The organism is Mycobacterium sp. IDUB_28, from assembly GCF_055419285.1.
Genome location: NZ_JBVAXK010000009.1, coordinates 1 through 56,226, shown reverse-complemented (window position 1 = coordinate 56,226; position 56,226 = coordinate 1). Strand labels below are relative to the sequence as shown.

The window sequence follows — 56,226 nt, the reverse complement described above, 5'->3', positions numbered from 1 at the left end:
CTCCGGGTCGTTGTCCTGCAGCACCCCGTGGTAGAGGTTCTGTTGCGACCGGCTCAGTGGAACCGGTTCAGACGGACTCACTCGCGCACTCCAGTTCGCGCACCCAGGCCGCGATCGACAGATTGTCCGCCAGCCGGGACGGCATGTCGGATTCCCGGTCCACCCCAAGCTGTTTCATCAACAGGACGAACCGGACGGAGTCCAATCCCAGGTCCCGGAGATCGGTGGCGTCGCCGTCGGTCAGGTCTTCCTCGTCGATGTACAGCACGTCGCAGACAGCCGCCAGGACCGTGTCCCGCAGATTCTCAGCCACCGGTACCCACTCCCCCCACCGTTCCCGCCAGCGAGGCCCGCATGACCTTGCCGGACTGGGTGCGCGGAATCTCCGCGACGATCACGATCGACGACGGTCGCGCCGCCGACTCGGACTCGCCCCGGAAATGCGCCGCGACCGCCTGCTTGAGCTTGCGGGCCTCGGCGTCGTCAAGACGCTTCGACGGGACGACGGCCAAACCGACCAGTGCCCCGAATTCGGGGTCCGGGATTTCGTAGCACGCGGCCTCGCGCACACCCGGCACGCGTTCGGCGATTCGATCCACCTCGTCCGGCGCGATGTTCACGCCGCCGGAGATGAACATCTCCGACGATCTGCCTTTGATATAGAAGAAGCCGTCGTCGTGCCGCTCCAGCAGGTCGCCGGTGTTGACCCAGCCGTCGACCAGTACCTCCTGGGTACGGACGGGATTGTTCCAGTACCCCAACATGTTTGCCGGCGACTTGATCCACAGCGTCCCGAACGAGGCAGACGGTGCCGCGTCCGGGTCCGTGGGGGCGCCGCCGTCCGGGCCGGCGAGGTAGAACTCGACACCGGGGTAGGGACGTCCCACCGCGCCCGCCTCGATCTTGGCAATCGAATTCTCATCGGTCGGCAAACACAAAGCGGTGCAGCCTGTTTCACTCAATCCGTAGACCTGGGCGGTGCGCACTCCGGTCGCTTCGATGAAGCGCACATCAGCCGCGATCGCCCGCGACCCGCCATATCCGACCAGCCGCAGCGACGGAACCTTCCCGTCACTGGATTTCAGTTCAGCAACCAGTTTCGAGAGCAGGGTCGGCACCAGGCAGGTCGTCGCGACCTCGTTGGTGTTCAGAATCTCCATCAGAGAGGTCGTGTTCTCACCGCCGGTGATGCAGGTTCCACCGCGCATCAGGCAGGTGAAGATCCACCACAGTCCGCCGATGTGTGTCGCCGGCAGCGGTGAATAGGTGGTTTCGCCGTCCACCCAGGTAACCCAGTTCAACCCCGTTTCCCGCAGGATGTCCGGGATGGCGAAAAAGGTGCGGTTGGCCAGCAGGACGGCTTTCGGCTCGCCCGTCGTGCCGCTGGTGAAGATCATCGCCAACGGAGTCTGCGCGCCCTGCCGGTCAGGCTTGGCATCGTCGACGTTGTCGATGCTCTGACCCGTAGCCGCGAAATCGACGGCGATCGCCGGTATCGAAGCCGGCAGGGCGGCCGATCCGATCCTGCTGGCGGGCGCGACGAGAATCGCCTCCGGGCTGGTGATCTCGGCGAACCGCGCGATGGTTGCCGGCGGCAGGTTGCCGTCGGCCATGACCGCGATCGCCCCGAGCCGGGCGCAGGCCAGCACCGACAGATAGGTCTCGGGACCGTTGTCGGAGATGACGAGCACCCGGGAGCCCTGCGTCACCGAGTGCGCTCGCAACCCTGCGGCGAGCCGCTCTACTTCCCTGACGAGTTCCCCATACCGCAGCGCGCTGCCGCCGTCGCAGCGGCGCAGGGCAATTGCCTCGGGCCGCTGCTGCGCTTGGGCAACCACGCGCTCCAGCACGGTGGGTGGTAAGTGCGACATGACTGTGCAGCTTTTCCTTCCAGCGGGTTCAGGGGATGTTGAGCGCGGCCAGTTCGACCTCCGCGGTCGCGGCTCCGCCGAACTCGTCCCAGAACTCGATGGTGCAGGGAACCGAAAGATAGCGCATCGATCGTTCCATGACCTGGAAGTTCTGGCACAGCAATCGCGCGGAGAACTTCTGCGCGTGGATCATCCGCTTGAACCGCGACGAGGTGTTCTTGATCAGCATGCTGGGCAGCTGCAGGCTCAAGAAATCCGCGATCGACCAACCCCGCAGTGGCGGAATTTGCTCATGCAACACTGCCGGCGCGAAAGCGCTGTATGCGAGCTGATTGAAGCAGATGATGAGTTCGACCGCGTTGAAATGCCCCGTGCTGCGAATGTACGCCGGGTCGCTGATGCTGAAATTTCCGTACGCCAGAACCGAATCTTCGGTCGCCTTGTAGCTGGCGTCGATCAAATAGCGGCACCCTTTGTAGGCATACGGCTCGAGCACTTGCTCAAGCAATTTCTCGTCGATCGGTTCCGTATCGCTGATGTCGGTGAATTCAGTCGTCCGGGTGTACGGGGACAAAGTGATGGTGGTCATGCTGGATATCCTGGTGTGATAAGGCCGTCCAACATGGTCAGACGGTGAGTGGTCAAATGTCCCGCGGCGGTACCGTGTTTCGCCCGGTGCATGAGCACGCGGTTGTCCCACAAAATGATGTCGCCGACTTCGTAATGCTGGGTGTGGATGAATGGCGATTCGTATTCGGCGTCGAGCTGCCCCGTCGCCTCCATGAGTTCCTGCAGCACCGCCGGGTCGAGGACATTCCCCTCTGTGTCCTCGATCTTGGTGGTGCCGGTCGCGCAGATGTACAGAATCTCCTGGCCGGTGTGCGGGTGCCTGATCACCGTCGGCCACTTGATCGGCGGCGTGGTGCGGTTGATCTCGTCCCAGACTTCGCCGATCGGCTTGTAGACGTCGCTGGGACGAATCTTGATGTGGCGCCTGGGATCGTGCGTGCTGAGTGTGCCGCGGACCGCGTCCTGCTTGGTGGCCGGCAGCGACTCCCACACTCGGTTGAGATCGATGAAATAGGTTCCGCGATCGTGCCCGGGCACCGTCAGCGGCAGCACCATCGAAAAGGCGAACGGCTCCGGCATGAACATGTAGTCGATGTGCCAGAACGCGCCGGTTTTCGGGACCCCTTGGCCTTGCTCCGTGGACGACACAAAGATCTCGTGGTGGTCCTTGTGGTGGTAGACCGGCTCGTAATAGGGAACGATTTCTCCGATCAGCCGGCCGAGGTTGATGAATTCTTCCGGTGTCGGGTGCACATCTTTCAGAACGACGAGCTTGTTCGTGTAGACGATATTGCGGAGTTCTTCGGTGGTGATATGGTCCAGATTCGAGGGATCCAGTCCGGTGACTTGCGCACCGAGCCCCTCACCTTTGACGTTGAGCGTCATTGACGATTTTCCTTTGTTGATTTCGGTTTGGCTGTGTCGTGTCGGGGCCGGCAGCGCGCCTGAACACGTATTGCGCTAATTTGGACCAGCGTGCACCAACCTCCTTGGCTTCGATGTGATTTCTCGAGACTGCCAGTGCGCGCTCCGCGTATTCTCAAAGCATTCTTGGCGGATTCTTGGAGTTGTGGTCGGCATTATCGGCGTCCCGCCGCGCTGTAGGTGTCGTCCGGCCACGTGGTGGGCACCAACGGGACGCCGGTGTTGTCGGCTGCTTGTCGCACCAGTCCGGCCGGGCTGGTGGCGGCCGTCGGCAACGTGCCGGTGAAGCCGAGCGGACCCGCCCCCTGCCCACTGGTGCTCGATTCCGGTTCAGCGTCGTCGGCGACGACTTCCAGGTCGGCAGTGAGGAATTCGTCCCGGTATCCGCGTACTCCGGTCTTGCTGCGTCGGTGCCGACTGATTCGCCCGGTGGCGGGGGCCGGTCGAGTTGGCGCTGCAGCCCCGACGCTGTCGGCCATGTCGTCGGGGGATTTGGCACCGGCTTTGGGCCCTGAACTCACCCCGGGCGGCGCCGACGCCGCGACGGCGTAACCGATGCCGGCGGCCGGCGGTGCACTGCCGGCCGGAGCGGACGTGGGTGCACTGGATACCGGACTGCTGGCCGGTGCGCTAGCGCCGGCGACGGCCGCGCCGACCGGTGCGACAGCAGCCGGCAGGTCTGCGGCGACGTGCTGGCCGACGCTGGGCACCGCGGGAACAGCAGACAACCCGGCCGCCGGCCACCCGTTGAGCCACTGCGCCAACACATTCAGGGCCCCCAGCGCACTGAGCGCCGGGGTGAAGAAGGGCAGCAGCAATAGCGCATAGGACGCGTAGTACGGGTACCAGAGGATGTCGTACAACAGCAGGGCGATGACTGCCAGCACGACGGTAGCCCCCGGACTGAACCCGAACTGCTGGAAGAAGTTCAAGAAATAGGTGTACGGGTCGGCCATCAAATCTGCCAGCTCGCTGAAGAACTGGGAGATCGAGCCCAACCCGTCCCACGGCGCGCCGAGCGCTTCCGCGCCGCTGGTGCGAATGGGCGGTGCCGGTGCGGTGGTGGGGGTCGCGGCCATCGCGGTTTCGGTGATGGTCTGGTAGACCGCCATGGTGTCGGCAGCCTGAATCCACATCCGGACGTAATCGGCTTCGTTGACGGCGATGGGAATGGTGTTGATACCGAAGAAGTTGGTGGCCAGCAGCACGCCGTGCACCGTGTGGTTGGCGGCCAGTTCCACCAGGGTGGGCATGGTGGCTAGGGCGCTGCTGTAGGCCGCGGCCGCTGCGTCGTGTTGCGTGGCGGACGCCGCACTGTCGGCCGCGGCTTGCTCCAACCAGGCGAGGTAGGGGCCGTGTGCGGCCACATATGTGGCCGCACTACTGCCCTGCCAGCTGTCCTGGACCTCGGCGAGCAGCTGGCTCAACTCGGCTGCGGTATTGCTGTACTGGATGCTGAGCCCCTGCCACTGGGCTGCGGCGGCCAGCAGCGAACCCGGGCCCGGCCCGGCGCTCAACAGGGCCGCATGCACCTCCGGAGGCATCGCCATCCATATCGGGCCGGTCAGGCGTCCACCTCCTTCTCGCGCGTGTCGGAGGTGTAGTCGTTGTGGGCCGGCGGAAAGTTCCCGCGGCGCTCAATTGGAGCAGGACCCTCGTGCGCAGGTCAGTACAGTCAGATCCATGCCAGTCGTCGACGGCCGTCACCTCGACGGGATCTCCGAGACCGCACTCATCACGCTGCATCAGCGAGCGAGTGAGGCCGCCCGGCCCGACGGCATCATCGACGACCCGATGGCGATCGAGCTGCGGGACAGCATCGACTACGACTACGAGAACTTCGGCCGTACCCATCAAGCCACTGCGTTGCGCGCCGTGGCATTCGACGATGTTTCACGCCAATTCCTGGCCGCGCATCCGCGCGCCACCGTCGTCGCACTGGCAGAGGGACTGCAAACGAGCTTCTGGCGTCTCGACAACGGCGAACTGAACTGGATCTCGGTGGACCTGGAGCCGATCGTGCAGTTGCGCCGGCAACTGCTGCCCGCCTGCGACCGGCTGCGGTACTGTGCTCAGTCCGCGCTCGACCACTCCTGGATGGATCAGGTCGGCGACACCGACGGTGTGCTGATCACCGCCGAGGGATTGTTCCAGTATCTCGACCGCGACGCGGTGTTTGCCCTGATTGCGGCGTGCGCCCACCGTTTTCCCGGTGGCCGGCTGGTTTTCGACAGCATCCCGTGGTTGCTGAGCGTGTATTCGCGGCGGCGGGGGTTCAAGCTCAGCAAGTACTACACGGCGCCGCCGATGCCGTTCTGGTTCACTGCCGACAACTACGACGACTTGCGCGCGGTGGCCGGTGTCCGCTCGGTGCGTGAGTTGCCGGCGCCCCCGGGGCGGGGCAGGCTGCTGCGGAGCGTCGTCCCGCTGGCTTACCGGCTGTCTGCGCTGCGCCGCTTGCGGGCTCCGACCACACTCGTCGAATTCGGTTGACCGGTTTGACTACCGGCGGAAAAGTACGGGTGCACCGGGAATTATTCGCCGCCGTTGCGCGACTATAGAAACATGGATTGCGAGGTGGCCCGCGAAGCCTTGTCGGCTCGCATCGACGGGGAGCGGGAGCCGGTACCTTCGGCGCGCGTCGACGAGCACCTGGGCGAGTGCGCTGCCTGTCGAGCCTGGTACGAGCAGGCAGGCGACCAGGCCGAACTGCTGCGGCGCCTGGTCCAGTCCCGGCCGGTGATCACACCACTGGGCCCGTTCGGGCCCGACCGCATCCCCCGGCCCCGACGGGCCCGAATGGCTTGGCAGCGTTGGGCTTTGCTCAGTGTCGGCCTGGTTCAGCTGATCCTGGCCGTCGCACAGGCCCTGGGCCTGAGTGTCGGATTGGGTCACGATCACGGTGGCAACCCGGGCAGCCACCTGGTCAACGAGTCGACGTCGTGGTCGGTCGCACTTGCGGTTTCGATGATGGGTGCGGCGTTGTGGCCGCGTGCCGCTGCCGGTCTCGCCGGCGTGCTGACGGTGTTCGTCGGTGTGCTGACCGGCTATGTGGTGGCCGACGCCCTGTCCGGTGCCGTCACCGCCGCGCGGATGCTGACCCACGGTCCGGTGCTTCTTGGCGCCGTCCTCGCGATCATGGTGTGGCGAAGCCACCAGACTCCCCGGCCGGCGCCATCAGATATCGCAACAGAGCCGGAGATTGTGTTGCCCGACAACGCATCTCGCGGCCGCCGGCGCGGTCACCTGTGGCCGACGGACGGGGCGGCCTAGCCTTTCGGTCGGCGGCCCACGCCGAAGTTGCGCAGCCGCAGGCTGTTTGACACCACGAAGAACGACGAGAACGCCATCGCTCCCCCGGCGATCAGCGGGTTGAGCAGCCCGGCCGCGGCGATCGGGATCGCGGCGATGTTGTAGCCGAACGCCCAGATCATGTTGACTCTGATGGTGCGCATCGTCGCCGCAGCCAGATCCAGCGCCAAGGGCACCACTTCGAGGTCGTCGCGCACCAAGATGACGTCAGCCGCACCGATCGCGACGTCGGTGCCACGTCCCATCGCCATACCCAGATCGGCGCACGCCAGTGCCGGTCCGTCGTTGATGCCGTCGCCCACCATGGCCACCACGTGCCCGCGCTCACGCAGCTGCTCGATCACGTCGACCTTGCCTTCGGGCAGGATGTCGGCGATCACCTCGTCCAGGCCGACGCGAGCGGCCACCGCGGCCGCTGCTGCCGGGTTGTCTCCGGTCAACAACACCGTCCGATAGCCCCGCTCGTGCAGGGTGGCGACCGCGCCGGCCGCCGAGTCCTTGACGGTGTCACCCACCGCGATGACACCGCAGGGCACACCGTCGACTTCGACGAGAACCGCTGTCTCGCCCCGTGATTCGGCGCTGCGCCGAGCCGCGGTGAGGACGGTTTCCGGTCCCGGGGCGCCGATCCACGACGGTTTGCCGACTCGCACTTTGCGGCCGGCCACACTGCCGCTGACGCCACGACCGGGCACCGCACGGAAGTCGCTGACCGGTTGAAGTTGGGCTGCCGATGCCGCGATCGCCAGCCCGACCGCGTGTTCGGACGCTGCCTCCACTGCCGCCGCCAGCTCGCGTACCTCGTCGGCGTCCCAGCCCGGCGCCACGGTCACCGCGCCGACCGTCAAGTGGCCCGTCGTCAACGTGCCGGTCTTGTCGAATACGACTGTGTCGACAGCGCGGCTGGCCTCCAACGACTGGTGGCCCTTGATGAAGATGCCGAGTTGGGCGCCACGACCGGACGCCACCATCATCGCTGTCGGGGTGGCCAGGCCCAGCGCACACGGGCAGGCGATGACCAGCACGGCCAGGGTGGCTGAGAAAGCCTGATCGAGCCGTCCGCCAGTGATCAGCCAACCAGCGGCGGTCAGGGCCGCGATCGCGAACACGCACGGCACGAACACCGAGGCGATCCGGTCGGCGAGTCGTTGCGCCTCGGCCTTCTGCGCCTGCGCCTGTTCGACCAACCGGACCATGCCGGCGAACTGGGTATCGGCGCCCACCGCAGCCGCCTCCACGATCAGCCTTCCGTCGAGCACCGTCGTGCCGCCGACGACCTGCGATCCGGGACGCGCCCGCACCGGTTTGGCCTCGCCGGTCATCGCGCTGATGTCCACCGCGGCGGACCCTTCGACGACGAGTCCGTCGGCGGCGATCGTCTGACCGGGGCGGACAACGAAGCGCTGCTGCTCTTGCAGCTCGTCTGCGGGAATGACCGATTCCGACCCGTCAGCCTGCAGCACCGCTACATCCTTGGCGCTGAGCGCGGCCAGCGCCCGCAGGGCGCCGCCGGCCCGCGACTTCGCCCGGGCTTCGAAGTAGCGGCCCGCCAATACAAACACCGTCACGCCTGCGGCGACTTCGAAGTAGATCGCGTCACTGCCCAGCAGTGCCTGCCAGACACCCCGCCGCTCGGTGGTCGGGTGGACGCTGAAGACGGTATAGAACGACCAGATGGTGGCGGCCGTGATGCCCACGGAGATCAACGTCTCCATCGACGCGCCGCCGTGCATCGCGTTGCGCAGCGCGATGCGGTGGAACGGCCACGCCGCCCACAGCACCACCGGCAGGGCCAACCCGGTCAGCACCCACTCCCAGCCGGTGAAACGGGAGCTGGGCAGTACCGCGAACAACACCGACAGGTGCGCCAGCGGGACAAAGCACACGGCGGCGACCGCCAACCGGATGAACAGATATCGCGCACGGTCGGCCTCGGGGTCGCTGCCGAGGTCACCGCCGCGGCGCACCTCGGCGTCATACCCCGCAGCGCGGACCGCCTCGCACAGCTGGTCAGCCGTGACGTTCTCACCGGATTCGACGGTCGCGACCCGGGTCGCGAAGTTGACCGAGGCACGCACGCCGGGCAGTTTGTTCAGAGTCGATTTCACTCGGTGAGCGCAGGCGACGCACGACATCCCGGTGATGTCGAGTCGGACGACCTCGAGCTCTGGGTGCGCCTCAGTGGGGGCGGTCGTCGCCGTCATCGTGGGTCCTCATCTCGTGAAAATCCGTTCCGACTAGATCAGTCGTAGCAACCAGCCCGCTAGTTCCCACCTCGTCGTGGAAGTTATGCCCTATTCTCAACATCCGTGGCGACAGGTGGCGACGACGACCAGATCACCCAGCTCGCCAAGTGCGCCGGACGAGGCGACCAGGCCGCGCTCACGCAGTTCATCCAGGCCACCCAGCGCGACGTGTGGCGGATGGTCGCTTATCTCACCGATCCCGCCAGCGCCGACGATCTGACGCAGGAGACGTTCCTGCGGGCGATCGGCGCGCTGCCGCGCTTCGCCGGGCGTTCCACCGCCCGCACCTGGTTGCTGTCGATCGCGCGTCGCGTCGTGGTCGATCAGATCCGGCACAACACGAGCCGGCCGCGCACCACTCACGTGGTCGATCTCGACACGGCGCTCGCCGCCGGCCAGGCGGCGGGCCCGCGCGGCAACCGGATCGAGAACATGGTGGAGATCCGGATATTGATCGACGGACTCGACCCCAAACGGCGCGAGGCCCTGGTGCTGACCCAGATCCTCGGGCTGTCCTACGACGAAGCAGCCGAGGTGGCCGGGTGTCCGGTCGGTACCGTCCGCTCCCGGGTGGCCCGGGCGCGCGACGATCTGCTGCGCGCCGCCAGCGAGAGCGACCGCACCGGCTAGTTCAGCGCTTGAGCGCAGGATGACTGCGGGTGAGCAGCGGCAGCATCCACTCCGGTGGTGCGATCCGGAACAGTCCGGACGAGATCCGGTTGACCAGACCCGGTACGACGACGGCCTTGCCGGCGGCCAGCCCGTCGATTCCGGCCTGCGCCACCTTATCGGCCGGGACCCACATCACCCGAGGTAACGCCGCGTCGGCCTCTTCCTTGGAGAATCCGGCCGCTTCGCCGAAGCCGGTGTCCACCGGGCCGGGGCACAGCGCCGTCACCGAGACGCCGGTGCCCGTCAATTCACCCCGCAGGCTGTGGGAGTAGGACAGCACGAACGCCTTGGCCGCGCCGTAGGCTGCTTGCCCCGGCAGCGGCCCGAACGCGGCCACCGAGGCCACGTTGAGGATGGCGCCGCGATGGCGGTCCACCATGCCCGGCAGGAACCGGCTGCACAGGTCGACGACAGCGGCGACGTCGACCTCGACCAGGTTGAGTTCCTGCTCGGGGTCGGATTTCGCGACGACGCCCGTGGTGGACAGCCCGGCGTTGTTGATCAGGATGTCAGGGGTCAGGCCGAGGGCGGTGACGCGGTCCAGCAGGCTAGCCCGGTCGGTGCGATCGGACAGGTCGGCGGGCAGTGGATGCGCCGATGCGCCCAATCGGGCGGCGATCTCTTCGAGGCGGTCGGCGCTGCGCGCCACCAACACCACCTGATAGCCGCGTTTCGACAGGATCTGGGCGAGCTGCTCGCCGATACCCGACGAGGCACCGGTGACGATCGCGGCGCGGTCCTTACCGGCTGGTGGGAGGGCCATCTGCTGACCGTACCCGGTATCTCAGCAGCGCTCGGCGCCCCGCTCCATCAAGCGGAAAGCGCTGGCCGACCGGCTCGGTTGGCTGCGCCGCACGGCGTGCCACGCGTGGCAGGCCCGCGCCTTGATGGGTGCGACGATGTCAGCGCCACTGGGGCCCGGATTCATCCAGTTGTGTAGTGCTGTCACGGCAGTGGTCCCTCGTCAGTGCGACTCGTGTTGTCCTCGGCGAGTGCCGGGTCGGTGCGGCGGATGAGTCACTTGTTGAATTGCAGTCTGTCCCCTTTACATCATGGCCGCCCTCAGGTGAACAACGAGAGAACCGGCTGTGTGGGATCCGGCACAACTGCGCGGGGCGGGCCGCGACGTCACACCATGCGGCTTCCGCGCTTCGCAATGCGCACTGTCGTGTCAGCCAACGAAACGTCGTGACCCGCTGTACACCGGACGTGCGGTGCCACGGCCGCACCGCAGCCGTCGTGGACGAGCTCCATCGCACCGGCCTCGCCCTGCAGCAGTCTGCCGAATTCGATCAGGCTGACGAGCACCGGGAACAGGGCGCGGCCACGCTCGGTAAGCACGTATTCGTAACGGGTGCGCTGGCCCGGCTGTTGATAGGGCCGCTTTTCCAGCAGGCCCGCGTCGACGAGTTGGCGCAGCCGTTTGGCCGCGATCTGTTCGGTCACCCCGGCGCGGCGCGCCAGATCGTCGAAGCGCCGTTCACCGAAGAACGCCTCCCGTAGCAACACCATCGCTGAACGGGTGCCGATCAGCTGCAGCGCGTGTTCCATCGGGCACCAGTCCGCCGCCGCCCAACGGTCCCGATCAGCTAGCTGGCCCGCTAAGTTCATGTCTGTCCTGTTGTGCTGCAATCGATTACGGATGGATGATCAGACAGTTGCTGGTCGCCGTGGCCAACAGCTTGCCGGTGCCGCTGGTCAGCACCGCTTCGGCGAGCGCGGTACGGCGGCCGAGGTGTTTGACGGTTCCGGTGGCCCGCACCGGTCCGGTGTCGACGCTGATGGCGCCGATGAAGCGCACCGACAGATCGAGGCTGGTGTAGGCGACGCCGGCCGGCAGCATGCTGTGGACCGCACAGGCGGCGGCCGAGTCCAGCAGCGTGCAATACATGCCACCGTGGACGGAACCGATCGGGTTGTAGTGGAATTCGGCCGGCGTCATGGTGAAGACGGCGGTCCCTTCTGAGACAGCCTCCAGTTGCGCACCGATCGTCGTCATCACCGGCGGCGGCGCCACTTCGCCGTCGACCATGGCCTTGAGGAAGTCCAGCCCGCTGCGGTTGCGCGCCGCGTTGGCCGGCTCCAGCGGATCGGCCCATTCGATGGTCCGGGTTCGCCCGGCTCGTCGGGTATCGCAGGTTGTCTCGGTCACAGCGACCATCCTCACCGCTGACTAAACTCGAGTCAAGTCAGTGTCGTCTTGGTCACTCGGCGGTATTCAGGAAGCCGTCATCGCAGCACGTTCGAGGTCCAACAATTGCTCGCCGTGCAATTCCTCGTCGTAGGCGCGGCGCCCGCCCCGCGCCCCGAACAAGCGCTTGGAGATCACCAGGTACAGGACGGCGGCAATGTTGATGGTCAGGGTGGCCACCCTGGTGGTGGTCACTCCCTTGAGCAGGTCGTGAATCTCCAGCGGCAGAAAGACAGACGTAGCCACCACCGCGAAGTACTCGCCCCAACGTTTGAGCAACCAGAGGCCGATGCCTTCCACGATTTGCAGCACGGCGTATGCGGCGAGCAGGCAGGTGATCAGCGCCAGCGTGGAAGGCTTTGCCGCCAAGGCCTTTTCCAGCTCGTGGATGGCCGACATCTGATCGACCTTGAAGCCGGCGGCGCGAAAGATCGGCAAGTCGCGATCGAGGGTGGCCTGAATGGCTCCGCGCGATCCGCGAAACGTCCAGACCGCCCACGCAGCCAGACCCAGAATCACAGCGCGCCCGAGTCTTTCGACGGCCAGCGCACGGATGATGATGGCTTGACGCAGGGCCTTGCCGCGCATGATCAACGGCGCGTCCTCCGGGCGCCCGCGACCGTGCGGCTCGCCGAGCGCGAAATCACCACAGCGCAGGCAGCGCCACACGTCGCCAAGGTTGGTCTTGGCATGCAGCCGGTCGGCCAGCGCCTCGTCGTCGGGGGCGTAGGTGGCGTGGCCGGCGAACGCGCAGGTGATCAACTCCCACCGGTTCAGGGCACGGTTCCTGGCTTTGGTCACGCGCGCTCCTTCGGGGCCGGTGTGCGACCGGTCCGACGCCGGCATGCGCAGATCATTCAATGTGGGTAGCAGACAACGCAAGCGGATCCGTGCCGCGGCTTTACGTCCTTGCGACACCACCGGCTCCTCGGCATCGAACCATTCGACGGCAAGAACCCCCGTTCCATAGAGTGAGTCGTTGAACATTCGGGGCTGTATCTCGAATGTTCGAAAATCAGGAAGAGGGTCTGTGGCGATGCGGGCAGTGGTATTGCGTGGCGGCAAGTTGGAAGTGCGCGATACCGCCGACCCCCGGCCCGGCCGCGGGGAGCTGTTGTTGCGGACGCTCAGTACCGCGATCTGCGCCTCCGACGTGCACTTCATGGATCACCCGGAATTGGGCGTCAACGACCCCACCGGCCGATCGCTTTACGACGCCGACCGGGACGTGGTGCTCGGTCACGAGTTCGTCGGCAAAGTAATCGAGCTCGGACCCGACTGTTCGGATCAGTGTGCGCTCGGCACCCGCGTAACGGCCATGCCGGTCCGCCTGGTGGACGGCGGTGCCGGAGGCATGCGCATCATCGGCCAGCATCCTGAAGCGCAGGGCAGCTTCGGTGAACTGCTGGTGGTCTCCGAGGCAGCTGCCAAACCTGTCGACAGTGAAATCTCCAGTGACGCAATCGCGCTCACCGATGCCTTCGCCGTCGGCGAATTCTATGTGCGGTCGGCGGCCGTCGCGCCCGGTGAAGTCCCGATCGTCGTCGGTGCCGGCGCGGTCGGGTTGTCTGCCGTTGCCGCCCTGGCGAGTCGCGGCCTGGAGCCGATCGTCGTGTCCGACTTCAAGGCCGAACGACGCGAACTGGCCCGGAACGGATTCGGTGCCCACGTTGTGGTCGACCCCGCCGAGCAGTCGGCGTTCGACGCATTCCGCGAGATTCGCAGTCAGCGCGGATTGCCCGGGCCGGCAGTCATTTTCGAGTGTGTCGGCGCCCCCGGCCTTATTCAGCGGCTCGTCGAAGATGCCGAATTCGGCACCCGGATCTATTGCGCCGGCGGCTGGTACACCGGCGACACCCTGGACATCACCACTGCCACCCGGCAAGGGGTCACCATTCAATTCGGTGGCGGCCCACATCCGCAGGACTGGTACGGCACGCTCGAGGCGATCGTCTCGGGACGACTCGACCCATTACCCAGCGTGGGCAAGGTCATCACCCTCGACGAAGTGCCCGACGCGCTCGACCTCGCCCGCCGATCCGATGGTCCGCCCCGGATCGTGGTTCATCCCAACGGAGCCGTCAAATGACTGAACGCGAAGACCGCCAGGATATTTCGGAGCTGTTGGTGCGTTATGCCACGGCCATCGACCGGCGCCAATGGCAGCTACTCGGCACGGTTTTCGCCGCCGAGTGCGACGTGGACTACGGCGGGATCGGCACCTGGACGAGCGCTTCCGCGGTCGCGGAGTTCATGGAACTGGCGCACGCGATGGCCGGATACACGTTGCACCGGCTGAGCAACATCGCGATCACCGTCGAGGGTGACCGCGCCGAGGCCCGCACCTACATCGACGGCCTGATCATGGCGGCCGACAACCAGGGTGGTGTCAACGCGGTCGGCTTCTACGACGATGTGCTCGTCCGCACGAACGAAGGCTGGCGCATATCGAAGCGCCAATTCACGTCGGTGCGCATCACCGCGGTGAGCTAGGAGTGCCGATGAGCTTCGCCGCGAAGTACGGCCCGTGGGCATTGGTCGCGGGCGCATCCGACGGCGTGGGTGCCGCGTTCGCCATGGGCCTGGCACAGCGCGGGGTCAACGTCGTGCTGCTGGCGCGGCGCCGGGACGTGCTGGATCAAGTTGCCGCACAGATTAATTCGGCGACTCACGCGCAAACGCGGACTCTGGCAGTCAATCTCGCGCAACCGCACGCGGCGACCATCATCGCCGAAGCCACCAGTGATCTGGAGATCGGCTTCCTGGTGTACTGCGCGGGCGCCGACCCGAATTTCGAGCCGTTCCTGGCCAACTCGGTCGAGGCCGCGGAGTCGATGGTGCACCGCAACTGCATGGTGCCGATGCAGCTGTGCCACCACTTCGCTCCGGCGATGGTCGAGCGGGGGCGCGGCGGCATCGTCCTCTTCGGATCGGGCGCCGGATTCGCCGGCGCACCCAACATGGTCGCCTACGGCGCCTCCAAGGCATTCGATATGGTCTTCGCCGAGGCGTTATGGGCTGAACTGCACGGCAAAGGCATTGACGTCCTGGGCTTCATCCTGGGTAAGACCGACACCCCCGCACTGCGCGAACTCGAATACCGCCGCGGTCAGATCACATCGGCCGACGACATGCCACCCGGCGCGGCCCCTGTCGACGAGGTGATCAGCGAAGCGTTCGACAACCTGACGAACGGTCCGACCTGGATCGTCGGTGAAGACATGCGCGCGGCGATGCAGATGCTCGGATCGCTGACGCGCAACCAGGCGGTCAACCTGATGGCGCAGGCCAGCGCTGCGGCGATGGGCACACATCCGCACTAGCCTGCCAGCTGATCAGCACCCGTCCGTAGAGCAGCCGGCGGACGCGGGCTCCGGGGAGCACCGCGCGAACGTGCGTGCGCAGCTGCGAAAACGTATCCGGCGGAGGCCATTTGATCGGCGCGGTGTGCTCCCATTTTCCCTTGACCCGGTTGACGACCGCGCAGGCCACCCAGCTGGTCAGGTGCCACAAACTTTCTCGCAGGGCAGGTTTGACGAAGCTGACCACGGCCAGCGTTCCGCCGGGTCGCACCAGGCTCGCCAATCTTGCCAGCGCGGCTCGGGTGTCGTCGATGTGGTGCAGGGCGGCGTTGGACACCACGGCGTCGAACCCGGGCAGATCGGCCGTCATGACGTCTGCATGTGTCCAGCGGACCGAAGTACCGGCAAAGCGAGCCCGGGCACGCCCCAGTACGGGAGCGTCGATGTCGATCGCGGAGACCTCGGGTATTCGAGCGGCCAGGCGGGCGGCCAGAAAGCCGTCACCGCACCCGACGTCGAGCACCTGGCGCGCGGTGGGCGGGACGGTCGCATCGACCAAAGAGTCGTAGTGGATGTTGATGTTCCACGGTCGTTCCGCCGACACGCAGCCAACCTAACCGCTCGACCACCCTATTCTTCGCCTGGGGACGTTTTAGTCAGGACGTGCGCAGAGGAGATGCAATGAGTCAGTACCGGGAAGTGCTGGTCGTGGTCGGCGTGGGCGGCATGGGTCAGGCCATCGCCCGGCGGCTCGGTCCGGGCAAGACGGTACTGCTGGCCGATAACAACGACGCCACCCTGAGCTCGGTGACCGACGCGCTGGTCGCGGATGGGTACGAGGTGCAGAGCCAACGCGTCGACGTGTCGGCCGCGGAGTCAGTGCACGCACTCGCCGACTTCGCCGCCTCCCTCGGCACCGTTACCCAGTTGGCGCACACCGCCGGCCTGTCCCCGGCACAGGCTTCGGCACAGGCGGTGATGGCCGTCGATCTGCTCGGTGTCGCCCTGGTGCTGCAGGAATTCGGCGAAGTGATCGCGCCGGGCGGGGCCGGCGTGGTGATCGCCAGCATGGCCGGCCACCTCTTCCCGCCGTTGACCGCAGACCAGGAAAAGGCGTTGGCGCACAATCCGCCCGCGGAGTTGCTGGACCTCGAATTCATCAGCAGCGTCACCGAATCCACGTTTGCCTATCCGATCGCCAAGCAGGCCAACCTCATTCGGGTCCGAGCTGCCAGCGCACAATGGGGCGAACGCGGTGCGCGGATCAACTCGATCAGCCCGGGCATCATCTCCACTCCCATGGGTCAGGAAGAGTTGGCATCCGCGGTCGGTGACGGTATGCGGGCGATGATCGCGATGTCGGGCACCGGCCGCATCGGCACTCCCGACGACATCGCGGCCGCGGCCGCATTTCTGCTCGGCCCCCAGGCATCTTTCATCACCGGCGCCGACCTGCTGGTCGACGGCGGGGTAGTTGCTGCCCTCAAGGCCGGGAACCGCTGACAGCCCAGCGAACCTGACTACCGTTCGTGGTATTCGTGCAGAGTTTGACCGGCATACTCGCTGATGGTCACGTATCCCCGTCCATCGGGGTGGAATGCGATCGCCTCACCCTGCCGTTCGGCCGCGACCGGCCCCTCCACCGGTTGCTCGCTGAACGGTGACCAGGAGCTGCTGCCGGTGCTGCGGTCCCATAACAGCACGTCGTCGTAGGTGCGCACCGCCAACTGCGACCCGTCCGGCGAGAAGTCAGCGCTGGTGACGAGTTGTTCGTCAGCCGCCGAAAGGTTCAGTGTGGCAACTTGTGTCAGTGTCCTGGTGGCCGGGTTGGCGCCAGCGGTGCTCCACCCGCTGTCCGGTGTCGAATACACCCGGGAGACGTCTCCGTCAGTCTTCTCGATGAGCAACATGTTGTGGTGGACCGGATCGACCGCCAGCGCTTCGGAATTCAGTTTCAGCCCGTTCGGGTAAACCAGTTTCTGCTGCTGGACGCCGGTCAGCGTCGTGTTCGTCGGGTTGTTCGCGGTGCCGGTGACGATCGGCTCCTCGACACGGTAAATGGTTACGCTGCTTCGTGATTGACCGTTGTCGCCGATGTCGCCGACATAGATGTAGGACTTGCCGTCCGGCCCCTTGGCCACCTCGATGTCCTCCCAGTCGTTGGCGGTTGCTCCACTGAGTTGGTAGGTGGCCAGCGTCTGGCCGGTCTTGGCGTCGATCGCGAAGATGCGCGCGGTGTCCCCGGAATCGTTGTGCACCCAGTAGACGTCCGGGTTGTTGATGCCCGCATCGATGCCGGAGATCTCGGTCAGATTGGCGTCGGTGACGGTTCCGCCGTTCGACGAAACCAGGTCACCGTCGCGGGCCGCCGCCACGGCATTCGGCCGCGGTGGTTCGCTCGGGGTGCCGGGATCGGTCGGGGATCCAGGGTTCGTCGCTGTGGCTCCCGACGCCCCGGCGGCACCGTCAGCACCCAGCAACCCACCGGACCCGCCAGCGCCACCCGCGCCCGGAATCTGGCCGGTGCCGCCGCGGCCACCGACGCCACCGTCACCGGAAAGCCAACCGCCGTCACCGCCGCGACCACCGGCAGGAGCCGCAGCCGTGGCATCGACAGCCGCGCCACCCTGACCACCGGCGCCACCGCGTCCGATCAATCCGGCGCTGCCACCGCGGCCGCCCGCGTGACCGGCGGCGCCCGAGCCACCGTCGCCGCCGTCGCCGTACAGCAGTCCGCCCGCGCCGCCGTCCTGTCCAGTGCCGGGCAGGCCATCCGTGCCGGTGCCGACCAACGGGCGACCCAGCAGAGTTCGGGTGGGTACGTTGACCAGGTCCAATGCCAGTGCGGCCGCGTTGTTTGTCTCGGCCGTTGCGTACGCGCCCGCCCCCGAACCCAGCAACTCGACGAACCGGGTATGGAACGCTCCGACCTGCGCGCTCAGGAGTTGATACTCGCGACCATGCTGGGCGAACAGGGCTGCCACCGCGGTCGACACCTCATCGTTGGCCGCGGCCGGTATCCCGGCAGTTGGTAGCGCCGCGGCGGCGTTCGCCACTGCGAGGGCCAACCCGACGCGCCCTAATTGAGTTGCTGCCGCCGACAACAACTCCGGTGCCGTTACCACGTACGACATGGCCGCCTCCGTCCACCGCTCATATAATCAATCGATTGATCGTAAATGGAACGCGCCGTTCAGGGACCGGAAACAGGAAATTAATTGATCAGTCGATCACTTCAGGCGGCGTGAATCTCGGGCAATAGGTTCGGCCCCGCTCCAGGATTCGCCCGACGCTGCAATCAATCAGTTGATCGCATCAGAGCTGCTGCTGCCGAAGAGTGCCCCGGCGACCAGGACCTTGGACGCGCCGAGCGCATCGTGGAAATCCGCCGGCGCCAGGGTGGCTGCCAGTTCGGTCAACCCGTAGATCAGCGCGTAGACAGCCTCCAGCACGGCCTGCGGATCGGGGTCCGGCCCGAGCTCTCCGTTCTGGTGTGCATCGCCGACGATGTCGGCGAGAATGTCGCGGACCGACTCGAACCCCGGGCGCGTGTCACCGGAGGCGCCATCGCTGCCGATGTTCTCGGCCCGAATCGCCCACTCGAAAGCAGCCAGGTCGGGGTAGTCCCGCAGTAGCTCTCCACACTCCTCGAGCACTGCTGTAATGCGGTCGACGACGGTGCCCGCGGCTGCGGCGGCGCGGCGTAACCGTGGCATCGCGGTTTCGGACCGGGTCGCGATGGTCGCCCTGATCAAGTCCGATTTGTTCGGAAAATAGTTGTACAGGCTGGCACTTGTCACGTGCGCCAACTGTGCGATCTGGCGGATCGTCGCCCGGGAGTATCCCACCTCGGCCACACACTTCATCGTTGCCAGGATGACCCGCTGCCGAGTCTGTTCGCCGCTGGCGCCGGCCGGACGCCCCAGCTGCGTGCGGGCCATGCGTCTCGTGTCCTCACCGGCCCGATCGGCCACTCGCAGGTGCTGCACCGAACGCGGCACATCGGTCGAATATATTCGACCGATCAATTATTTCCGGTGTCCGCGGCGGTACCTGGCGTGACTGGCGGCTCTTCCCCACTCGGTCGGCCGGTCGGCGCCAGCGGCGAGCAGACCCGTCGGCGAATCATCCACGCGACGATGAAGTGTGTGGCCACGACCGGCTACTCCCAGGCATCCATTCGCGAGATCGCCCGCGCCGCCAACATGACCAGCGGCAGCCTCTATCACTACTTCCCCAATAAGGCCGAACTGATCCGAGCGACCGGGGAAGAGATCGAGCAGATCGTCCTGCCGCGGCTGCGCGACGCCGCTGCCCGGTCCGACGAGATCGTCGACCGACTCGAGGCGGTACTGGACGAGTCCAAGGCTCTGATGCGCGACTACCCCGCCTTGGCCGGATTTCTGCAGGCCACCCGTGCGCAGGGCACCACGCAGTCGCGTCCCGAAGGCCCGCAGTACCCGGGATCCAGGGCACTGCGCGACGTCGTCACCGAGATCATCGACGACGCCCGAAGCCGCGGCACGCTGTCTCCGAGCACCAGCACGACCGCCGCGACCGAAGCCGTGTGCGCGCTCACCCGAGGCCTGTCCGAGCAGGCCGCGCGGCTGTCGCCGCAGGCATACGACGCCACCCTGGAGTCGATCAAACAATTGCTCAAAGGCACTCTCTTTGGCATCCCGACCGAACGGTGACCAGAGTCTGCCGGCTACGCGACACAGCATTACCGCAGGTGCAGGCACACCCCACCGGCTCGCTAGGTACCGGTCGAGCCGCTAAAATTTCTCGTCGTCGTTACGCTTGCATTGGTTTGGGATGCGGTGAGGAGGGAAAAATAATGCCCATGATTTCGCGTGTTCTGGGGTCCGCGGCTGCCGTAGCCGCAGGGGTGAGTTCGGCAATATTCATGCCCGTCATACCGTCCGCGTCGGCGGCGCCGCCGTGCCCGGATGTGCAGGTGGTGTACGCCAGGGGTACCGGGGAAGACGGTTTGGGCGCCACGGGTCAGGCGTTCGTGGATTCTCTGCGGCCCCGGATCGGTGCGCAGTCGATGGACGTGTACTCGGTCAACTACCCCGCCAGCGACGAATGGGCCACCGGGATCGATGGCGTCCGGGATGCCGGTGCGCACGTCAACTCGATGGCAGGTGCGTGCCCGAAGACCAAGATGGTGCTCTCCGGCTTCTCCCAGGGCGCGGCCGTGATGGGCTTCGTCACGTCGGCCCGGGTGCCCGACGGGGTCGACCCCGCCACGGTGCCCAAACCGCTGGACCCCGGGGTGGCTGATCACGTCGCCGCGGTGGTGTTGTTCGGGACGCCGAATGCGCGGGCCATGGAGTTCCTCGGTCAGCCGCAGGTGGCGATCGGACCGCTGTACCAGGCCAAGACGCTGAAGATCTGCGCCATCGACGACCCGGTTTGCTCCGAAGGCGTCAACTTCGCCGCCCACAACTCCTACGCCGACGATGCGGCGGCGATCGATCAGGGTGCCGCGTTCGCGGCCAGTCGGGTCGGCGCGCCGGGTCCGGCGCCGGCGCCGCCTCCGGCCGGGTTCGGGGAATAGTCGCTGCGACCAGGGACCGGCCGCCCATCTCACAACATGGCGCGTCGCCCCGGGCAGGTGTCGTGAGACGCACACTCGGTGCTGCGGCGATCAGGCGTAGCGGTCGCGCAGCTTGGTGAGCGTTGCCTCGATACCGGTCGCGTTGGATTTCGCGAAGCCCATCCGCTCGTAGTACTTCAGCTTGTTCTTCAGCGTTCCGGCGCTGTGGTAGTCGAAAGTCTCGGTGACCCGGGTCAGCGTCGGGGAGAGTGCCTCGAACTCCCAACGCCACCGGTGCCCCAGCGGATGACGCCATTCGACCACCTTGTCCGGTTCCAGCACGGTCACCGTGCTGGTGATGCGGTATGGCACGCCCAGCATCTTCATATGGGTCGAAAACTTAGATCCCTCAACAAGATTGGCCGGCGTCTTGATGTTGTCGCGAACCGTGCCGGATCCGTCGAGTTCACTGTGACGCCGGGGATCGGCTGCCATCTCGAACAGTTCGGTCGCCGGGGCGGCAACCTCCACCGATCGACTGACCCGCCGTGGTCCGGCATCGACGACGTTGATGGTCATCGTGTCTCCCTTTCTCTCAATTGTTGCGGCTCTGCGAAATTCGGATCCCAGGCCGCGGACGGCACGACGCGCGCCGGCCAGCGGCCGGATTTGACCAGTCGCGTGACCTCGTCGCGCAGTAGCACCCCGACCTTCGCGGCGAACTCGCGGGGCACCTCGAGCGCAGCAGTGGCCGCGACACCGAGCTGATGACTGATCTCCGGTTCGCAGATCGGTGCATACCGCAGCAGGCCGGCCCTTACCTCCGCGCCGCAGGCCGACAGCGGCAACACCGCATGCGCCAGCCCCGCCCCGACCAATGACTTCGCCACGTCGGGCGAGTCCGTCGAAAAGCGGGCTGTCACAGTGACTTTGAGACGCAACGCGGTGTTCTCCAAGGTGTTGCGGATCCCGGTGGGCGCACCGGGCAGCACCAGCGGCATAGTGGCCAGTTCGGTGAACCGGACCGGGACGTCCGGTGCCAACCCGGATGCGGGACCGCCCACCAGCACCAGCTCTTCGACCAGCAGTGGACGGAAGAACAGCCGGTCGTCGGGCACCGGATTGATCACCGCGAGGTCGATCGCGCCATGGAGCATCCGCTGCACCAGATCGTCGGTGTCGGCGACCGCCAGGTGGATGTGGACGTTGGGAAACGCCGCGGCAAGACCGCCCGACAGCGGAGCCGCCAGCACGCCGGCGGCGGTAGGCACCACGCCGAGCAGCAGGCCACGCTCGATCCGCGCCAGCGGGGACCCGGCGTATTGCACGGCGAGTTCCAACTGACGCAGCGGCGCGGCGGTCGACGCCCGCAGCCGCTCGCCCTCCTCGGTCAGCACCACACCTCGCCGCGTCCGCTGGAACAGCGTGATGCCGAGATCTTCTTCGAGCAGCCGGACCTGGCGACTCAGGGCCGGCTGCGCGATGCCCAGGGCGGTGGCGGCACGTGTGATCGAACCTTCTTCGGCTATCCGCAGGAAGTACTTGAGCCGATGAGTGTCCATCACCTCCACATCTACCAGCCATACAAATCGAGCATGACTGGTTTTCTGAATCGGTATTACCTGAGCTGCGCATTTCGGTCATATCGTCGGCGTGAGCCGCCCGGTGTTGCCGGCCCGGTGCAGCTGTCTGGTCGAGTGGAACGTGGGGTCTGAATGCCGCAGGACGTCGAGACCGATTGGGTGCAGCTACTCGGATTGGACCAACTGCCGGAGCACGTCGTCGGTAAACGGGTTACCGACCTGATGGACCTGTCCGGCAAGAAGGCGTTCGTCACCGGCGCTGGTGGTGACGGGCTGGGCCAGGCCATTGCCCACCGCCTCGGCGGTCTCGGCGCAGATGTGGCACTGATCGGTCGCACCTTCGAAAAGGTCCAGCGGCGCGCGCAGGAGGTCGAACAGCGCTGGGGTGTCCGCGCCGTCCCGGTCAAGGCCGACATGTCGCAGTGGGACCAGGTGCACCAGGCTGTCGATCAGGCCTACGCCGAGCTCGGTGGGCTGGACATCATGGTGAATAACCCGGTGATGGTGGCTGCCGGTCCCTTTGAGAAGCAGACCCAGCAGGAGATCGACTACACCGTGCTGGGCAGCTTGACCATGATGATGTACGGCGCGCACGCCGCGCTGCAGCACCTGCTGCCGCAGCAGTCGGGCAAGATCATCAACATCGGAGCCGTGGGTGGCCGCATCCAGCAGCGCGGTCTGGTGGTCTACAACTCCTGCAAGGCGGGCGTCATCGGGTTCACTCGCAACCTGGCCCACGAGGTGGCTCCGCGGGGAGTCAACGTGTTGGGCGTGGCGCCGGGAATCATGATCAAGGCGGAGATGCGCCAGTATCTGCTGGACCCGCAGGATGACCGGCAGCGCGCCGGCCGCGACGCGATTCGCGAGGCGATCACCCACCAGGTCCAGCTCGGCCGGGCTTCATTGCCCGAGGAAGCCGCCAACGTCGTCGCGTTCCTGGCGTCCGAGGCCGCCGACTACATGTGCGGGCAGACCATCGATGTCGCCGGCGGGCAGTGGATGGGATGAGCGACCCCATGGCTCGACCACTTTCGGGACGCGTGGCGTTGATCACCGGCGCGGCACGGGGGCAGGGCCGTGCACATGCGGTACGGCTCAGCGCCAACGGCGCCGACGTCATTGCGGTGGATCTGGCCGGACCCTTGCCGGCCAGCGTGCCGTACGACTCGCCGACGCCGGCCGACCTCGCCGAGACCGCACGGCTGGTACAGGACAACGGCCGGAAGGTCATCACTGCCGAGGTGGACGTACGCGATCTGGACGCGCTGCGCGGAGCGGTCGACTCCGCCGTGCGCGAACTCGGCCGATTGGACATCATCGTCGCCAACGCCGGGATCTGCAGCCCCGCGCCCTGGGATCAGATCAGCGCGCAGGCATTCCGCGACACCATCGACACCAATGTGATCGGCACCTGGAACACCGTGATGGCCGGGGCCCAGCACCTCATCGACGCCGGCCGTGGCGGATCGATCATCCTGATCGGTTCCGCCGCGGGGATCAAGATGCAGTCGTTCATGATCCACTACACGGCCAGCAAGCACGCCGTCGTCGGCATGGCGCGCGGATTCGCCGCCGAGCTGGGCCGGTACAACATCCGCGTCAACAGTCTGAACCCGGGAGCGGTCGCCACGCCGATGGGCACCGGCCGGATGCGGGAGGCGCTGCAATCGGCGGCCGACACCTACCCACACCTGCGCGGCATGCACAAACCGTTGTTGCCCGACGGCATCGCGCAACCAGAAGACATCTCCGACGCGGTCGCCTGGCTGGCCTCCGATCAATCCAAATTCGTGACGGGAAGCCAACTTTCGGTTGACATCGGGGTTGGTTACTGCTGATGCGCGGACTGCGGGGCAAGACTTTCTGCATCGCCGGCGGTGCTACCGGGATAGGGGCGGCCACCGCCAAACGGTTGGCCGACGAAGGCGCGCGGGTTGCGATCGGCGATATCAACGTCGACGCGGCCACAGCCACCGCCGAACAGATCACCGAGGCGGGCGGCGCGGCCATCGTCGTCGAATTCGACCTCGCCGATGAGAGGTCGGCCCGCCACTTCGTCGAGCGGACCCTCGCGGAATTCGGCGCGGTGCACGGTCTGCACAATGTCGGCGCCGACCTGTCCGAGGACAACCTGGGACGCGATACCACGATCCTGGACACCGACCTCGACGTGTGGCACCGGACATTGGAGGTCAACCTGCTGGGCTACGTCCGCACGATCCGAGCGGTTCTGCCGCATCTGCTCGAAGCCGGCGGCGGCAGCATCGTCAACACATCCTCGGGTGCGGCATTGGGCAGCGACCCGATGCACGTCGCCTACGGCGCGTCCAAGGCCGCGGTGAATCACCTCACCCGCCACGTAGCGGTCAATTGGGGCCGGCACAACATCAGGAGCAACGGGGTCATGCCCGGCCTCGTGATGGGCGAGACCCAGGAGCGGCAGAACGACCAGCAACTTCAGCAGGCCTTCCTGACCTTCGGCAAGACCACCCGCCTGGGCAGACCCGACGACCTCGCCGGCGTGGTCAGCTTCCTGTTGTCCGACGAAGCGGAATGGATCACCGGCCAGGTCTGGTACATCGGCGGCGGTTCACACCTGCGGCAGTGACCCACTGCTGTGACTGCCACAACACTCGGGCGGCACACCGGCGTTTCCGGCCGAGTCGGCCGCCCCGGCCGTGGTACGGTTCGCTGCTGTGGTGTCGTCGCTGGTCAGCCTAGGTCGCAGCCCGAGTGGGGGCGTGCCCGGATCACGCGATCGATTGCGGCCGGGAAATGTCTGAGCTGAACCGACGCCGATTTCTCGGGTCGCTCGCCGTCTCCGCAGTGGCCAGCGTGGGTCTGGCCCGCTGCATGGTCGACCCGCAACCGCGAACGTTCGCCCAGACGCCGGCAGCTGCCGTGCCACTGCCCGCCGGTCCGACTGTCGCCGGCCTGCTGCCGCCGCCGCCCCCCAGTGCGCGCATCCGACTCCCCGGCGGGGGTGCGCTCAGCCAGCTGCCCGGGACCGGTGATCTGCTCGCCCTGACGGTCGACGACGGCACCAACAGCGAAGTGGTGCGTGCCTACACGCAGTTCGCCAAGGACACCGGTATCCGGATGACGTTCTTCGTCAACGGCATATACGACTCGTGGACCGACAACGTGGCGATGTTGCGGCCGCTGGTCGAATCCGGTCAGATCGAGCTCGGCAACCACACCTGGTCGCACCCCGACTGCACCTCGATCCCCCCGGGCGAGATCGCCAAGCAGCTCAGCCGCAACGACGAATTCCTTCGCAAGACGTATGGCGTTGGCGCCAAACCCTATTGGCGCCCGCCGTACGCCAAGCACAACGCGGCTGTCGACGCTGTGGCGGCAGACCTCGGATACACCGTGCCGGTGCTGTGGTCGGGTTCGCTGTCGGATTCCACGTTGATCACCGAGGAATACATCGTGAAGATGGCCGACCAGTACTTCACCCCGCAGTCGATTGTGATCGGACACCTCAATCACCTGCCGGTCACCCACGTCTACCCGCAGCTGGTCGACATCATCCGCGAGCGAAAACTACGCACCGTCACCTTCAACGACATTTTCCTGAAGACGCCGTAGCCTTTCCTGTCCACCCTCCCGCACACGGTCGCGGGGACAATTTCATATCCATTGTCCTGGTCAGCCTCAGCACATGTGCGTATGCCGGTCAGCGGCGGATGCTGCAACATCGTCTGATCGATCAACAACACGTGGGGCCGCACTGCAGAAGGCTGGGGCCGGCATCTTGCTGCCCAAACACGCCAGCCCGCAACGCATTCGCAAAGCCGTAGCGGCAACGCTGCACGACCCTCGCTACGAGCAAGCCGCCCGCAGTCTCGGGGTGGCGATCCGGCGCGGCGGCGGAGCGCAGTTGGCAGCGGACGCGATCACCCAGTTCGCAGTGATATCGATGTCTCCCTGATCGGATCTCCAAATAGCTTGTCGGACAACAGCACCGTCACTGCGGGCTGATTAAGTTGTGCGAAGGGCACGCTCATGGGCGACCGAATCAAAAAGCCCACGACTCGGTGTTGAGTCGCGTCATCGACAAGAATGGCAAGAATGCCCGCTGCGACCCGGCTCACCACCCGAACTCCCGCCCACGAGTCGAATGAAAAGCGCCGGCAATAGATGGCTGAGAATGTGTTTCGACATCGACGCGCCGTAGGTTCGCTCGTCCTGGCTGGTTTGGCTGGCGCGACATCCCTGCTGGTCAGTTGCCAGGACCACCCGCCGGGACCAGGGGGCCAGCAGTCATCGCCGTCGCGCACCACGAAGCAGGCCGTGCACGGACCGGCCTTCCCGGAATGCGGTGGCGTCAGCGATCAGACCGTCGCGCAACTCACCAACGTGTCCGGCCTGGTCGTCACCGCTCGCAACCCGATGGGCTGTCAGTGGTTGCTGCACGGCAGCATCGACGGGCCGTGGTTCTCCTTCAGCTGGTTTCGCGGCAGCCCGATCGGGCGGGAACGCAAGAACGAGGACCTCACCCGCTCCACCGTCAGCGACATCACCATCGACGGACACAGCGGCTACATCGCGGCAGGCACCGACCGGCTCGGCACCCGGTTGTGCGACGTTGCCGTCCAGTTCGGCGACGACTTCTTCGAATGGTCGATCCAGTTCACCAGGAAGCCGTTTCCCGATCCGTGCGAGATCGCCACTGAGCTGTCCCGCCGGACCATCGCGGCGGTGAAGTGACGGCGGCCGCCCGGGACCGTCAGCCCTCGAGCATCCCATCGATGATCAGACGCAGCACCTGACTGATCTCCTCGCGCGCCCGCTTCTGGTCGGCCGCCGTGGCGATCGCCATGGCGGCTTCGTCGAGTGCGCCGATCAACACGGTGGCCATCGGACGAACCGGTAGCGGTTGCAATTGGCCGGCCTCGATGGCCGCCGTGATCAACTGCTCGGTCATACCCAGGCTGTAACGCTGGGCAACGTCACGGAAGCCGGCCCAACCCAGCACAGCCGGCGCGTCCAGCAGGATCAACTGGCGCGCCTCCGGGTCCCCGGAGACCTCGAGCCAGGCGTCGACCGCGGCGCGGATCGTGTCGGCGGGCGTGGTGGCACCCGATGCAGCAACCAGCGTGGCCATCCGATTCATCAGATCCTGCTCCACCGCTTCGACGACGTCGCGGAAAAGCGCTGCCTTGTCGGCGAATTGGTGATACATCGCGCCTCGGGTCACGCCTGCTTCGCCGGCGATCTCCGGCGTACCGACGTCGGCGTAACCCCGCGATCCCCACAGCTTGCGGGCAGCCGAGACCAGCGCCGCGCGGGTTGCCGCGGAACGCTGTTCCTGAGTGCGCTTCTTGATTTCCATACACCCTGTTGGTAACTTACGAACAGACAGCCTGTTTGTAACATAGCGCGAGTAGGAGCTTGCCATGCCGACGATCGACATTAACGCCGGAACCATCCATTACGAAGCAACCGGACCCGCAGCCGGGCGTCCCGTCGTGTTCGTGCACGGATACCTGATGGGCGGCGAACTCTGGCGCGACGTCAGCACCCGCCTCGCCGAACAAGGACTGCGCTGCATTGCCCCCACCTGGCCGCTCGGTGCCCACACCCAAGCCCTGCGCGCCGGTGCCGACGCCACCATCACCGGCGTCGCCAGGATCGTCGCCGACACGCTGGCGGCGCTCGACCTCGACGACGTGGTCCTGGTCGGCAATGACACCGGCGGGGTGGTCACCCAGTTGGTGGCGGTGCACCATCCCGAACGGCTGGGGGCGCTCGTCCTCACGAGTTGCGATGCGTTCGAACACTTTCCGCCGCCGATCCTCAAGCCGGTGATCCTTGCCGCCAGGTCCAGGTCGTTGTTCCGCACCGCCATTCAGACCATGCGCGCGCCCGTCGCGCGCCGGCGCGCCTATGCGGGTTTGGCCCACAACGACATTGACGATCTCACCGCGGTGTGGGTGCGCCCAGCACTGTCCGACCTCGCGATCGCGGAGAACCTGCGCCAGCTCTCGCTGTCGCTGCGCCCCGAGATCACCACCGGGGTCGCCGCACGGTTACCCGAATTCGGCAAACCTGCCCTCATCGCATGGTCGGGCGACGACAAGTTCTTCGACCTCGAAGACGGCCGACGACTCGCCTCGACGATTCCGAATGCCCGGCTCGAGGTCATCGAAGGGGCCCGCACCTATTCGATGGTCGATCAACCCGCGCGTCTCGCCGAGCTGTTGGCTACGGTCGCGGTGCCTGCGCAGCACGAGCGGTCCAGCCACGCTGGGCGCTCACCCGGCCGGGCCATGCGGCGACGGAGCTGATCGTCAGTGGCGGCCAGCACCCCAGCACCAGGTAGGCGGTGATCGGCAGGCCGTTGGTGGTGCGAGCGGGACTCACGGCGATCCGGTGAAGTACGGCAGCGTGACCTCGGAGTCGACCGCGTGGAATTGCACACGCACCCGCATCCCGATCCGCAGTGCGTCGGCGGCCACGCCGACGATGTTGGTCAGCAGCTGATAACCCTCGTCCAAGGTGACAATTGCCGGCGCATAAGGCGGTTCGAATTCCGCGGTGACCGGCCTGTGCACGACGGTCCAACTGTAGATTTCGCCGACGCCACCGCCCGGTGTCCACCGCAGCTCGGCCGACAGGCAATGGCGACAGTGCTCGGTCGGTGGGAAGTTGGCCAGGCCACACTGTCCGCAGCGTTGGTAGCACAGTTCGTGACGACGGCATCCCGCCCAGAACGGCACGCTGAGGTGACTGCCAGCGTGCGGCAACGGGCCGGTCTGCGGCAATAGATTCATCGCGGTTCGTCCCCCAGTAGCAGCACTGTGGTGAACATCGCACCCGCTCCCCCGTTGCTACACAACGCAATACGCGCGTCCGGCACCTGCAGTTCACCCGCCTCGCCGCGCAGTTGCTGCACGGCCCGCACGGCGCGCTGCATCATCTGCGGGTTGGCTCCCGCGTGACTGAACGACATGGTTCCTCCGTCCGTGGTGATCGGGTGACTGCCGTCGATCGCGATGTGACCGTCGGTGACGAACGGTCCGCCTTCACCGGGTGGGCAGAACCCGAACGCCTCCAACTGGCGGATGATCTCGAACGAGAACGGGTCGTAGAGCTCCAGCACGTCGACGTCGTCGCGGCGCAGACCCGCGTGCGCGAAGGCACGGTCGGCAGCCCGCCGGCCCACCACGCCGTTGACGTGATCGCCGCGGCGGCCGACCAGGTCCCACGCCGGCGGATGCTGATAGGACGGCCCGTGAAAGTCTGCGCCACTGCCCAAGATGTAGACCGCACGGTTGCGCGGGTCGACCTTGGCGAGGTTCGCCAGTACCAGCGCACAGCCACCCTCGGACGTGGTGGCGCAATCGAGAAGGTGGAAGGGATCGGCGATCAGCCTGGACGCGGTGATGTCGTCCGGGGTGAACGGACCACGTTGGTGATACACGGCTTTCGGGTTGCGCGATCCGTTGTTGCGGATGGTGGCCGCCACGATGGACAGCTGCTCGCGGGTGGTGCCGTAGACGTGCATGTGCCGACGCGCGATCAGCGCGAATTCCGCGGCCGTGAACATGCCCCACGGCGCTACGAATTCGTTCTCCGGTCGCGTCCAGGGCGCGGTGGCTTCGTGGTCGCGATACTCACCGGCCTGGGCGGCGACCAGCACCACCACGTCGGCCATGCCGTGTTCGATAGCAGTGGCCGCCTCGGTGATCATGCCGACCCCGAAGCCCAAGCCTTGCCACGCCGGTCCGAGCCGCAGGTCATAGATCAGTGCGGTGGACTGTGGACCCGCGCTGATGCCGTCCACGTCGTGCAGGCTCAGACCGGCGTCGGCGAGGGCTCCTCGGATCGCAGTAATGGCCAGACTTCGTGAGGTCTCACCTTCCAGCCGGCGGCCCTGCGCGGTGTTGAACACCCCGACGATGGCCGCGGTGCGGTGTGCGCTCAATCCCGCTCCACTCTGATGCCGTCAGTTTTCATCAGCGACGACTCTCGACGCCGGTAATGCGATGGCGCGCAGTCAATTCCATCACCACCGAATCCTGCCGCAGCAGGAACCGCACCGGTGCGCACAAGTCACCGCAGCGAGGCGGCACACAGGGTGACGGCCATGCCACAGCCCTGCCGGTCCTGTGGCGCTGACGCCCGACCGGGAGAGATCCAGCAACTTCTCTGGGGTGCAATGCAATACATCCCGCAGCACTTCCTCCATGTGCTGGCCGTAGAGCGGTGACACCCTGCCGATCCAGCGCCTCGGCTTGGCGGCGAAAAACCAGGTCAGCTGGCAAGTTCTAGGGTCATTCCTCTCACCAGGTCGCTCGGACGGACACGCTCGATTCTGATGCTATTAGTCTGCCAACAGACCGGATATCCGCGGGAGGGTGCGCTGGCGTGGACACCCCGTGCCACCATGTGGCAGGAGCAGCCCGGGAAGGTGACGCGTGAGCACGGACAAAAGTGTGCGACCCACCACCGCTGACGTGGCTCGGCTGGCGGACGTGTCGACCGCGACGGTCAGTTATGTGCTCAACAACGCCGAGGGCCGCCGAATATCGGCCCAGACCCGGGACGCGGTCAATCGGGCCGCCAAACTACTCGGCTACCGGCCCAACCTGGCCGCGCGCAATCTTGCCCGCGGCAAGAGCGGAGTGGTGCTGTATGTGGTGCCACACGTGGCGGTGGGCGACATGCCGATGCAGGCCGGCAGCCGGATGACCACCGAGCTCGCGCGACTGGGTCTGTTGCAAGTGCAGATCTTCGAGACCGAAGACGACCACCACGTCGTCGATGCGATCGCCAATCTCGATCCGGTCGCGGTGACCAGCCTGTTCCCTCTCAGCGAAGCCGCCGCCGCGGCGGTGAGCGAGGCGGCCATTCCGCTGGTCGAAATCGGGACCCTGCCGGCGCTGGGTGATCCCCACCTCGCGGTCGGCGAGATGCGGGTCGCCCATCTGGTGTCGCGGGGCCACCGACAGATCGCGTTCGCCAATACGGGAATCGCGAAGTGGCGGGCGCTGGGCGAGTACTGGCTCGAAGGTGTCGTCCGCGCGACACAGGTACGCGACCTCCCGCCGGTGCCCGTCGCCGAAATTACCGTCGCCAACGCCGCCGACGTCGTCACCACGTGGGTGCGCGACGGCGTCACCGCGGTGTGCGCGCAGAGCGACGAAGTCGCCTGCCTGGTGCTGTACGGGATACACCTGGCGGGTATGCGCTGCCCCGGGGACCTGGCCGTGATGGGCGTGGACGCCAGCACCATGGGCATGGTGAGCACCCCGCCGCTGACCACCGTGCAGTTCGACCCGAACGCGGTTGCCGACGCCGCGATCGCCGCGGTTTACGAACGGCTGGGCTACCCGCCGCCGCCGTCGCCGGATATCACCGACATCGCGCGTCTGATCGTGCGCTCCTCGACCTGACGTGCCCGCCTGCTGACCGAACGTCCGTGGTTAAGCGCATCACTCGCGATGACGTGCGGCTGATACCCGAGGAGGAGTACCGATCGCGCTCAGGCAGGTTCGTAGCGCAACATGGTCACGTCGTGCTCGGGATAGTCGAAGAACACCGGACGCACCCGCATTCCGACTTCGAGGTCACCCGGCTCGACGTTGACCATCTCGGTGGAAAACCTTGGGCCCTCGTCCCAGTCGACGATGGCCAGCAGTTGTGGCACCGCGTCGGCGAAGTGCGGGCTGACGGGCCGGCGCGCCACTGTGAACGAGTACAGCGTGCCCATACCGGAGATCTCGCGCCATTCCAGGTCGTCGGCCAGGGTGCGGGGCGCGCGCACCCGCGGGTAGAACACATAGGCCTGCGACGACGGCGAGTACTGGATCACCACCCGGTGTTCGGCCAGCGCATCCCAGAACGGCGCGGTGGTGGGCGTCTTGACCGGCATCGGTCGGTCGAAGCTGATCGCCATGAATCCTCCTGCTGCTCAATCGCCTTCGAGGACCAGCGCGGTCTGTTCGGACAGGATTCCGCCGTTCCCCGACACGAAGGCCCGGTTGCAGTCGCTGACCTGCGCCGCACCCGCACGCCCCATGATCTGCCGGGTGGCGTCGCAGACATGATGCATGCCCCCGGCCAATCCGGCCTGACCGAACCCGAGTTGGCCGCCGGCGGTGTTCAGCGGGAAGTCGCCGCGGAAGGTCAGGTCGTGGCCGGCAACGAATTCCAGGCCCTTGCCCTTCGGGCAGAAGCCCGCGTCCTCCAGGGACAGCATCACGGTGATGGTGTAGCAGTCGTAGATCGAGACCATGTCCATCTGGTCCCGGGTCAAGCCGGTCATTCCGAATGCAGTGTCGGCGGCCTCGACCATCGGTGTCTGCAGCAGATCCTCGGCATAGGTGGGTGTCTTGAACGGCACGTTCTCACCGAACCCCCTGACCCACACCGGACGGTTACGGGCCCGCTTCGCGATGTCGGCGTTGGCGACGACGACGGCAGCGCCGCCGACGCAGGGCATCACGATCTCGAGCATGTGCAGCGGGTCGGCGATGACCGGACTGGCCAGCACATCGTCGACCGACAGTAATTTGTCTTTCCAGATCGCACCGTCGGTGTGGTTGGCGTTGACCCGCTGGTCGACCACGATCTTGGCCATAGCGCGCTCGTCGTAGCCGTAGACCGCGGCGTAGCGTTGCGCTACCTGGCCGTACGGGCCATTCTGACCCAGGTTGCCGTAGGGAATCTCGAATTCGGCTTGCGGAGAACCGTATTGGTTGCTCGACGAGCCGAAGAACATGGCATCCACCAGCGGCCTGGGCTTCTGCTTCGACGACGGCGTGATGTAGCGGGCCGGCAGGGCACACAGCACCGCGTCACAGATTCCGAGCTCGATGGCCGCGGCGGCCCGCCACACCATGGCGGCGGCGCTGGCGCCGCCGAGATCCACCAGTTCGGCGAATCGGGCCGGCATTCCGAGGTATTCGGCGATGGTGGACGGGACGAAGATCTGTGACTCGGCAAGGTGGGACGTCACGATGCCGTTGACGACATCACCGGACAATCCCGCGTCCTCGAGTGCTGCCGCGGCCAGTTCTGCCCACTGCTCGATGACGAACGGCGCCGGTGCCGCTTTGTTGAGGCGCTCGGGTGGCAGCTCGACGTAGCCGACTATTGCGGCTTCTCCGCGTAATCCCATGTGCGTTCCCTTATTTCCGCGGCAGTCCGAGAATCATTTGAGCGATGATGTTGAGCTGAATCTCACGGGTGCCGCCGCCGATCAACTCCGCCGGCAACCGCAGGTACGGCTCCACTACAGCAGGTTGCGCAGCGGGATCGGGGTCGGCCACCATTGCCAGCCGTCCGGTCAGTTGCAGTGTGGCCGCAAAGGTGCGGCGCAGCAACACATTCATCGCGACCTTGGCGATGCTGGACGCCGGACCCGACGGCTGCCCGTCAAGCAAGCGGATGGTCTCCCGCACACCCAGCGCTTTGATCGCATTGGTGTATGCGTCGAGTTCGCCGAGCGCGCGCAGCGCGTCCGCACGGTCCGGGCCGTCCTCCGACGCCAATCGGCGCAGTGCGGCAGCGCGGTCGAATTTGACGTAACCGCTGATGGCCGAACGCTCTTCGGCCATGGTCGCGATCGCCAGATTCCAACCGCCGACCGGGTCACCGAGCAACATCGCGTCGGGCACGAAGACATCGGTGAGGAACACCTCGTTGAAATGCGCCTCGCCGGTGGCGGTCTTGATCGGCTGGATCTCGATGCCCGGGGATCGCATGTCCAGGATGAAATAGCCGATGCCGCGGTGCTTTGCGGCGTCGGGATCGGTGCGGGCCAGCAGCGCCCCGAAGTCGGCGCGGTGGGCCACCGATGTCCAGATCTTGTGTCCGTTGATCTGCCAGCCGCCGTCCACTTTGGTGGCGCGGGTGGTCAAAGCAGCCAGGTCGGACCCTGCTCCCGGCTCACTGAACAGCTGGCACCAGGCGATCTCGCCGCGTTGGGTCGGCGGGATCAGTTTGTCCTGCAGCTCTTTCGGCGCAGCACGTAGCACCGAGGGCAGGATCCATTCGGCAATGCCGAGCGACGGGCGCACCAGGTCGGGCCGCTTGGCGAACTCGTCGTCGATGATGAGCTGGCGTAGTGGCCCGGCGTCGAGTCCCCACGGCGGCGGCCAATGCGGCGCGATCAAACCGGCTTCGGCGATCAGGGTGCGTTGCGGACCGGTCTTGAAGTCGTCGTAGTCACCTTGACGGCCGGGTTGGTCGTTGCTCAATTGCCGTGCCGCGTCCAGGGTCTGGGCCACCTGCGACCGGAACTCGGCATCCGCGTCGCCCAGGTCCACCGACATGTCACGCTGCTGGGTGCAGGTGAGCCGGCCCAGCCGCCGGGCCCAGCGATTCGCCGGACCGATCGATGCGGCCAGGCTGATTGCGCGCCGCCAGTACAGGTGTACGTCATGCTCCCAGGTGAAACCGATGGCGCCGAACATCGTGAGCGCATCCAGCACGAGATCGGGCACCGGCGACACCGCGATCAACGCGGCTCCGGCCGCGGCGATGCGGTGCTGATCGAGTGGCTCATCCACCGCCCGCACCGCGTCCCACGCCGCCGACGTCGCCAATTCGCTGCTGACCAACAGCATCGCCGCGTTGTGCTGCAGGGCCTGGAAGGTGCCGATCACTTTGCCGAACTGTTCCCGGATGCGCAGGTGCGCGGTGACCGCATCCACGCACCACTGCGTGATGCCGGCGGTTGTCGCGGCCACCAGTGCCAACACCACGCATTCGGCGCGTTCCGGCTCGATGCCGGTCAGCACGTCGGTCGCAGCGTAGTCGGTCAAACGCAGGATTCCGGCATCGGTCACCAGATCAGTGCCGTCTGCCGAATCGATTGCTGCCGCGGGGTTTTCGGTATCGACCGGAATCCATACCACGCCACTGTCCGCGGTCCGCACACCGACCAGGACCAGCCGCGCCGAGCACACCCCAGCGGTAACCTCCGAGGTCCCGGTCACCCGCCATCCCTGGCCGACCCGATCGACGCAAAAATCGCCGTCGCCCGGCAGGATGACCGCTGCCGGCGCACCGGCGGCAAGCTCACGCAGCAGCGACTCCGCCATCGGGGTCCGATCTGCCGACAGCGCGACCGCGCCGGTGGCGACCGTCGGCAGCAACGGCCCGGCCAACAACGCTGTGGCCGCGGCCTCGAGCACACATGCGCCGTCGACCAGCCGACCACCCTGGCCGCCTACCTCCTCCGGCAGGTGAACGGCGTGAAAGCCGTTGTCGACCAATGCTTCCCACCAGTCGGGCATCTTCCCGGCGGCGAGCGCGTCCAGGCTGTCCCGGGTGGCGGCAACCGGAGCGTGCCGTGCGGCGAATTGTCCGACAGCGGCGCACAACTCCTGCTGCTCGGCGGTCAGTCCCACGCTCACGACGGCGGCCCAGCCGTGGCAGCTGCGCTCGACAAACTCCACATGGGCGGCACCGGCTGCTATCCTCTCGCTTTACAAGACGAACCGTCTCGTCTTGCAGAGACTAACAAGGCGGACGCCGGAAAGTCGAACAGGACCACCTGACATGTCGACCGATCTCACGCCGCGCCGCCGCAGCGAAAAATCACGTACCGCAATCGTGACAGCAACGCGCGAGTTGCTCCTGGAACGCGGCTTCGATGCGCTGACCATCGAGGCGGTGGCCGCCCGGGCCGGGGTGGGCAAGCAGACCATCTACCGCTGGTGGCGCAGCAGGCCCGAGCTCGTCGCCGACGTCATGCTCGAGGACGCCGACAAGATCCTCGCCGCGATGAACCACACCGACGATCTGGCCGCCGATCTGGTCGAGTGGGTGGGCAAGCTCGCCGCGAGCCTGACCACCGCCCGTGGCTCGGCAATGCTGCGCACCCTGACCGTTGCCGGCATGGAACACCAGGACACCGCGGCCAAACTGCGCGACGGATTCAGTACGCCGCTGCACGACAGCGTCCGCACCCGGCTGCTCGCCGCGGGGATCGATCCGGCGACCGCGGACTCGGCGGCCGATGCCGTCGTCGGCGGCGTCGTGTATCCGATTCTGTCAGCCGGACAGGCGTATCCACGACGGCGCGCCGAGCTCACCACCCGGCTCATCGTCGACGCGCTGACACTCAACCGCTAGGAGATCGAAGCTATGACTCGGGTCGACGCACCCCAGGCGGTCGGCGCCTGGAAGTTCTTCCAGCAGATGCTGGCCGACGTCACCACCATCGTCACCCAGGACGCCGAAACCGAACGCGAACTCCTCGAAGGGCTGCGGGTGATCGCCCGGGTGTCGTCGCTGTGTTCGCAGATGGCCGTCGAAGCCGACCTGAGCCGGCCGGTGTTCTTCGACATGTGCTCGCCGAACCGGATGGTCGGCGGCCCGAACCCGGACGGCAACTACTACCTGGCCATGATCCGCGGTGACCGTCGCTATCGGATCACCGGCGCCCGGGGTACGTCGGCCTACCTCGGGATGCAGATCCTGGCCGGCACCGGTCTGACCCCGCGACGCATGTCCGGCTATCTCAGTGACACCGAATTAGACTTGTGCTCAGGACAATTCGCGATCGTGCTGGCCGCACAGCAACCGGCGGACCTCGACGGGGCGCAGTGGTTGCCGATCCCTGGGGACGCGTCGTCGGTGGTGGTGCGGGAGTACATCGGTGACCGCGCCCGCGAGGAACTGGCCACCCTGCACATCGAGGCTCTGGACCCCGACCCGGTGACAGCGCTGACCGACGACGCGCTGGCCGAGCAGTTCACCGCGATGGCGTGGTCGCTGATGAAGCTCGCAACCCTGCACCGCACCATCAAGCCCGAGCTGCTCGATCAGCCCAACGCGCTGTTGACCGCCGAGGCCGCCGACCTGGGCGCGGCGGACACCACGCCGGACAACCTGTACATGATCGGCACCTACCGCCTGGAGCCGGGCCAGGCACTCGTGCTCGACATCGAGCCGCCCGACACCAGGTATTGGAACGTCACCCTGGAAAACATCTGGCACGAGTGTCTGGAACCGCGGCGACGGCACAGCTCGGTGACCAACCGCGGCGTGCAACCCGGCCCGGACGGGCGGGTGCGCATCGCGATCGGTGACCGGGATCGCGGGCTGGGCCACTGGCTCGACACCGGTGGCCGTCACCGCGGGTTCATCGTGCTGCGCTGGCTCGACAACCCGAACCCGCCCCGCGTCGAGGTGTCGGTACAGCGATGACGCCGCAGGAGCGTTTCCAGCCCGCACGTTTGATCGCCACGGCCTGCGCGGAAACCGGGCACGACGACTTCGGAGATGCCGCCCCGGGCTGGGAAGCCGGACTCGAACGGGTGGTGGACGGCCTACTCAACGAGGCACGGCTGTCGGCCATCGGAGTCGAGATCGCCTATCTGGATCTGATGCGTGCCCTGAAGAACCGGCTGGACGTGATCGACTGGCGCAATCGCAACCCGCAGATAGCGACCGAGCCGGTCGAGGCGCCGATCTTCATCATCGGGCAACCCCGCACCGGAACCACCATCCTGTACGACCTGCTGGCCCAGGATCCCGCCCTGCGCGCGCCGCTGACCTGGGAAGTGGACGCGCCCTGCCCGGTTCCGCAACCGCAGACCTATCACGACGACCCGCGGATCGCCCTCACGCAGGCCAGCCTGGAGATGGCCGAGCAGATCATCCCCGGTTTCCTGAAGTACCACCCGATGGGCGCGCTGGTCGGGCAGGAGTGCGTCCGCATCACTGCCAGTTCCTTCGTCAGCATGATCTTCTCGGTGCAGTACCGCCTGCCCACCTACTACCGCTGGCTGCTCTACGACGCCGACCACGCCGCGGCCTACCGGTTCCACCGGATCTTCCTGCAGCACCTGCAGTCGGGCGTGCCCGGGCAGTGGCTACTGAAGTCGCCGGCGCACCTGTGGCAGCTCGATGCGCTGCTCGCCGAGTATCCCGACGCGCTGATCGTGCAGACGCACCGCGACCCGCTCAACGTCATCTCGTCGATCGCCGCCCTCACCCATCATCTGCGCCGGATGGGCAGCGACGAATCCGATATCGGTGAGTGCGCGGCCCAGTCCTACGAGGAGATTGTGGTCGGTCTCGAGCGGGAGATGGCGCTGCGTGACAGCGGCAAGATCGCCGCCGACCGCATCATCGACGTCCACTACGCCGATTTCATTGCCGACCCTTGGACCACCATCGACGGCGTCTACCGAAAGCTGGGCCGCGAACTGCGGCCGCAGGCGAAGCAACGCATGCGCGACTTTCTGGCCGCTCACCCGGGAGACGGCGGACGGGGCCGCTACACCTGGTCGGACACCGGTCTGAACGCCGACGAGGTGCGCGACCGGGTCCGCGGCTACCAGCAGCGCTACGCGGTGCCGACCGAGCAGCTGCGCTGAGGCCGCGAATCCGCGAAAAATGCGGGACGGATCTGTCCCCAAAATGTGATGAAGGACATAGACTTCCCGCTTGTGACGACCCCGTCGAACCCCTGGGGCGACGAACGACAGCGACTCGCGCAGCAACTGCAGCTACGCGGCCAGGTTCTCGGCCGCAGGCAGGCACGACGACTGAGCCGGCGCTTCGCAGCCGTCGGAGTGCATATCCCGGCGACCCGCCTCCGCCAGTTGTTCACCGGCTCCCCGGTGGCCGAACGGGAGATGACCAACGTCAATTTCGCGTTGATCGCCACGGAACTCAACCGCGAGAAACAGTCCGCCCGAGTCACGCGGCTGCAGCGGCGCTGCAGGCACGCGCTGGTGTGCGCCGGGCTGGTCCTCATCGCCCTGAACTTCTTGTTCTGCCTCGCCTACGTCTTCTTCACCCTGGCCCACCAGGCCTAGTCAGTGGTAGGACTACCCGCCCGGAACGAGTAGTCCTACGCAGGTGCCGGCCCGCACCCACCAGTAATGCTGCAGCAATGACAACTTCCTCGGGCTTGCTGCGCTTTCCGAGCGCCCCTGAACTGGCCGCCACCACGCCGGTCGACCGCGACCGCGCCATCGACGTCATCCGCATCACCGCACTGGTCGGCGTGGTGATCGGCCACACCGTGATGGCGATCAGCACCATCCGCGACGGCGTGTTCATCTGGGACAACCTGCTCACCACTTCGACCGTGTTCCAGGCTTTGACCTGGATTTTCCAGATCATGCCGCTGTTCTTCTTCGCGGGCGCCGCGGCGTGCGTCTCGTCCTGGGGACCGGAGGTCAACTGGGGGGGTTGGCTGTTGAAGCGGGGCACCCGGTTGTTCCGGCCGGTCTTCTACTACCTGGCCTTCTGGGCCGTCGCGTTGGTAATGCTGTATCCCTTCCTGCCCCAACATGTGTACGAACCGGTCGCAGGCATCAGCATTCAGCTGCTGTGGTTTCTCGGCGTGTATGTGCTGGTGCTCGCGGCGATGCCGGCCTTGCGCCGGATCACCACGGCGACCCGCCTGGTCGGCGGCGTCGCCGCCGTCTACGCGATGGTCGCGGTCGTCGACGTGCTTCGGTTGCATTGGCCGGCACTGGCGCCGATCGGCTATCTCAACCTCGCGGCCTGGCTCATCCCCGGCATGTTCGGCGTCGCCTACCGCCGCCAGTTGCTCAGCGGTCGTGTCGCGTTGGGTGTCGCGGCGGCAGTGTTCACGGTCAACATCGCGCTGCTGCAGTGGGGTCCCTACGAGCTGAGTCTGGTCGGTATTGAGGGCCAGCAGCTGCCTAACATGAGCCCCCCCTCGCTGCTGCTCGCCGGACACGCGATCGTGCTCAGCGCCCTGGCGATCGCGGCCGCACCGGCGATCAACCGCTGGGCGCAACGGCCGCGGGTGTGGTGGTTCACGGCGATCGGCAACTCCGGCGCAATGACGCTGTACCTGTGGCACATGCCGGCGCTGCTGGGCGTGCACCTGCTGTTCGACGCCTTCGGCCACCCGCGCTTCCCGGGTCAGCCCGACTTCCTGGCGATCAGCGTTGCGCAACTCGTCCTGATGATCGCCGTGGTGGCGGTGCTGTTCGTGGCGCTGCGGGTGCTGGAGAACACTCCGCTGCCTTGGTGGGACGGCGCCCCCGCCATTACGTCGGCGTTACGTGGCGTCAGCGTCGGCGTGTTGCTGTGCGTGGCCGGGGCGGCGATCCTGGCCGCGGTGAAGTGGGGTCTCAAGGACTACGGGCTGGTCTGCGTCGCGGTGATGCTGGCGGCGTTGCTGGGCGCCCGGGGGGTGGCCGCCGTGCGACTGCCGAAGCGGGAAACGGCTGCCCGGGCGCGCCGGGCGCTCGGGCGCGCACTCGGTGTACGTGCGATGCGCTGACGTCTGCTCGGCGACTCAGTCCGACGCGGCCAGCCCCCGGACGCCACCGACACCATCTGGCGGTTCTTCGCCCAGCACCACTCGTAGCGGATCAGTCGCTGCTGAGCTCGCGGTGTCCGATCAGGTCGCGCGGGCCGCCCGCGCCGAGACGCTCCCGGAAGGCCTGGGCGGTGTACCCCATCACCTTCGCATCGGTGCGCGCCCGCGCGGTCGCCGAGCGTGGCATGTGGAACAGCACGCCCATCTCCCCGAAGTAGTCGCCCGGCCCGACCACCTTGATCAATTCCTCACCGCCGTCGGCCAATTCATGTACCAGATCGAATTCGCCCTCGATCACCACGTAGATCAACTCACCCATGGTGCTCTGCTCGAACAACACCACTCCGGCCTTCAGTTCGAACAGCTCCGGCGACCTGTTGGTGTCGGCGAAATCCGGAGTCAGTTCGACGACCCGGTCCGCCATCGGCAGCATGCGGCTGTCGTGGGTTGCCACCACCACCACCCGGTCACCGTCGGCCAGTTCACGGATCAGCCGCAGCACCTCTTCGACTTGGATGAAATCCAGGTGTGCGGTCGGCTCGTCGGCCAGGATCAGCGGCGGATCCAGCGCGATCGCCCGAGCGACCGCCACGCGCTGCTGCTGACCGCCGCTCAGATCGCCGGGCCGGTGCTTGATCCGGTCGCCGAGGTTGACCCGTTCGAGCAACTCGGTGGCGCGCTTGCGCGAGGCCGCGCGTGACATCCCGGCGGCCCGCAACGGAATCATCACGTTCTCGAGGGCGGTCAGGCTGGGGACGAGATTGAACGCCTGGAACACGATGCCGACCTTGTCGCGCCGGTACTGCGCCATCGCCTTGCCGTCCAGTGCCGTGATGTCGACGTCGTCGAATTTGATGGTGCCGGACTTGGGCCGCAGGATGCCGCCGAGACAGGACAGCAATGTCGTCTTCCCGCAACCGCTCGGTCCCAACAGGATCACCAGGGATCCGGACGCCACATCGAGATTCAGCCCGTTGATCGGGCGCAGTGCATAGCCGCCGCTGTAGTACTCGACGACCAGATTCTGGATGCTCAGATCGCCCATGATCAGGGACCTCCGAACGCGAGCGCTGGGTCGATGGCGACCACCCGCCGCAACCCGGCCAGGCTGGCCAGCAGGCCGATCCCGGTGGCCACCACCGGTAACAGCACATAGGCGACGGACGGGACCGCGACGACCATCGGGAACAGCGGCGCCAGCAGCTTGGACAGGATCACCCCTACCCCCGCGGCCAGCAGGGAGACGACCAGCGCCTGCAGCGCCAGGCCGGCGAGGATCGAGCGCGTCGGGGTCCCGATCGCCTTGAACACCGCGAAGTCGCGGACCCGTTCCAACGCGGACAGGTACACCACCGAGCCGATGATCAGCACCGCCACCACCCACAGCAACAGCGCAACGATGGTGATGGAGTTCACCGCGACCTTCAACGGCCGGATCAGGTCGGCCACGGCGCCGTCCCGGTCATAGGTCCGGTAGCCGTTCGGCAGCGCCCGGGGGGTGCCGTCGATGCCGATCGAGGTGACCATCGGCTGCCCGTTGTACGCCAGTTGCTGCAAACCCTCGGTGGTCAGAAAAATGTTGGGGATCTTGGCGAGTGCGGTCGAATTGGGCACGATGCCTACGATCCGCAGCGTGTGGGCGCCCACCTGCAGGGTGTCGCCCAGCCGGCGCCCCAGCGTGCTTGACGCCGCCACCTCGTCGGGCTTCGACGGGGCCCGGCCCTGCGAAACGGACGGCATGCCGGGACCACGCTCAGGTGCCCCGAAGGCAGTGACGTTCCGGGTCGAGTTGCCGTCCCTCATGATCGTCCCCACACAGCCCAGCGGTGCCGCGGCGGAGACACCCGGTTCGGCGCGCACCCGCGCCAGGTCGACGTCGGGAAATGGCGTCGACCCCAGAAAAGGTCCCGCCGCGCCGTCCTTGACCACAAATGCGTCGACCCCCATGGAATCCACGGTCTGCCGGGCTTCGACGCGAAACCCGTAGGCAAGTCCGCTCATCACGAGCGTCATCCCGAAGATCAGCCCGGTGCTGACGATGGCAATAACCAGGCGACGTTTTCGCCATTGCATATCGCGCAGCGCAGCAAAGAGCATTCGTAGACGCTATCAACCCCGCACAAGGCCTTGACCCCGTTGTGCACCACTGTCGGCGCACGCGGCGCAGGCCGGCCGGAAAAGCGATCGGCCGCCCGCGGTGGCAGAATGTTTACCCGGCGGAACGGTACCCGGCGGGTGTTTCGCGCGATGGCCTAGGATTGGCTTTCGTTGGCTGCCGCGGCGCTGCATTCGGCAAGCAAGTTCGTGGCGGTTTTCCGGCGGGTTGAATCCACAGCCCCGGCATGGCGTGGTTTTCTGAGCACTATTGTTGTCCCCCCGAGGACGGATTTGAGATAAAGCATGGTCGATCAACCCGGCGATCCAATCAACCGAACGGCTTTCGAAGTCGAGCAGTACCAGGCGGACGGTGCCGTGGTACTGGCCGTCTCGGGCGAAGTAGACATGCTGAGTGCTCCTCAATTGGCGGATGCGATGCACACGGCGCTGGCCGGCAAACCCCCGGCGCTCATCGTCGATCTGACGAAAGTGGAATTCCTCGCGTCTGCCGGGATGAGCGTGCTGGTCAACGGGCAAGCCGAATTGGCGCCGCCGACACGGTTGGCCGTGGTTGCCGACGGCCCGGCCACCAGCCGTCCACTCAAACTGATGGGTATCGACAGCGTGCTCTCGCTGCACCGCACCTTGGATAGCGCGCTGAACTGGATCACCGGTGCGTAGCACGGCATCGCCGGGGGTCGGCCAGACACTCTGATTCGGCACCCCGTGACATCCCAGAGCAACGATTGCCCGCGCTTCGTCCGAACGCAGATTGCCGCCGACGCATCGAATGCCACGCGGATTCGGGTCGAGTTTCGCAATTGGCTGAGTCGTCATTTCGCGCTCGACGCCGAGCAGTTCAGTGACCTGGTGCTGGCTGTCAGCGAGGCGCTGGCGAATGTCGCCGAATTCGCCTACCCCGATGAGTGCGGGACCATGGATGTGCGCGCCGCCTACGACCCCGGTTCGGACACCCTCGCGGTGAACATCATCGACCGCGGTCGGTGGCGCCAGCAGCCCAGCGCAGCGAATCTGGCCCGCGGGCGCGGCATCCCGTTGATGCGTGCCCTCGCCGACGAAGCGAGCATCGACGGAACCCCGCACGGCACCGCGGTGAAGTTGACCTGGAATCGCCTGACCGCATCCTGACCCGCCCGTCCGCGCGTCATTGACTCAAGCCACCGGGACGCCTACCGTCGATACATACGCTACTCACCGTAGCGAAATGATCGCACAGCCCTGATTCGCTGCCCTGGAGGCATCCATGTTCGACCTGAAAATCGTCGGTGGGACCGTCGTGGACGGCACCGGCGCGCCACGCTACCGCGCCGACATCGGCATCAAGGACGGCAAAATCGTCGACGTGGTCCGCCGCGGCGCGGATTCTCCGGAGCTTGCCGGCGAAGCCGCCGAGACCATCGACGCGACCGGACATGTGGTGGCGCCCGGGTTCGTCGACATCCACACCCACTACGACGGGCAGGTCAGCTGGGACAGTTCGCTGGAACCGTCCAGCGGTCATGGAGTCACCACGGTGGTCACCGGCAACTGCGGCGTCGGCTTCGCGCCGGTGCGGCCCGGGACCGAGGACTGGCTGATCAGCCTGATGGAAGGCGTCGAGGACATTCCCGGCACCGCGCTGACCGAGGGCATCACCTGGGGCTGGGAGACCTACCCCGAGTACCTCGACGCCATCGGCAAGCAGAAGTTCTCGATCGACGTGGGCAGCCAGGTCGCCCACGGCGCGATCCGCGCCTACGCCATGGGCGAACGCGGTGCCCGCAACGAACCGGCCACCGCCGACGACATCAAGGCGATGGGTCGCCTGGTCACCGAGGCGATCGAAGCGGGCGCACTCGGATTCTCGACGTCGCGCACGATGGGTCACCGCGCAATGGACGGCGAACCGGTGCCCGGCACCTTTGCCGCCGAGGACGAGTTGTTCGGCCTCGGCCGGGCCATGGCCGCCGGCGGTCAGGCGGTCTTCGAGCTGGCCCCGCAGGGTTCGGCAGGTGAGGACATCATCGCGCCCAAGAAGGAACTCGAATGGATGCGCCGACTGGGCGCTGAGATCGACCGTCCGGTGTCCTTCGCGCTCATCCAGGTCGACGCCGACCCGGGCCTCTGGCGCGAGATGCTGGACCTCTCGGCGGCCGCACACTCCGACGGCAGTCGGCTGTACCCGCAGATCGCGGCCCGCCCGTTCGGCATGATGATCGGGTTCCAGGGCCACCACGGGTTCAGTCACCGGCCCACCTATCGCCGGTTGAAGGCCGAATGCAGCCGGGAAGAGCTGGCGCAACGCCTGGCCGACCCGGCGGTCAAGGCCGCGATCCTGGCCGAGGACGACCTGCCGGTGGATCCGTCGTTGTTGTTCGACGGCATGTTCGCGCTGGTGCAGCATTCGCTGCACCGCCTCTACGCACTGGGCAACCCGCCGGACTACGAGCCCACCCCGGACCGCACCGTGCAGGCGATCGCGCAGGCACGCGGCGAGGACCCGCTGTCGACCCTCTATGACCTGATGCTGGAACGGGACGCCAGCGCCATGCTGATGCTGCCGCTGTTCAATTACGCCGAGGGCAACCACGACGCAATTCGCGAGATGCTGCTGCACCCGGCCGGTGTGCTGGGCCTGTCCGACGGCGGCGCACACTGCGGAATGATCTGCGACGCTTCGTATCCCACGTTCCTGCTGACCCACTGGGCGCGGGACCGGCACCGCGGTGACAAACTCTCGCTGGAATATGTGATCCGCAAGCAGGCGCGGGACACCGCGCACCTGTTCGGTCTCACCGACCGCGGCACCATCGAACCGGGCAAGAAAGCCGACATCAACGTCATCGACCTGAACGCGCTGACGCTGCACCCAGCCGCGATGGCCTGGGACCTGCCCGCCGGCGGAAACCGGATCCTGCAGGGCGCCAGCGGATACGCGGCCACCATCGTCAGCGGCACGGTGACCCGGCGCCACGACGTCGATACCGGCGCACGGCCGGGCCGGTTGGTGCGCGGCGCGCGTTAGGCCGCGCCGGTGCAGACGGCCGCGGGTAACCCCGCCCGGACCCGTGCCGAGGACGCGATCGGGGTCCCGCCCGCGTCCCCGACCCTGGTGCCCGCCGAGCGCTACTACTCGCCGGCGTTCGCCGCCCTCGAGATCCAGCGGATGTGGCCGAAGGTGTGGCAGCTTGCCTGCCTGGTCGATCACGTCTCCCACCCGGGCGACTACTTCGAATACCGTTGTGGCCCATACGGAGTCCTGATTGTCTGCGATGACGACGGCGTGCTGCGTGCCTTTCAGAACGCCTGCCGGCATCGGGGGAATTCGCTGTGCGTAGGCAGCGGTTCGGGGTTGCGCGAACTCAAGTGCGGCTACCACGGCTGGACCTGGGACCTCGCCGGGGTGCTGAAGCGGGTCCCCAACCGCAAGGGCTTCGGATCGCTGAAGATGTCGGACTTTCCGTTGGTGCCGGCCGCTGTCGACGTTTGGGCGGGGATGGTGTTCGTCAATCTCGACCTCAGCGCGATGCCACTGATCTCCTATCTGGATGGCATCCCCGAGGACATCGCCTGGTGCGACATCGGCGACTTCCGTTGCTACGCAACGCTGACCGTCGACGTCGAAGCCAACTGGAAGACCATTGCCGACGGCTACAGCGAGACCTATCATATCCAAACGTTGCACCCCGAATTGCTGCGCTGCGTCGATGATATCCATGCGCCGCAACAGATCTGGGTGCACGCAGGTAAGTCCGACCAACCGTACGGGGTGCCCAGTCCGCGTTTCGAGGGCACCCTGAGTGACAAAGAAGTCTGGGACGCTTACGTTTACACCCAGGGTGCGCTGATGGGTGCGGCCGAGGGCACACCCTTTCCCGATGACGGCCAGTCGGTGCCGGACCTGATCGCGGCGCGCACCCGGGAGTTCGCCGCGGGACGCGGGGTGAACCTGGACTGGGCCGACACCGACCGGATCACCCGACTGCACCAGTACAACGTGTTCCCGAACATGACGTTCCTGGTCAACGCCGACCACTTGACGATCATGACGTCGCGGCCCGGCCCGGATCCGGACCACGGTGAGCTGACCATGTTCCTGATGACCCGGATGCCGCCCGGCGCCGACCGCAACAAGCCCGCCGACATGCGCATGTCGGCCGCGGATGCCGAACCGGGAATCGTGCTGACCCAGGACATCCGGATCCTGCCCGGCCTGCAACGCGGCCTGCACCAGCCCGGCTTGACGCATCTGGTGCTCTCCAATGAAGAACGTCGGGTGATCAACATGCACCGCAACCTGGAGCGCTACCTCGACCTACCGGAGTCCGAACGGATGACCGGCGGCGCTAGTGCTGCTTTTCTGGCGCGAGCAGACGCAGAATCGCACTAACACCGTCATTTTCATGCGATTCTGTGTCTGCTCGCCACGGATTTCAGGCGTGGCGGGCGGCTTCCCGGGCCAGTTGGACGCGCGAGGCCAAGCCCAGCTTCGTGTAGACGTGCGTCAGATGTGCCTCGACGGTGCGCGGCGAGATGAAAAGCCGGGCGGCGATGTCTTTATTCCCCAGCCCATCGCTGACCAGGCGGACGACGTCGAGTTCGGCGGGGGTGAGCGAAGCCCAGCCGGACGCCGGGCGTTTGCGTTCGCCCCGACCTCGCTGGGCATAAGCGATCGCTTCGGTAGTGGATAGCGCTGCCCCCTCGGCCCAGGCGGAGTCAAAGTCATTTTGGCCCATCGCATCTCGGAGCGTCGCCACCGAATTCTCATAGGCGGCCTGATGGATCAGGTATCGCACCTCCCCGGTGCGTTGCCGGATTGCCTCTGCGGCACCGAAGAGCCTAGCCGCCTCGGGATAACTCGCGGCTAGCACGGCCAGCCCAGCGAGAAAGTCGAAGACGTCCGGCACTCCCAGCTGTGCCCCGGTATCGGCGGCACGCGTCAGCGCTTCGTGAGCGTCACGCTCGGCCGACTCCGCGTTCCCCTCAGCGAGCGCCACGCGGGCACGGGTGTTCAATGCGAACGTGCCGAAATAACCAGCGGTCGCCGGAACTCCGCGATCGGCCCAGCGGCGGGCCGCCACGACATCGCCTTCCGCGAGCTCGGTTTCGGCTCTCCACATCAAGTTGGTCGACGAAAAGCCGGCGTTCGGTATCTGGCCATAAGCTGTCGTGAGAGCGTCGCGCGCGCCTGCGACGTCTCCCACGGCCAGCCGTGACCAACCCAGTGCGAGATAGCCGAGCCCCTCGATCGCAGCACCTAGCTCAGCGGCGAACTCGACCGCCGTCTCGGCCGCGGCAAGCGCTGCAGTCGTGTTGCCGTGCCTCCCCAGTACAAAGCTCTGCGCCATCAGGGCGTTGAATCTCGTGAGCAGGTCGCCGGCTGCATCGGCCTCTGCGAGCAGATCCCCCAATTCATCCGCGGCGCCCTGGAGCTCACCGCGCATCGCCCGTCCCCCAGCGATACCCCATAACCGGCACTGGCCCGACGCCACCCGGTCGCCGATCGAGTCGGCGAGGTCGCGACCTTCGGCCGCCGCGTGCTCGGTGATCGAGCTGCCGGCCATCACAGCGGCGTATGCGCGGAAGCCGAGCAGCTGGCTCAGTCTCCACTTGTCGCCCAGGGCGCGCGCCAGCTCGATCGCCTCGGCGAAGTACGTTGCCGCTTGTTCGGGATCGAAGGCGGCCGTGCCAATGCAGCCGGTGAGAGCACGAACCAGCAGGACGGGGTCGTCCAGTTGGCGAGCAATGGTCAGCGCTTCGGTGGCTTGCTACCCGCGCTCCGGCATGCCGACCCAGCCGTCGAGGAGTGCCGCGTCGGCCAGCGCCCGCGCCACCACCGCCGGTGCCACCTCGCCGTCCACGGCGTCCAGATCGGTCAGCGCCTCATCGATCCAGCTCATTCCTTCGCGCAGGCGGCCGCGCGTGAGCCACAGTGGCTGCAGCGACGACGCCAGCTGCAATGCCACTTCCGTGTCACACCTCTCGCGGCTCCAGGCGAACGCCGCGCGCAGGTTGTCGAGTTCGGTTTCGGTTTGCTCAACCCGCCGCTGGTGTCCGGTGGCGGCTGGCGCGTCGAGCGCGGCCGCCATTGCGGCGTAGTAGTCGCGGTGGCGTGCACGAACCGTGTCCACCTCACCGGATTCGTCAAGTTTTTCCGCGGCGTACTGCCGAACGGTCTCCAGCAGCCGATAACGCGTTCGCCCTACTGTGTTATCCGCCACCACCAGCGACTTGTCCACCAGTAGCGTGAGCTGGTCCAACACCTGGAAGCGCTCCACCTCTGTGCCCCCGGCCACGGCACGCGCGGCGGCGAGATCGAAGCCGCCGACGAATGCCGCCAGCCGCCGGAATAGGGCGCGTTCGGAATCGGTCAGCAGCGCATGCGACCAGTCGACCGACGCCCGCAGGGTTTGCTGGCGGCGCACCGCGATGCGCCCGCCCCCGGTCAACAACCGGAAGCGGTCATGCAGACTGCTCACGATTTCGTCGAGCGAGAGCGCCCGTACCCGGGCGGCCGCCAACTCGATCGCCAGGGGCATGCCGTCGAGCCGACGGCAGATCTCCTTGACCGTCTCGCTGTCGTCGTCGGCGATGTGCAGATCGGTGCGCGCTCGCCGGGCCCGGTCCAGGAACAGCGCAACGGCGTCGTCCTCCAACGACAGGGACGGCACCCGCCAGGTCACCTCGCCGGGTACGTCGATGGGTTCGCGACTGGTCGCCAGCACCGTCAACCCGGGGCAGGCCGTCAGTAGCGCGGCGGTGAGCGCGGCGATCGCGTCGAGGAGGTGCTCGCAGTTGTCCAGTACGACCAGCATCTGACGGTGACCCACGAACCGGATCAACGTCTCGGTGGTGGAGCGGCCCGGCTGGTCGGTGAGCCCCAGTGCGCCGGCCGTCGCGACCGGCACCAGATCGGGGTCGGTGGCCTGCTGGCCCGCGACCTGAATGGCCAGCCGGGTCTTGCCCACCCCGCCGGCACCGGTCAGGGTGACCAGCCGGTTGGCGGCCAGGATGCGCCGTACGCCGTCGATCTCGGCGCCGCGGCCGACAAAACTGGTCAGTTGCGTCGGTAAGTGCTCGGCAGCAACGGTTTTCGATGTCCTCAGCGGCGGAAAGTCGTTGGCGACGTCCGGGTGGCAGAGCTGTACCACCCGCTCGGGACGAGCAATTCCGCGAAGTTCGTGGCGGCCGAGGTCGGTCAGCCACGCATCATCCGGGAGCGCGTCGACCACAATGTCCTCGGTGGTGCCCGACAGCACCGTCTGACCGCCGTGCGCGAGGTCGCGCAGGCGCGCCGTGCGATTGATCGTGGAACCGACGTAGTTGCACCCGTCGCGCAGTTGCACCTCGCCGGTGTGCAGACCGATGCGTAACCGGATCGGGGCCAGCGGCGCTCGTTGCAGGGCCAGGGCGCACGCCACCGCGGCGCTGGCGCGCGGGAACGCGACCACGAAGCTGTCGCCTTCGCCTTGCTCGACCGGACGCACCCCGCCATGGGCGGCAAGCAGGTCGCTGAGAGTGCGGTCCAGGCGCGCGAACGCGGCAGTCATCGCGTCGGCTTCGGTCTCCCACAACCGCGTCGAACCCTCGACATCGGCGAGCAACAGCGTCACCGTTCCGGTTGGCAGCTCGCTCACGTCCAACTCAATCCGTCGATCGGTTTTGGTCATGCTAGCCAGGATCTCGGTGCGCGGAGCCGCGAACATCGGGGAAATCCCGTATTCGGACGCGCGGCGCGGCGTTGACCCTGCGGTGGGGGTGCGATTCTCCCGCTTCTTGCCGCCATAGCCGCAGAGTGAATTCCGAGTTCTCCCCGATGATCTGGCCTGCGCGATTCAGCAGAGTCGATCCCATGACCACCACACTCAGCAACTGCCCCAGCGTCTTCGAGGCCGGGCTACCGGCGATTGACTACGCCGACGCCCAACACCCCGATGATGCGCACGCGATCATCAGCCGGGCCCGTGTGAGGGCACCGATCGCGATCGGACCCTACGGGCCCGAGCTGCTGAGCTATGACCTGGTGCACACCGCGTTGCGCGACCCCCGCTTCCGCGTGCCGCAGGGCATGTTCCTTGCGGCACAGGGCATTACGTCCGGCCCGCTCTGGGACCGCGTGGCCGCACTCATCATCTGCATCGACGGCGAGCAACACCACCGGCTGAGACGGCTGGTCAGCAAGGCCTTCAGCCCCAAGTCGACCGCGCGGCTGCGCACGACGATCGTCGACATCATCACCGGTTTGGTCGACGGCGTCACTGCGGACGGTCGCTGCGACGTGGTCACCGACATTGCCCGCCAATTCCCCATCCGGGTGATCTGCGCGCTGGTCGGCGCACCGCCGGAGGACTGGGAATTCATCTCGGACTGGACCGACCACATCATGGAGGCCTTCGGCTGGGACGCCGCGAGCCAGACACCCATGATCCTGCAGGCCTGGGAAGCTCTAGACGCCTATATCGACGAGATGATCGCGCGGCGCCGCCACACCCTGACCGACGACCTCCTCTCGGAGCTGATCCGCGCCGAAGACCCCGGCTCTCCAGGCGACCGCCTCAGCGGGGACGAGCTGCGCAGTATGGTCGCCTCGCTGCTCATGGCCGGCACCGACACCACTCGTCTTCAGCTGTCCGCCGCGGTGCAGGTGCTGTGCGAGCACCCCGACCAGTGGGAACTGCTTGGCCGGCAACCGGAGCTGGCCGTCAACGCCGTCCACGAGCTCATCCGCCACTCACCGATGACGTTCGTCACGCTGCGCATCGCCGGCCAGGACGTCGAACTCGCCGGAGTACGAATTCCCGCCGGCACGATAGTCATCGTCAACACCGGCGCAGCCAACCGGGATCCCGCCGCGTGCGACGACCCGGACCGTCTCGACATCCGCCGGGCAGGCACCCCGCCGATTCAGACTTTCGGCGGCGGTATGCACTACTGTCTCGGCGCCAATCTCGCCCGCCTCGAGTTGACTGAAGCCCTGTCAGTCATGACCCGACGCATGCCCAACGCCCGCCGCACCGGTCCCGCTCCTTGGAAACCGGTGAACACGCTGGGTGGACCCATCGCCCTGCCCATCGAATTCGACAGGGGGCGTGTGACGTAGACGACGAACCCGGTATCGTGCTGACCCAGTATCCCGGGGGCTGTCCGAGAAGGAGCGGTGCATGACTCAAAGGCATCGCAACGGCGCCCAGTGACGGCGATCCAGCACGCGGGTCTCAGTGATATCGGCCGGCTGCGCGGCACCAATCAGGACCACTGGGGAGCCGACCCGGATCAGTCCCTGTTCATGGTTGCCGACGGTGTGGCGTGCAGCAGCGACGGCGCGCTGGCCGCGCACCTGATCGTCGAGTTGTTGCCCACCTACGTCGCCCGGCACCTGAAGCCGGCCGATGATGCCACGGCGGAGTCACTGGGCAGCGCAGTAACCGACTACTGCAACGACTTTCGCGCATTCGCAGCCACCGACCCCCGTGCCGTCGGAGCCAACACGACGGTAGTGGCCGTGGTGATCGCGGGGTCCCGCGCGCTACTCGTCCACCTCGGGGACAGCCGGGCCTACCTGTTCCGCGACCAGCAGATACAACAACTGACGCACGACCACAGCGTGATCCAGGATCTGATCGACGCGGGCAAGGTATCGGTCGAGGACGCCGAGCACCACCCCTCCCGTGCGACGCTGACCCGGCATGTGGCGATGCTGCCGCGTCCGTTGCCCGAGACCTCCGAGGTGGATCTGCGGCCCGGCGACCGGATCCTGTTGTCCAGCGACGGGTTACACGGTGTCCTCGCTGACGCGTCGCTGCGCCAGATCCTGGCATCGCACCCCGAGCCCGCCGACGCGTGTGCGGCAATGATCGATGCCGCCAACCAAGCGGGCGGGCCGGACAACATCACCGCGTTAGTTGTCAATATTCCGGACGACGATCAATAGCGTTGCCTACGGAGTCCGGCCGGGGAAGGGGACACGAATGGCCAGCAAAGATCGTTTCGCGGTCATCGCCGTTGTAGCCGCACTGGCCGCGGCCTTCAGCGGCTGCTCAACACCGGACCGGCCAACTCCCACCACCACCACGACCACCACGTCGGCCACTACGACCACTCAGGCCACCACGTCGGCCCCCGACGGTCCCGGGCGGCACGGAACAGCGGACGGCCTGTCCATAACCCTTGCGCCGCAAGCAGGTACAACCGTCACGCCGGGCGGACCGCCGCTGTCCTTCAACCTCGCGCTGCTCAACACGACACCGACTGATATGACTCAGGTCGGGTTGGTGGTGTCACTGGGTCACTGCGGGTGTGGCTCACCCGAACAGCACATGATGCCACTCGGGTCGCTGCGCATGCTGGACCCGAACACCAACCAATGGGTCGCGGCCCCGTACAACCGGGAAGCGGGCGGGATGGACTTCATCCTGCAGACATTCGCCCCGCCGTTCGGGATCAAGGCCGGGCAGATCATCAACTATCAGTTCGAGTTGCAGCTCGACGCGCAGCAGGACTTCACCGTCGGCAAGGGTGACGGCGCTGTCCACGTCACCAGGACCGACGCCGCCCACAACGCGATCGGCCCCAGTCCCGCAGCGGCCCTTCGGATTACAGTCGAACCCAGGTAACCCAGACATAACCGGGATGGCAGCAATGGCTGATGACGAGCGGTTCGTTGATTCCGCTGACGTCGTAGTGGTCGGTTTCGGTGCGGCGGGAACGTGCGCAGCCATCGCCGCCCGCGAACAGGGCGCCGAAGTCGTCGCCGTCGACCGTGCCAACGGCGGCGGCTCGACCGCGATGTCCGGGGGCATCATCTATGCCGGCGGCGAGACCTGGGTCCAGCAGCAGGCCGGGGTCAGCGACACCTTCGAGCAGATGCTGACCTACCTGCGCCTCGAAGTCGGCGACGCGGTCAGCCCGCAGACCCTGGAATCATTCGTCCACGGCAGCCCCGAAATGATCCAGTGGCTGACCGATTACGGCGTGCCGTTCGACTCCACGTTATGCCCGTACAAGACCTCTTATCCGAACAACCACTACTACCTGTATCACTCGGGCAGTGAGAACGCCGGCGCGTTCCGCCGGGTAACCCCACCCGTGCAGCGCGGGCACCGCGTCAAGGGCAACGGCACCTCCGGCAAGAAAATGTATGGCCCGTTAGCCAAATCGGCACTGGCACTCGGTGTTCGATTCCACCCGCAGACCAGGGTGACGAAGCTGGTGCAGAACTCCGCTGGTCGGGTCACCGGGGTGGAAGCGATGACGATGCATTACGCGCCGCCCCGCGTCCGCCGGTTGTATGCCCAACTGGCGGATCTGTCGACCAAACCCGGGGTGTACTACCCGCCGTTACGGACCGCAATGGAACGACGGCTGCGCAAGCTCGAACGACGTTATGCCAGAACAGTTCTGATCGAAGCTCGGCGCGGCGTGATCCTCTGCGCGGGCGGCTACATGGCTAACCGAGACTGGGTGCAGCGGTTCGCGCCGCAGTACCTGGGGGGACTGCAGCTGGGCACCAGCGGTGACGACGGCAGCGGGATCGCGCTGGCCCAGAGCGTCGGAGCGGTGACCGAACGGATGGACAACATCTCGGCGTGGCGATTCATCACGCCGCCAAGCGCTTTCCTCAGTGCCATCATCGTCGACGAACACGGGCGGCGAATCATCGACGAGAGCCGCTACGGCGCGGCGTTGGGTCGCGCCATGGTGCGAGACCACAATGCCAAGGGCTGGATCCTGGTCGACGCGGCGCTGATGAAAGAGGCGCGGCGCCAGATGATCAAGCAGCCGCTGTGGTTTCAGCGCGGTCAGTCCGCGGCGCTGATGCTGTTCGACTCGGTCACGGGCGCCTCGTTGCGCGAGGTCGCTCACGCGGCCGGGATCGATGCCGACGGGCTGGTGGCCACCGTCGCCGCGCACAACGATGCCATCGACGCCGGCCGAGAAGACCCAGCCGGGAAGCATTCCGACTTTGTGCGCCGCATCGGTGAGCCGCCCTACCGGCTGCTGAATATCTCCATCCGGCCCAACCTGCTCAACCCCACTCCGATGCTCACCCTCGGCGGCATCCGCATCGACGAGGGCACCGGCGCGGTACTCGACGGGACAGGCGCGGCGATTCCCGGGCTGTACAGCGCGGGACGCACAGCGACCGGCGTCTGCTCGAATTCCTACGTCAGCGGCTTGTCGTTGGCCGACTGCGTGTTCGGTGGCCGTCGCGCCGGTTCCCACGCCGCCACTCAGCGGTTGGTGGCCGACCGCTGAATCGCCAGCTCGATACCGGCCGCAACCAAATCCGGCTGGTGGATCTGAACGAAGTGGTCACTTCCCGTCGCCACCAGGTGCGGCGTCTGTGGTCGCAGCGCGATCAATGTCGACGTGGCGTCCCGCCAGGCCTGTTCGAGCTTGGCTGCTCTGTCCCCGGCGAGGTCCGGCGGTATCAGAAACGGCTCGGTCCGGGTCAACACCACGACCGGGATGGCCGGGAAACCGGGAGCGGCGGCGACCTGCGCGACGCTGGCGTCGATGTCGATCTCCTCGAAGTTCGTGGCATCCCGCAGTTGCGCGGGTGGCGTGTCCAACTCCCGCCGGTAATCGGGCCAGTCCGACCCCATCAGGTCGGGTATCTCCACCCCGAACGCGTCGACGAACACCACCGCCCGCACCTGCTCCGGGTAGGTCTGGGCGTACAGCCGCGCGAACACACCGCCCAGCGAATGCCCGGCGAGCACGTACGGGCCCGGCACGTGCGCCGCGTCGAGCAGCACATGCAGGTCGGTGACCACGTCGCGCGCGGTGCGCGGCATCGGGAGCGGCGAACTGCTGTCGCCGACAACGGGAGGATCGGCATAGCGCAGCGTGCCGGGCCGGTCGTAGGCGCAGACGCGATGTTCGCGGGCTACGGTGGGCAGCACGGCCGGGCCGGTCGCCGGTGCGGTGGCGTCGGATTTGCTCCACGGGTCGGACGAATTGTGGTATCCGGATTCCAGAATCACCGTCGGCGTGCCCTGACCGCGGCACTCTAGATACAGATGTCGCCCATTGCCGATGTCGACCGGGCCGGCGATGTCGCCGGGCGCCAGCGGCGGCATCGTCGGGCGACTGGTATGTGAGCAGCCGGCGAGCAGGGCGGCGACCGCCGAGATCACCGCGAGGCGCGCAATTCCCGGCCTGGTCTGCGATATGCGCATCGAAACATTGTGTCGCGCCGGTGGGTGATACGGCCGCCCGGATCAGTTGAATCGTGCCGGCCGACCCGCCTGCCAGGTCCGCAACGCGGCGTCGATCGTGTCTTGACGGCCGGACAAGGTCCCGTCGCTGATGTCGAGCCAGTGCACGCGGGGATCCCGCCGGAACCAGGACCGCTGTCGGCGCACATGTCGACGAGTGGCCAGGGATGTTCTGCGCTGGGCCTCCTGTAACGCGCTGGCATCGCCGCCCTCACGCAAGGTAGCGATGATCTGGGCGTAGCCCAAGGCACGTGAGGCGGTGACACTTTTGCCCAATCCGCGCCGCAGCAGCGAAACCACCTCTTCGACCAGACCTTGGTCGAACATCTGCTTGGTGCGGGTCAAGTCCACGGACGTGGTGTACGACGTCGTTGTGTGATTCTTCGATGTGATGGTTCAGGCGGTCAGTGCCGCGG

The 56,226-nt window shown here is 66.6% G+C and carries 52 protein-coding genes and 4 pseudogenes (1 of these 56 only partly in view); 29 read left to right on the top strand and 27 right to left on the bottom strand.

The features are described from left to right. The 6 genes from ACZYZ9_RS19175 to ACZYZ9_RS19150 form a co-directional block, all read right to left on the bottom strand. Positions 1 to 81 carry the beginning of an AMP-binding protein gene (locus tag ACZYZ9_RS19175; RefSeq protein WP_463827855.1) on the bottom strand. Its footprint begins 4,047 nt before the window's first position, so 81 of the gene's 4,128 nt are visible here — the first part of the coding sequence; its start codon is at positions 79 to 81; its stop codon lies beyond the left edge, outside the window. Then, positions 68 to 301 carry an acyl carrier protein gene (locus ACZYZ9_RS19170; protein WP_463828016.1) on the bottom strand — a complete coding sequence of 78 codons (234 nt, stop codon included), beginning with the start codon at positions 299 to 301 and terminating at the stop codon, positions 68 to 70. The genes ACZYZ9_RS19175 and ACZYZ9_RS19170 overlap by 14 nt, the downstream gene beginning before the upstream one ends. 4 nt (positions 302 to 305) lie before the next feature. Continuing rightward, entirely contained in the window at positions 306 to 1,871 is a 1,566-nt protein-coding gene (gene fadD10 / locus ACZYZ9_RS19165) for a fatty acid--CoA ligase FadD10 (protein ID WP_463827854.1), read from the bottom strand. 28 nt (positions 1,872 to 1,899) lie between these two features. Further along, positions 1,900 to 2,460 (bottom strand): FcoT family thioesterase, encoded by a 561-nt coding sequence (locus ACZYZ9_RS19160; protein WP_463827853.1) that lies wholly within the window; start codon positions 2,458 to 2,460, stop codon positions 1,900 to 1,902. Further along, positions 2,457 to 3,326, bottom strand: coding sequence for a (3R)-3-[(carboxymethyl)amino]fatty acid oxygenase/decarboxylase (scoE, locus tag ACZYZ9_RS19155; protein WP_463827852.1), 870 nt, complete (start codon positions 3,324 to 3,326; stop codon positions 2,457 to 2,459). Before scoE ends, ACZYZ9_RS19160 begins: the two co-directional genes overlap by 4 nt. A gap of 194 nt (positions 3,327 to 3,520) precedes the next feature. Next, positions 3,521 to 4,915 carry a PPE domain-containing protein gene (locus ACZYZ9_RS19150; protein WP_463827851.1) on the bottom strand — a complete coding sequence of 465 codons (1,395 nt, stop codon included), beginning with the start codon at positions 4,913 to 4,915 and terminating at the stop codon, positions 3,521 to 3,523. A 133-nt stretch (positions 4,916 to 5,048) separates the two neighbouring features. Here ACZYZ9_RS19150 and ACZYZ9_RS19145 point away from each other — a divergent pair, with 133 nt between their 5' ends. Next, entirely contained in the window at positions 5,049 to 5,858 is an 810-nt protein-coding gene (locus ACZYZ9_RS19145; protein ID WP_463827850.1) for a class I SAM-dependent methyltransferase, read from the top strand. Between the two features lie 72 nt (positions 5,859 to 5,930). Further along, positions 5,931 to 6,029 (top strand): annotated as a pseudogene (locus ACZYZ9_RS19140) (zf-HC2 domain-containing protein); the annotation flags it as partial. A gap of 513 nt (positions 6,030 to 6,542) precedes the next feature. Here ACZYZ9_RS19140 and ACZYZ9_RS19135 read toward each other — a convergent pair. Further along, positions 6,543 to 8,881, bottom strand: a pseudogene (locus ACZYZ9_RS19135) (heavy metal translocating P-type ATPase). Between the two features lie 105 nt (positions 8,882 to 8,986). On the opposite strand from ACZYZ9_RS19135, the gene sigC reads away from it, so the two are divergent. Beyond that, on the top strand, positions 8,987 to 9,553 hold the full coding sequence (sigC, locus tag ACZYZ9_RS19130) for an RNA polymerase sigma factor SigC (protein ID WP_463827849.1): 567 nt from the start codon (positions 8,987 to 8,989) through the stop codon (positions 9,551 to 9,553). A gap of 1 nt (position 9,554) precedes the next feature. Here the strand turns inward: sigC and ACZYZ9_RS19125 are convergent, their stop codons facing one another. The 4 genes from ACZYZ9_RS19125 to ACZYZ9_RS19110 form a co-directional block, all read right to left on the bottom strand. After that, on the bottom strand, positions 9,555 to 10,358 hold the full coding sequence (locus ACZYZ9_RS19125; RefSeq protein WP_463827848.1) for an SDR family NAD(P)-dependent oxidoreductase: 804 nt from the start codon (positions 10,356 to 10,358) through the stop codon (positions 9,555 to 9,557). 365 nt (positions 10,359 to 10,723) lie between these two features. Then, positions 10,724 to 11,206, bottom strand: a complete 483-nt coding sequence (locus ACZYZ9_RS19120; protein WP_463827847.1) for a winged helix-turn-helix transcriptional regulator — start codon at positions 11,204 to 11,206, stop codon at positions 10,724 to 10,726. Between the two features lie 25 nt (positions 11,207 to 11,231). After that, positions 11,232 to 11,747 (bottom strand): PaaI family thioesterase, encoded by a 516-nt coding sequence (locus ACZYZ9_RS19115; protein WP_463827846.1) that lies wholly within the window; start codon positions 11,745 to 11,747, stop codon positions 11,232 to 11,234. A 66-nt stretch (positions 11,748 to 11,813) separates the two neighbouring features. Beyond that, positions 11,814 to 12,587, bottom strand: coding sequence for a DUF2127 domain-containing protein (locus tag ACZYZ9_RS19110; RefSeq protein ID WP_463828015.1), 774 nt, complete (start codon positions 12,585 to 12,587; stop codon positions 11,814 to 11,816). A gap of 244 nt (positions 12,588 to 12,831) precedes the next feature. On the opposite strand from ACZYZ9_RS19110, the gene ACZYZ9_RS19105 reads away from it, so the two are divergent. The 3 genes from ACZYZ9_RS19105 to ACZYZ9_RS19095 are packed head-to-tail and all read left to right on the top strand — an operon-like array spanning position 12,832 to position 15,109. Next, positions 12,832 to 13,875 (top strand): zinc-binding dehydrogenase, encoded by a 1,044-nt coding sequence (locus ACZYZ9_RS19105; protein WP_463828014.1) that lies wholly within the window; start codon positions 12,832 to 12,834, stop codon positions 13,873 to 13,875. Beyond that, positions 13,872 to 14,279, top strand: coding sequence for a nuclear transport factor 2 family protein (locus tag ACZYZ9_RS19100; protein ID WP_463827845.1), 408 nt, complete (start codon positions 13,872 to 13,874; stop codon positions 14,277 to 14,279). The genes ACZYZ9_RS19105 and ACZYZ9_RS19100 overlap by 4 nt, the downstream gene beginning before the upstream one ends. 8 nt (positions 14,280 to 14,287) lie before the next feature. Beyond that, positions 14,288 to 15,109, top strand: coding sequence for an SDR family NAD(P)-dependent oxidoreductase (locus tag ACZYZ9_RS19095; protein WP_463827844.1), 822 nt, complete (start codon positions 14,288 to 14,290; stop codon positions 15,107 to 15,109). On the opposite strand, the gene ACZYZ9_RS19090 is transcribed toward ACZYZ9_RS19095, so the two are convergent. Next, a complete protein-coding gene (locus ACZYZ9_RS19090) occupies positions 15,057 to 15,692 on the bottom strand; it encodes a class I SAM-dependent methyltransferase (RefSeq protein WP_463827843.1) in 636 nt (211 codons plus the stop codon). The genes ACZYZ9_RS19095 and ACZYZ9_RS19090 overlap by 53 nt on opposite strands. 77 nt (positions 15,693 to 15,769) lie before the next feature. Between ACZYZ9_RS19090 and ACZYZ9_RS19085 the strand changes: the two genes are divergently transcribed. Further along, complete coding sequence (locus tag ACZYZ9_RS19085) at positions 15,770 to 16,591, top strand: SDR family oxidoreductase (RefSeq protein ID WP_463827842.1); 822 nt, start codon at positions 15,770 to 15,772, stop codon at positions 16,589 to 16,591. Between the two features lie 17 nt (positions 16,592 to 16,608). Here the strand turns inward: ACZYZ9_RS19085 and ACZYZ9_RS19080 are convergent, their stop codons facing one another. Beyond that, positions 16,609 to 18,222, bottom strand: a complete 1,614-nt coding sequence (locus ACZYZ9_RS19080; RefSeq protein WP_463827841.1) for a PE domain-containing protein — start codon at positions 18,220 to 18,222, stop codon at positions 16,609 to 16,611. A 168-nt stretch (positions 18,223 to 18,390) separates the two neighbouring features. Further along, positions 18,391 to 19,029, bottom strand: a complete 639-nt coding sequence (locus ACZYZ9_RS19075) for a TetR/AcrR family transcriptional regulator (protein ID WP_463827840.1) — start codon at positions 19,027 to 19,029, stop codon at positions 18,391 to 18,393. Between the two features lie 117 nt (positions 19,030 to 19,146). On the opposite strand from ACZYZ9_RS19075, the gene ACZYZ9_RS19070 reads away from it, so the two are divergent. Continuing rightward, complete coding sequence (locus ACZYZ9_RS19070; RefSeq protein ID WP_463827839.1) at positions 19,147 to 19,782, top strand: TetR/AcrR family transcriptional regulator; 636 nt, start codon at positions 19,147 to 19,149, stop codon at positions 19,780 to 19,782. Positions 19,783 to 19,925: 143 nt separating this feature from the next. Next, entirely contained in the window at positions 19,926 to 20,651 is a 726-nt protein-coding gene (locus ACZYZ9_RS19065; RefSeq protein WP_463827838.1) for a cutinase family protein, read from the top strand. 90 nt (positions 20,652 to 20,741) lie between these two features. Here ACZYZ9_RS19065 and ACZYZ9_RS19060 read toward each other — a convergent pair whose 3' ends face one another. Together ACZYZ9_RS19060 and ACZYZ9_RS19055 are read right to left on the bottom strand one after the other, a co-directional pair. Further along, the gene (locus tag ACZYZ9_RS19060; RefSeq protein WP_463827837.1) at positions 20,742 to 21,209 is read right to left on the bottom strand and encodes an SRPBCC family protein; all 468 of its coding nucleotides are present in this window, start codon (positions 21,207 to 21,209) and stop codon (positions 20,742 to 20,744) included. Continuing rightward, positions 21,206 to 22,192, bottom strand: a complete 987-nt coding sequence (locus ACZYZ9_RS19055; RefSeq protein WP_463827836.1) for a LysR family transcriptional regulator — start codon at positions 22,190 to 22,192, stop codon at positions 21,206 to 21,208. The genes ACZYZ9_RS19060 and ACZYZ9_RS19055 overlap by 4 nt, the downstream gene beginning before the upstream one ends. Before the next feature lie 153 nt (positions 22,193 to 22,345). On the opposite strand from ACZYZ9_RS19055, the gene ACZYZ9_RS19050 reads away from it, so the two are divergent. The 5 genes from ACZYZ9_RS19050 to ACZYZ9_RS19030 all read left to right on the top strand — a co-directional run bounded on the left by ACZYZ9_RS19050 (position 22,346) and on the right by ACZYZ9_RS19030 (position 26,929). After that, complete coding sequence (locus ACZYZ9_RS19050) at positions 22,346 to 23,221, top strand: SDR family NAD(P)-dependent oxidoreductase (protein ID WP_463827835.1); 876 nt, start codon at positions 22,346 to 22,348, stop codon at positions 23,219 to 23,221. 8 nt (positions 23,222 to 23,229) lie between these two features. Continuing rightward, complete coding sequence (locus ACZYZ9_RS19045; protein ID WP_463827834.1) at positions 23,230 to 24,051, top strand: mycofactocin-coupled SDR family oxidoreductase; 822 nt, start codon at positions 23,230 to 23,232, stop codon at positions 24,049 to 24,051. After that, a complete protein-coding gene (locus ACZYZ9_RS19040) occupies positions 24,051 to 24,821 on the top strand; it encodes an SDR family NAD(P)-dependent oxidoreductase (RefSeq protein WP_463827833.1) in 771 nt (256 codons plus the stop codon). Before ACZYZ9_RS19045 ends, ACZYZ9_RS19040 begins: the two co-directional genes overlap by 1 nt. Positions 24,822 to 24,997: 176 nt before the next feature. Then, the gene (locus ACZYZ9_RS19035; RefSeq protein ID WP_463828013.1) at positions 24,998 to 25,807 is read left to right on the top strand and encodes a polysaccharide deacetylase family protein; all 810 of its coding nucleotides are present in this window, start codon (positions 24,998 to 25,000) and stop codon (positions 25,805 to 25,807) included. Positions 25,808 to 26,359: 552 nt separating this feature from the next. Continuing rightward, positions 26,360 to 26,929, top strand: coding sequence for a DUF3558 domain-containing protein (locus ACZYZ9_RS19030; RefSeq protein WP_463827832.1), 570 nt, complete (start codon positions 26,360 to 26,362; stop codon positions 26,927 to 26,929). Between the two features lie 19 nt (positions 26,930 to 26,948). Here the strand turns inward: ACZYZ9_RS19030 and ACZYZ9_RS19025 are convergent, their stop codons facing one another. Next, positions 26,949 to 27,554: a TetR/AcrR family transcriptional regulator gene (locus ACZYZ9_RS19025; protein WP_463827831.1), complete on the bottom strand. Its 606-nt coding sequence runs from the start codon at positions 27,552 to 27,554 to the stop codon at positions 26,949 to 26,951. Positions 27,555 to 27,618: 64 nt separating this feature from the next. Here ACZYZ9_RS19025 and ACZYZ9_RS19020 point away from each other — a divergent pair, with 64 nt between their 5' ends. Continuing rightward, on the top strand, positions 27,619 to 28,509 hold the full coding sequence (locus tag ACZYZ9_RS19020) for an alpha/beta fold hydrolase (protein WP_463827830.1): 891 nt from the start codon (positions 27,619 to 27,621) through the stop codon (positions 28,507 to 28,509). A gap of 72 nt (positions 28,510 to 28,581) precedes the next feature. Here ACZYZ9_RS19020 and ACZYZ9_RS19015 read toward each other — a convergent pair whose 3' ends face one another. Then, positions 28,582 to 28,995, bottom strand: a complete 414-nt coding sequence (locus ACZYZ9_RS19015) for a Zn-ribbon domain-containing OB-fold protein (RefSeq protein ID WP_463827829.1) — start codon at positions 28,993 to 28,995, stop codon at positions 28,582 to 28,584. After that, the gene (locus ACZYZ9_RS19010; RefSeq protein WP_463827828.1) at positions 28,992 to 30,149 is read right to left on the bottom strand and encodes a thiolase family protein; all 1,158 of its coding nucleotides are present in this window, start codon (positions 30,147 to 30,149) and stop codon (positions 28,992 to 28,994) included. Before ACZYZ9_RS19010 ends, ACZYZ9_RS19015 begins: the two co-directional genes overlap by 4 nt. 493 nt (positions 30,150 to 30,642) lie before the next feature. On the opposite strand from ACZYZ9_RS19010, the gene ACZYZ9_RS19005 reads away from it, so the two are divergent. Continuing rightward, positions 30,643 to 31,620, top strand: coding sequence for a LacI family DNA-binding transcriptional regulator (locus ACZYZ9_RS19005; RefSeq protein ID WP_463827827.1), 978 nt, complete (start codon positions 30,643 to 30,645; stop codon positions 31,618 to 31,620). Positions 31,621 to 31,709: 89 nt separating this feature from the next. Here ACZYZ9_RS19005 and ACZYZ9_RS19000 read toward each other — a convergent pair whose 3' ends face one another. From ACZYZ9_RS19000 to ACZYZ9_RS18990, 3 genes are read right to left on the bottom strand one after another with little or no spacing between them, the layout of a single operon-like run. Continuing rightward, complete coding sequence (locus ACZYZ9_RS19000) at positions 31,710 to 32,123, bottom strand: Zn-ribbon domain-containing OB-fold protein (RefSeq protein WP_463827826.1); 414 nt, start codon at positions 32,121 to 32,123, stop codon at positions 31,710 to 31,712. A 15-nt stretch (positions 32,124 to 32,138) separates the two neighbouring features. Next, complete coding sequence (locus ACZYZ9_RS18995; RefSeq protein WP_463827825.1) at positions 32,139 to 33,347, bottom strand: thiolase family protein; 1,209 nt, start codon at positions 33,345 to 33,347, stop codon at positions 32,139 to 32,141. Between the two features lie 10 nt (positions 33,348 to 33,357). Further along, positions 33,358 to 35,589, bottom strand: coding sequence for an acyl-CoA dehydrogenase family protein (locus ACZYZ9_RS18990; protein WP_463828012.1), 2,232 nt, complete (start codon positions 35,587 to 35,589; stop codon positions 33,358 to 33,360). Between the two features lie 145 nt (positions 35,590 to 35,734). Here ACZYZ9_RS18990 and ACZYZ9_RS18985 point away from each other — a divergent pair, with 145 nt between their 5' ends. The 5 genes from ACZYZ9_RS18985 to ACZYZ9_RS18965 all read left to right on the top strand — a co-directional run bounded on the left by ACZYZ9_RS18985 (position 35,735) and on the right by ACZYZ9_RS18965 (position 40,454). Then, positions 35,735 to 36,310 carry a TetR/AcrR family transcriptional regulator gene (locus ACZYZ9_RS18985; RefSeq protein WP_463827824.1) on the top strand — a complete coding sequence of 192 codons (576 nt, stop codon included), beginning with the start codon at positions 35,735 to 35,737 and terminating at the stop codon, positions 36,308 to 36,310. Between the two features lie 12 nt (positions 36,311 to 36,322). Further along, the gene (locus ACZYZ9_RS18980) at positions 36,323 to 37,387 is read left to right on the top strand and encodes a DUF1214 domain-containing protein (RefSeq protein WP_463827823.1); all 1,065 of its coding nucleotides are present in this window, start codon (positions 36,323 to 36,325) and stop codon (positions 37,385 to 37,387) included. Beyond that, entirely contained in the window at positions 37,384 to 38,562 is a 1,179-nt protein-coding gene (locus ACZYZ9_RS18975; RefSeq protein WP_463827822.1) for a sulfotransferase family protein, read from the top strand. Before ACZYZ9_RS18980 ends, ACZYZ9_RS18975 begins: the two co-directional genes overlap by 4 nt. Positions 38,563 to 38,634: 72 nt before the next feature. Next, the gene (locus ACZYZ9_RS18970) at positions 38,635 to 39,006 is read left to right on the top strand and encodes a hypothetical protein (protein ID WP_463827821.1); all 372 of its coding nucleotides are present in this window, start codon (positions 38,635 to 38,637) and stop codon (positions 39,004 to 39,006) included. A gap of 77 nt (positions 39,007 to 39,083) precedes the next feature. Next, positions 39,084 to 40,454, top strand: coding sequence for an acyltransferase family protein (locus tag ACZYZ9_RS18965; RefSeq protein ID WP_463827820.1), 1,371 nt, complete (start codon positions 39,084 to 39,086; stop codon positions 40,452 to 40,454). 91 nt (positions 40,455 to 40,545) lie between these two features. Here the strand turns inward: ACZYZ9_RS18965 and ACZYZ9_RS18960 are convergent, their stop codons facing one another. After that, a complete protein-coding gene (locus ACZYZ9_RS18960) occupies positions 40,546 to 41,538 on the bottom strand; it encodes an ATP-binding cassette domain-containing protein (RefSeq protein WP_463827819.1) in 993 nt (330 codons plus the stop codon). Positions 41,539 to 41,540: 2 nt separating this feature from the next. Beyond that, positions 41,541 to 42,590, bottom strand: a complete 1,050-nt coding sequence (locus ACZYZ9_RS18955) for an ABC transporter permease (RefSeq protein WP_463827818.1) — start codon at positions 42,588 to 42,590, stop codon at positions 41,541 to 41,543. Positions 42,591 to 42,893: 303 nt separating this feature from the next. Between ACZYZ9_RS18955 and ACZYZ9_RS18950 the strand changes: the two genes are divergently transcribed. The 4 genes from ACZYZ9_RS18950 to ACZYZ9_RS18935 all read left to right on the top strand — a co-directional run bounded on the left by ACZYZ9_RS18950 (position 42,894) and on the right by ACZYZ9_RS18935 (position 46,980). Then, a complete protein-coding gene (locus tag ACZYZ9_RS18950) occupies positions 42,894 to 43,271 on the top strand; it encodes an STAS domain-containing protein (RefSeq protein ID WP_463827817.1) in 378 nt (125 codons plus the stop codon). A 45-nt stretch (positions 43,272 to 43,316) separates the two neighbouring features. Continuing rightward, the gene (locus ACZYZ9_RS18945) at positions 43,317 to 43,739 is read left to right on the top strand and encodes an ATP-binding protein (protein WP_463827816.1); all 423 of its coding nucleotides are present in this window, start codon (positions 43,317 to 43,319) and stop codon (positions 43,737 to 43,739) included. A gap of 115 nt (positions 43,740 to 43,854) precedes the next feature. Next, the gene (locus tag ACZYZ9_RS18940) at positions 43,855 to 45,615 is read left to right on the top strand and encodes an N-acyl-D-amino-acid deacylase family protein (RefSeq protein WP_463827815.1); all 1,761 of its coding nucleotides are present in this window, start codon (positions 43,855 to 43,857) and stop codon (positions 45,613 to 45,615) included. Positions 45,616 to 45,624: 9 nt separating this feature from the next. Beyond that, positions 45,625 to 46,980: an aromatic ring-hydroxylating oxygenase subunit alpha gene (locus ACZYZ9_RS18935; protein ID WP_463827814.1), complete on the top strand. Its 1,356-nt coding sequence runs from the start codon at positions 45,625 to 45,627 to the stop codon at positions 46,978 to 46,980. Positions 46,981 to 47,023: 43 nt separating this feature from the next. Here ACZYZ9_RS18935 and ACZYZ9_RS18930 read toward each other — a convergent pair. Beyond that, positions 47,024 to 50,260 (bottom strand): annotated as a pseudogene (locus ACZYZ9_RS18930) (helix-turn-helix transcriptional regulator). Positions 50,261 to 50,442: 182 nt separating this feature from the next. Between ACZYZ9_RS18930 and ACZYZ9_RS18925 the strand changes: the two are divergent. The 4 genes from ACZYZ9_RS18925 to ACZYZ9_RS18910 are packed head-to-tail and all read left to right on the top strand — an operon-like array spanning position 50,443 to position 54,845. Further along, a complete protein-coding gene (locus tag ACZYZ9_RS18925) occupies positions 50,443 to 51,690 on the top strand; it encodes a cytochrome P450 (protein WP_463827813.1) in 1,248 nt (415 codons plus the stop codon). A gap of 57 nt (positions 51,691 to 51,747) precedes the next feature. Then, positions 51,748 to 52,521 carry a PP2C family protein-serine/threonine phosphatase gene (locus ACZYZ9_RS18920; RefSeq protein ID WP_463827812.1) on the top strand — a complete coding sequence of 258 codons (774 nt, stop codon included), beginning with the start codon at positions 51,748 to 51,750 and terminating at the stop codon, positions 52,519 to 52,521. 37 nt (positions 52,522 to 52,558) lie between these two features. After that, on the top strand, positions 52,559 to 53,203 hold the full coding sequence (locus tag ACZYZ9_RS18915) for a hypothetical protein (RefSeq protein WP_463827811.1): 645 nt from the start codon (positions 52,559 to 52,561) through the stop codon (positions 53,201 to 53,203). Between the two features lie 25 nt (positions 53,204 to 53,228). After that, positions 53,229 to 54,845 carry an FAD-binding protein gene (locus ACZYZ9_RS18910; RefSeq protein WP_463827810.1) on the top strand — a complete coding sequence of 539 codons (1,617 nt, stop codon included), beginning with the start codon at positions 53,229 to 53,231 and terminating at the stop codon, positions 54,843 to 54,845. Here ACZYZ9_RS18910 and ACZYZ9_RS18905 read toward each other — a convergent pair. Both ACZYZ9_RS18905 and ACZYZ9_RS18900 read right to left on the bottom strand, forming a co-directional pair. Beyond that, positions 54,821 to 55,771, bottom strand: a complete 951-nt coding sequence (locus ACZYZ9_RS18905; RefSeq protein ID WP_463827809.1) for an alpha/beta fold hydrolase — start codon at positions 55,769 to 55,771, stop codon at positions 54,821 to 54,823. The two genes, ACZYZ9_RS18910 and ACZYZ9_RS18905, sit on opposite strands and share 25 nt — an antisense overlap. A 42-nt stretch (positions 55,772 to 55,813) precedes the next feature. Next, positions 55,814 to 56,149 (bottom strand): annotated as a pseudogene (locus ACZYZ9_RS18900) (tRNA (adenosine(37)-N6)-dimethylallyltransferase MiaA); the annotation flags it as partial. Between the last annotated feature and the right edge of the window lie 77 nt (positions 56,150 to 56,226).

What these genes read in the sequence shown, in the direction of transcription:
- fadD10 (WP_463827854.1), bottom strand. Translation starts at nt 1,871, where the DNA reads ATGTCGCACTTACCACCCACCGTGCTGGAGCGCGTGGTTGCCCAAGCG.
- ACZYZ9_RS19160 (WP_463827853.1), bottom strand. Translation starts at nt 2,460, where the DNA reads ATGACCACCATCACTTTGTCCCCGTACACCCGGACGACTGAATTCACC.
- scoE (WP_463827852.1), bottom strand. Translation starts at nt 3,326, where the DNA reads ATGACGCTCAACGTCAAAGGTGAGGGGCTCGGTGCGCAAGTCACCGGA.
- ACZYZ9_RS19150 (WP_463827851.1), bottom strand. Translation starts at nt 4,915, where the DNA reads ATGGCGATGCCTCCGGAGGTGCATGCGGCCCTGTTGAGCGCCGGGCCG.
- ACZYZ9_RS19145 (WP_463827850.1), top strand. Translation starts at nt 5,049, where the DNA reads ATGCCAGTCGTCGACGGCCGTCACCTCGACGGGATCTCCGAGACCGCA.
- ACZYZ9_RS19125 (WP_463827848.1), bottom strand. Translation starts at nt 10,358, where the DNA reads ATGGCCCTCCCACCAGCCGGTAAGGACCGCGCCGCGATCGTCACCGGT.
- ACZYZ9_RS19120 (WP_463827847.1), bottom strand. Translation starts at nt 11,206, where the DNA reads ATGAACTTAGCGGGCCAGCTAGCTGATCGGGACCGTTGGGCGGCGGCG.
- ACZYZ9_RS19100 (WP_463827845.1), top strand. Translation starts at nt 13,872, where the DNA reads ATGACTGAACGCGAAGACCGCCAGGATATTTCGGAGCTGTTGGTGCGT.
- ACZYZ9_RS19095 (WP_463827844.1), top strand. Translation starts at nt 14,288, where the DNA reads ATGAGCTTCGCCGCGAAGTACGGCCCGTGGGCATTGGTCGCGGGCGCA.
- ACZYZ9_RS19085 (WP_463827842.1), top strand. Translation starts at nt 15,770, where the DNA reads ATGAGTCAGTACCGGGAAGTGCTGGTCGTGGTCGGCGTGGGCGGCATG.
- ACZYZ9_RS19080 (WP_463827841.1), bottom strand. Translation starts at nt 18,222, where the DNA reads ATGTCGTACGTGGTAACGGCACCGGAGTTGTTGTCGGCGGCAGCAACT.
- ACZYZ9_RS19075 (WP_463827840.1), bottom strand. Translation starts at nt 19,029, where the DNA reads ATGGCCCGCACGCAGCTGGGGCGTCCGGCCGGCGCCAGCGGCGAACAG.
- ACZYZ9_RS19065 (WP_463827838.1), top strand. Translation starts at nt 19,926, where the DNA reads ATGCCCATGATTTCGCGTGTTCTGGGGTCCGCGGCTGCCGTAGCCGCA.
- ACZYZ9_RS19060 (WP_463827837.1), bottom strand. Translation starts at nt 21,209, where the DNA reads ATGACCATCAACGTCGTCGATGCCGGACCACGGCGGGTCAGTCGATCG.
- ACZYZ9_RS19055 (WP_463827836.1), bottom strand. Translation starts at nt 22,192, where the DNA reads ATGGACACTCATCGGCTCAAGTACTTCCTGCGGATAGCCGAAGAAGGT.
- ACZYZ9_RS19050 (WP_463827835.1), top strand. Translation starts at nt 22,346, where the DNA reads ATGCCGCAGGACGTCGAGACCGATTGGGTGCAGCTACTCGGATTGGAC.
- ACZYZ9_RS19045 (WP_463827834.1), top strand. Translation starts at nt 23,230, where the DNA reads ATGGCTCGACCACTTTCGGGACGCGTGGCGTTGATCACCGGCGCGGCA.
- ACZYZ9_RS19040 (WP_463827833.1), top strand. Translation starts at nt 24,051, where the DNA reads ATGCGCGGACTGCGGGGCAAGACTTTCTGCATCGCCGGCGGTGCTACC.
- ACZYZ9_RS19030 (WP_463827832.1), top strand. Translation starts at nt 26,360, where the DNA reads ATGGCTGAGAATGTGTTTCGACATCGACGCGCCGTAGGTTCGCTCGTC.
- ACZYZ9_RS19025 (WP_463827831.1), bottom strand. Translation starts at nt 27,554, where the DNA reads ATGGAAATCAAGAAGCGCACTCAGGAACAGCGTTCCGCGGCAACCCGC.
- ACZYZ9_RS19020 (WP_463827830.1), top strand. Translation starts at nt 27,619, where the DNA reads ATGCCGACGATCGACATTAACGCCGGAACCATCCATTACGAAGCAACC.
- ACZYZ9_RS19015 (WP_463827829.1), bottom strand. Translation starts at nt 28,995, where the DNA reads ATGAATCTATTGCCGCAGACCGGCCCGTTGCCGCACGCTGGCAGTCAC.
- ACZYZ9_RS19000 (WP_463827826.1), bottom strand. Translation starts at nt 32,123, where the DNA reads ATGGCGATCAGCTTCGACCGACCGATGCCGGTCAAGACGCCCACCACC.
- ACZYZ9_RS18995 (WP_463827825.1), bottom strand. Translation starts at nt 33,347, where the DNA reads ATGGGATTACGCGGAGAAGCCGCAATAGTCGGCTACGTCGAGCTGCCA.
- ACZYZ9_RS18985 (WP_463827824.1), top strand. Translation starts at nt 35,735, where the DNA reads ATGTCGACCGATCTCACGCCGCGCCGCCGCAGCGAAAAATCACGTACC.
- ACZYZ9_RS18980 (WP_463827823.1), top strand. Translation starts at nt 36,323, where the DNA reads ATGACTCGGGTCGACGCACCCCAGGCGGTCGGCGCCTGGAAGTTCTTC.
- ACZYZ9_RS18975 (WP_463827822.1), top strand. Translation starts at nt 37,384, where the DNA reads ATGACGCCGCAGGAGCGTTTCCAGCCCGCACGTTTGATCGCCACGGCC.
- ACZYZ9_RS18965 (WP_463827820.1), top strand. Translation starts at nt 39,084, where the DNA reads ATGACAACTTCCTCGGGCTTGCTGCGCTTTCCGAGCGCCCCTGAACTG.
- ACZYZ9_RS18960 (WP_463827819.1), bottom strand. Translation starts at nt 41,538, where the DNA reads ATGGGCGATCTGAGCATCCAGAATCTGGTCGTCGAGTACTACAGCGGC.
- ACZYZ9_RS18955 (WP_463827818.1), bottom strand. Translation starts at nt 42,590, where the DNA reads ATGCTCTTTGCTGCGCTGCGCGATATGCAATGGCGAAAACGTCGCCTG.
- ACZYZ9_RS18950 (WP_463827817.1), top strand. Translation starts at nt 42,894, where the DNA reads ATGGTCGATCAACCCGGCGATCCAATCAACCGAACGGCTTTCGAAGTC.
- ACZYZ9_RS18940 (WP_463827815.1), top strand. Translation starts at nt 43,855, where the DNA reads ATGTTCGACCTGAAAATCGTCGGTGGGACCGTCGTGGACGGCACCGGC.
- ACZYZ9_RS18925 (WP_463827813.1), top strand. Translation starts at nt 50,443, where the DNA reads ATGACCACCACACTCAGCAACTGCCCCAGCGTCTTCGAGGCCGGGCTA.
- ACZYZ9_RS18915 (WP_463827811.1), top strand. Translation starts at nt 52,559, where the DNA reads ATGGCCAGCAAAGATCGTTTCGCGGTCATCGCCGTTGTAGCCGCACTG.
- ACZYZ9_RS18910 (WP_463827810.1), top strand. Translation starts at nt 53,229, where the DNA reads ATGGCTGATGACGAGCGGTTCGTTGATTCCGCTGACGTCGTAGTGGTC.
- ACZYZ9_RS18905 (WP_463827809.1), bottom strand. Translation starts at nt 55,771, where the DNA reads ATGCGCATATCGCAGACCAGGCCGGGAATTGCGCGCCTCGCGGTGATC.